General features: G+C 73.0%; 55 protein-coding genes (1 of these 55 cut by a window edge). 28 read left to right on the top strand and 27 right to left on the bottom strand.

The genetic code is table 11. The annotated features are described in order from the left end of the window. Positions 1-28: 28 nt before the first annotated feature. The 3 genes from glnA to ACWEPF_RS08980 form a co-directional block, all read right to left on the bottom strand. Entirely contained in the window at positions 29-1,390 is a 1,362-nt protein-coding gene (gene glnA / locus ACWEPF_RS08990) for a type I glutamate--ammonia ligase (RefSeq protein ID WP_345285936.1), read from the bottom strand. Between the two features lie 139 nt (positions 1,391-1,529). Further along, positions 1,530-1,949 (bottom strand): PIN domain-containing protein, encoded by a 420-nt coding sequence (locus ACWEPF_RS08985; protein WP_452172022.1) that lies wholly within the window; start codon positions 1,947-1,949, stop codon positions 1,530-1,532. Further along, positions 1,946-2,200, bottom strand: a complete 255-nt coding sequence (locus ACWEPF_RS08980; RefSeq protein ID WP_452172021.1) for a type II toxin-antitoxin system Phd/YefM family antitoxin — start codon at positions 2,198-2,200, stop codon at positions 1,946-1,948. Before ACWEPF_RS08980 ends, ACWEPF_RS08985 begins: the two co-directional genes overlap by 4 nt. 94 nt (positions 2,201-2,294) lie before the next feature. On the opposite strand from ACWEPF_RS08980, the gene ACWEPF_RS08975 reads away from it, so the two are divergent. Both ACWEPF_RS08975 and ACWEPF_RS08970 read left to right on the top strand, forming a co-directional pair. Continuing rightward, positions 2,295-4,037 (top strand): NAD+ synthase, encoded by a 1,743-nt coding sequence (locus ACWEPF_RS08975; RefSeq protein ID WP_452172020.1) that lies wholly within the window; start codon positions 2,295-2,297, stop codon positions 4,035-4,037. A gap of 62 nt (positions 4,038-4,099) precedes the next feature. Further along, positions 4,100-6,262 carry a hypothetical protein gene (locus tag ACWEPF_RS08970; protein WP_452172019.1) on the top strand — a complete coding sequence of 721 codons (2,163 nt, stop codon included), beginning with the start codon at positions 4,100-4,102 and terminating at the stop codon, positions 6,260-6,262. A gap of 99 nt (positions 6,263-6,361) precedes the next feature. Here ACWEPF_RS08970 and ACWEPF_RS08965 read toward each other — a convergent pair whose 3' ends face one another. The 4 genes from ACWEPF_RS08965 to ACWEPF_RS08950 form a co-directional block, all read right to left on the bottom strand. Next, entirely contained in the window at positions 6,362-7,369 is a 1,008-nt protein-coding gene (locus ACWEPF_RS08965) for an endonuclease/exonuclease/phosphatase family protein (RefSeq protein WP_452172018.1), read from the bottom strand. Between the two features lie 68 nt (positions 7,370-7,437). Further along, the gene (locus tag ACWEPF_RS08960; protein WP_380150179.1) at positions 7,438-8,442 is read right to left on the bottom strand and encodes an endonuclease/exonuclease/phosphatase family protein; all 1,005 of its coding nucleotides are present in this window, start codon (positions 8,440-8,442) and stop codon (positions 7,438-7,440) included. 135 nt (positions 8,443-8,577) lie between these two features. Then, positions 8,578-9,252, bottom strand: a complete 675-nt coding sequence (locus ACWEPF_RS08955) for a TetR/AcrR family transcriptional regulator (protein WP_452172017.1) — start codon at positions 9,250-9,252, stop codon at positions 8,578-8,580. Positions 9,253-9,306: 54 nt separating this feature from the next. Next, positions 9,307-10,905, bottom strand: a complete 1,599-nt coding sequence (locus tag ACWEPF_RS08950) for a DHA2 family efflux MFS transporter permease subunit (RefSeq protein WP_452172016.1) — start codon at positions 10,903-10,905, stop codon at positions 9,307-9,309. Between the two features lie 232 nt (positions 10,906-11,137). Here ACWEPF_RS08950 and panB point away from each other — a divergent pair, with 232 nt between their 5' ends. Then, entirely contained in the window at positions 11,138-12,001 is an 864-nt protein-coding gene (gene panB / locus ACWEPF_RS08945; protein ID WP_380150176.1) for a 3-methyl-2-oxobutanoate hydroxymethyltransferase, read from the top strand. A gap of 68 nt (positions 12,002-12,069) precedes the next feature. Here panB and ACWEPF_RS08940 read toward each other — a convergent pair whose 3' ends face one another. Beyond that, on the bottom strand, positions 12,070-12,498 hold the full coding sequence (locus tag ACWEPF_RS08940) for a hypothetical protein (RefSeq protein ID WP_449796874.1): 429 nt from the start codon (positions 12,496-12,498) through the stop codon (positions 12,070-12,072). Positions 12,499-12,694: 196 nt separating this feature from the next. Between ACWEPF_RS08940 and ACWEPF_RS08935 the strand changes: the two genes are divergently transcribed. Next, positions 12,695-13,684 carry an ATP-binding cassette domain-containing protein gene (locus ACWEPF_RS08935; RefSeq protein WP_452172015.1) on the top strand — a complete coding sequence of 330 codons (990 nt, stop codon included), beginning with the start codon at positions 12,695-12,697 and terminating at the stop codon, positions 13,682-13,684. Further along, positions 13,681-14,490, top strand: a complete 810-nt coding sequence (locus tag ACWEPF_RS08930; protein WP_452172014.1) for an ABC transporter permease — start codon at positions 13,681-13,683, stop codon at positions 14,488-14,490. The genes ACWEPF_RS08935 and ACWEPF_RS08930 overlap by 4 nt, the downstream gene beginning before the upstream one ends. Before the next feature lie 13 nt (positions 14,491-14,503). On the opposite strand, the gene ACWEPF_RS08925 is transcribed toward ACWEPF_RS08930, so the two are convergent. Next, positions 14,504-17,827 (bottom strand): BTAD domain-containing putative transcriptional regulator, encoded by a 3,324-nt coding sequence (locus ACWEPF_RS08925; RefSeq protein ID WP_452172013.1) that lies wholly within the window; start codon positions 17,825-17,827, stop codon positions 14,504-14,506. 160 nt (positions 17,828-17,987) lie between these two features. Here ACWEPF_RS08925 and ACWEPF_RS08920 point away from each other — a divergent pair, with 160 nt between their 5' ends. Then, positions 17,988-18,803, top strand: a complete 816-nt coding sequence (locus tag ACWEPF_RS08920; RefSeq protein ID WP_452172012.1) for a site-2 protease family protein — start codon at positions 17,988-17,990, stop codon at positions 18,801-18,803. Here the strand turns inward: ACWEPF_RS08920 and ACWEPF_RS08915 are convergent. The 4 genes from ACWEPF_RS08915 to npdG all read right to left on the bottom strand — a co-directional run bounded on the left by ACWEPF_RS08915 (position 18,776) and on the right by npdG (position 21,577). After that, positions 18,776-19,876, bottom strand: coding sequence for a Gfo/Idh/MocA family protein (locus ACWEPF_RS08915; RefSeq protein WP_452172011.1), 1,101 nt, complete (start codon positions 19,874-19,876; stop codon positions 18,776-18,778). The genes ACWEPF_RS08920 and ACWEPF_RS08915 overlap by 28 nt on opposite strands. Beyond that, positions 19,873-20,538 carry a ThuA domain-containing protein gene (locus tag ACWEPF_RS08910; RefSeq protein WP_452172010.1) on the bottom strand — a complete coding sequence of 222 codons (666 nt, stop codon included), beginning with the start codon at positions 20,536-20,538 and terminating at the stop codon, positions 19,873-19,875. Before ACWEPF_RS08910 ends, ACWEPF_RS08915 begins: the two co-directional genes overlap by 4 nt. Positions 20,539-20,604: 66 nt before the next feature. Then, positions 20,605-20,790 (bottom strand): hypothetical protein, encoded by a 186-nt coding sequence (locus ACWEPF_RS08905; protein ID WP_345282710.1) that lies wholly within the window; start codon positions 20,788-20,790, stop codon positions 20,605-20,607. Between the two features lie 88 nt (positions 20,791-20,878). Then, a complete protein-coding gene (gene npdG, locus ACWEPF_RS08900; RefSeq protein ID WP_345282712.1) occupies positions 20,879-21,577 on the bottom strand; it encodes an NADPH-dependent F420 reductase in 699 nt (232 codons plus the stop codon). A 47-nt stretch (positions 21,578-21,624) separates the two neighbouring features. On the opposite strand from npdG, the gene ACWEPF_RS08895 reads away from it, so the two are divergent. Together ACWEPF_RS08895 and ACWEPF_RS08890 are read left to right on the top strand one after the other, a co-directional pair. Continuing rightward, positions 21,625-22,215: a hypothetical protein gene (locus ACWEPF_RS08895; protein WP_452172009.1), complete on the top strand. Its 591-nt coding sequence runs from the start codon at positions 21,625-21,627 to the stop codon at positions 22,213-22,215. Positions 22,216-22,294: 79 nt separating this feature from the next. Continuing rightward, positions 22,295-23,617: an MFS transporter gene (locus ACWEPF_RS08890; RefSeq protein WP_345282716.1), complete on the top strand. Its 1,323-nt coding sequence runs from the start codon at positions 22,295-22,297 to the stop codon at positions 23,615-23,617. A 7-nt stretch (positions 23,618-23,624) separates the two neighbouring features. Here the strand turns inward: ACWEPF_RS08890 and ACWEPF_RS08885 are convergent, their stop codons facing one another. Continuing rightward, entirely contained in the window at positions 23,625-23,852 is a 228-nt protein-coding gene (locus tag ACWEPF_RS08885) for a hypothetical protein (RefSeq protein ID WP_345282718.1), read from the bottom strand. A gap of 95 nt (positions 23,853-23,947) precedes the next feature. Between ACWEPF_RS08885 and map the strand changes: the two genes are divergently transcribed. Further along, positions 23,948-24,805: a type I methionyl aminopeptidase gene (gene map / locus ACWEPF_RS08880; protein ID WP_345282719.1), complete on the top strand. Its 858-nt coding sequence runs from the start codon at positions 23,948-23,950 to the stop codon at positions 24,803-24,805. A 70-nt stretch (positions 24,806-24,875) separates the two neighbouring features. On the opposite strand, the gene ACWEPF_RS08875 is transcribed toward map, so the two are convergent. Then, positions 24,876-25,577, bottom strand: a complete 702-nt coding sequence (locus ACWEPF_RS08875) for a bifunctional DNA primase/polymerase (RefSeq protein WP_345282721.1) — start codon at positions 25,575-25,577, stop codon at positions 24,876-24,878. Positions 25,578-25,930: 353 nt separating this feature from the next. Here ACWEPF_RS08875 and ACWEPF_RS08870 point away from each other — a divergent pair, with 353 nt between their 5' ends. After that, positions 25,931-26,179, top strand: coding sequence for a hypothetical protein (locus ACWEPF_RS08870; protein WP_345282723.1), 249 nt, complete (start codon positions 25,931-25,933; stop codon positions 26,177-26,179). A gap of 7 nt (positions 26,180-26,186) precedes the next feature. Here the strand turns inward: ACWEPF_RS08870 and ACWEPF_RS08865 are convergent, their stop codons facing one another. Then, positions 26,187-26,609, bottom strand: a complete 423-nt coding sequence (locus ACWEPF_RS08865; protein ID WP_452172008.1) for a PadR family transcriptional regulator — start codon at positions 26,607-26,609, stop codon at positions 26,187-26,189. A gap of 312 nt (positions 26,610-26,921) precedes the next feature. On the opposite strand from ACWEPF_RS08865, the gene ACWEPF_RS08860 reads away from it, so the two are divergent. Further along, positions 26,922-27,221, top strand: coding sequence for a hypothetical protein (locus tag ACWEPF_RS08860; protein WP_452172007.1), 300 nt, complete (start codon positions 26,922-26,924; stop codon positions 27,219-27,221). Positions 27,222-27,307: 86 nt separating this feature from the next. Next, on the top strand, positions 27,308-27,682 hold the full coding sequence (locus ACWEPF_RS08855) for a hypothetical protein (RefSeq protein ID WP_452172006.1): 375 nt from the start codon (positions 27,308-27,310) through the stop codon (positions 27,680-27,682). A 45-nt stretch (positions 27,683-27,727) separates the two neighbouring features. On the opposite strand, the gene ACWEPF_RS08850 is transcribed toward ACWEPF_RS08855, so the two are convergent. Then, positions 27,728-28,471, bottom strand: coding sequence for a hypothetical protein (locus ACWEPF_RS08850; RefSeq protein WP_452172005.1), 744 nt, complete (start codon positions 28,469-28,471; stop codon positions 27,728-27,730). 127 nt (positions 28,472-28,598) lie between these two features. On the opposite strand from ACWEPF_RS08850, the gene ACWEPF_RS08845 reads away from it, so the two are divergent. Then, positions 28,599-29,297, top strand: coding sequence for an SMI1/KNR4 family protein (locus ACWEPF_RS08845; protein ID WP_452172004.1), 699 nt, complete (start codon positions 28,599-28,601; stop codon positions 29,295-29,297). 50 nt (positions 29,298-29,347) lie between these two features. Beyond that, positions 29,348-30,244 carry an aminoglycoside phosphotransferase family protein gene (locus ACWEPF_RS08840; protein ID WP_452172003.1) on the top strand — a complete coding sequence of 299 codons (897 nt, stop codon included), beginning with the start codon at positions 29,348-29,350 and terminating at the stop codon, positions 30,242-30,244. Between the two features lie 11 nt (positions 30,245-30,255). On the opposite strand, the gene ACWEPF_RS08835 is transcribed toward ACWEPF_RS08840, so the two are convergent. From ACWEPF_RS08835 to ACWEPF_RS08825, 3 genes are all read right to left on the bottom strand, one after another. Continuing rightward, positions 30,256-30,654: a hypothetical protein gene (locus ACWEPF_RS08835; RefSeq protein WP_452172002.1), complete on the bottom strand. Its 399-nt coding sequence runs from the start codon at positions 30,652-30,654 to the stop codon at positions 30,256-30,258. 9 nt (positions 30,655-30,663) lie between these two features. Next, complete coding sequence (locus ACWEPF_RS08830) at positions 30,664-31,164, bottom strand: sigma-70 family RNA polymerase sigma factor (RefSeq protein ID WP_452172001.1); 501 nt, start codon at positions 31,162-31,164, stop codon at positions 30,664-30,666. 82 nt (positions 31,165-31,246) lie between these two features. Further along, positions 31,247-32,005, bottom strand: a complete 759-nt coding sequence (locus ACWEPF_RS08825; protein WP_452172000.1) for a hypothetical protein — start codon at positions 32,003-32,005, stop codon at positions 31,247-31,249. A 192-nt stretch (positions 32,006-32,197) separates the two neighbouring features. Here ACWEPF_RS08825 and ACWEPF_RS08820 point away from each other — a divergent pair, with 192 nt between their 5' ends. Beyond that, complete coding sequence (locus ACWEPF_RS08820; RefSeq protein WP_345282741.1) at positions 32,198-32,599, top strand: ACT domain-containing protein; 402 nt, start codon at positions 32,198-32,200, stop codon at positions 32,597-32,599. A 77-nt stretch (positions 32,600-32,676) separates the two neighbouring features. Here ACWEPF_RS08820 and ACWEPF_RS08815 read toward each other — a convergent pair whose 3' ends face one another. Beyond that, a complete protein-coding gene (locus ACWEPF_RS08815) occupies positions 32,677-34,152 on the bottom strand; it encodes a CBM96 family carbohydrate-binding protein (protein WP_452171999.1) in 1,476 nt (491 codons plus the stop codon). A 274-nt stretch (positions 34,153-34,426) separates the two neighbouring features. Between ACWEPF_RS08815 and ACWEPF_RS08810 the strand changes: the two genes are divergently transcribed. The 3 genes from ACWEPF_RS08810 (at position 34,427) to ACWEPF_RS08800 (ending at position 38,035) form a co-directional block, all read left to right on the top strand. Beyond that, positions 34,427-35,665 (top strand): MFS transporter, encoded by a 1,239-nt coding sequence (locus ACWEPF_RS08810; RefSeq protein ID WP_452171998.1) that lies wholly within the window; start codon positions 34,427-34,429, stop codon positions 35,663-35,665. After that, positions 35,662-36,693: a TolB family protein gene (locus ACWEPF_RS08805; RefSeq protein WP_452171997.1), complete on the top strand. Its 1,032-nt coding sequence runs from the start codon at positions 35,662-35,664 to the stop codon at positions 36,691-36,693. Before ACWEPF_RS08810 ends, ACWEPF_RS08805 begins: the two co-directional genes overlap by 4 nt. A gap of 223 nt (positions 36,694-36,916) precedes the next feature. Continuing rightward, complete coding sequence (locus ACWEPF_RS08800) at positions 36,917-38,035, top strand: glycoside hydrolase family 19 protein (protein ID WP_380150170.1); 1,119 nt, start codon at positions 36,917-36,919, stop codon at positions 38,033-38,035. A 61-nt stretch (positions 38,036-38,096) separates the two neighbouring features. Here ACWEPF_RS08800 and ACWEPF_RS08795 read toward each other — a convergent pair whose 3' ends face one another. Together ACWEPF_RS08795 and ACWEPF_RS08790 are read right to left on the bottom strand one after the other, a co-directional pair. Next, a complete protein-coding gene (locus tag ACWEPF_RS08795) occupies positions 38,097-39,353 on the bottom strand; it encodes a serine hydrolase domain-containing protein (protein WP_452171996.1) in 1,257 nt (418 codons plus the stop codon). A 248-nt stretch (positions 39,354-39,601) separates the two neighbouring features. After that, complete coding sequence (locus ACWEPF_RS08790; protein ID WP_452171995.1) at positions 39,602-41,929, bottom strand: glycosyl hydrolase family 18 protein; 2,328 nt, start codon at positions 41,927-41,929, stop codon at positions 39,602-39,604. A gap of 238 nt (positions 41,930-42,167) precedes the next feature. Here ACWEPF_RS08790 and ACWEPF_RS08785 point away from each other — a divergent pair, with 238 nt between their 5' ends. Next, on the top strand, positions 42,168-42,722 hold the full coding sequence (locus ACWEPF_RS08785; RefSeq protein ID WP_452171994.1) for an isochorismatase family protein: 555 nt from the start codon (positions 42,168-42,170) through the stop codon (positions 42,720-42,722). A 74-nt stretch (positions 42,723-42,796) separates the two neighbouring features. On the opposite strand, the gene ACWEPF_RS08780 is transcribed toward ACWEPF_RS08785, so the two are convergent. Then, complete coding sequence (locus ACWEPF_RS08780) at positions 42,797-44,221, bottom strand: hypothetical protein (protein ID WP_452171993.1); 1,425 nt, start codon at positions 44,219-44,221, stop codon at positions 42,797-42,799. Between the two features lie 209 nt (positions 44,222-44,430). Next, positions 44,431-45,612 carry an MFS transporter gene (locus ACWEPF_RS08775; protein WP_452171992.1) on the bottom strand — a complete coding sequence of 394 codons (1,182 nt, stop codon included), beginning with the start codon at positions 45,610-45,612 and terminating at the stop codon, positions 44,431-44,433. A 177-nt stretch (positions 45,613-45,789) separates the two neighbouring features. Between ACWEPF_RS08775 and ACWEPF_RS08770 the strand changes: the two genes are divergently transcribed. Further along, positions 45,790-47,109, top strand: a complete 1,320-nt coding sequence (locus ACWEPF_RS08770) for a S28 family serine protease (RefSeq protein ID WP_452171991.1) — start codon at positions 45,790-45,792, stop codon at positions 47,107-47,109. Positions 47,110-47,161: 52 nt separating this feature from the next. Here the strand turns inward: ACWEPF_RS08770 and ACWEPF_RS08765 are convergent, their stop codons facing one another. Next, positions 47,162-47,785 (bottom strand): TetR/AcrR family transcriptional regulator, encoded by a 624-nt coding sequence (locus tag ACWEPF_RS08765; RefSeq protein WP_452171990.1) that lies wholly within the window; start codon positions 47,783-47,785, stop codon positions 47,162-47,164. Positions 47,786-47,864: 79 nt separating this feature from the next. Between ACWEPF_RS08765 and ACWEPF_RS08760 the strand changes: the two genes are divergently transcribed. Genes ACWEPF_RS08760 through ACWEPF_RS08750 form a run of 3 tightly spaced genes read left to right on the top strand, consistent with a single transcriptional unit; the run spans position 47,865 to position 50,611 of the window. Beyond that, positions 47,865-48,653, top strand: a complete 789-nt coding sequence (locus ACWEPF_RS08760; RefSeq protein ID WP_452171989.1) for an SDR family oxidoreductase — start codon at positions 47,865-47,867, stop codon at positions 48,651-48,653. 48 nt (positions 48,654-48,701) lie between these two features. After that, positions 48,702-49,265 carry a TetR/AcrR family transcriptional regulator gene (locus ACWEPF_RS08755; RefSeq protein WP_452171988.1) on the top strand — a complete coding sequence of 188 codons (564 nt, stop codon included), beginning with the start codon at positions 48,702-48,704 and terminating at the stop codon, positions 49,263-49,265. Next, the gene (locus tag ACWEPF_RS08750) at positions 49,262-50,611 is read left to right on the top strand and encodes an MFS transporter (protein ID WP_452171987.1); all 1,350 of its coding nucleotides are present in this window, start codon (positions 49,262-49,264) and stop codon (positions 50,609-50,611) included. The genes ACWEPF_RS08755 and ACWEPF_RS08750 overlap by 4 nt, the downstream gene beginning before the upstream one ends. Positions 50,612-50,732: 121 nt before the next feature. On the opposite strand, the gene ACWEPF_RS08745 is transcribed toward ACWEPF_RS08750, so the two are convergent. After that, the gene (locus tag ACWEPF_RS08745; protein ID WP_452171986.1) at positions 50,733-51,731 is read right to left on the bottom strand and encodes an ABC transporter permease; all 999 of its coding nucleotides are present in this window, start codon (positions 51,729-51,731) and stop codon (positions 50,733-50,735) included. A 112-nt stretch (positions 51,732-51,843) separates the two neighbouring features. Here ACWEPF_RS08745 and ACWEPF_RS08740 point away from each other — a divergent pair, with 112 nt between their 5' ends. The 5 genes from ACWEPF_RS08740 to ACWEPF_RS08720 form a co-directional block, all read left to right on the top strand. Next, a complete protein-coding gene (locus ACWEPF_RS08740) occupies positions 51,844-52,461 on the top strand; it encodes a TetR/AcrR family transcriptional regulator (RefSeq protein WP_452171985.1) in 618 nt (205 codons plus the stop codon). Positions 52,462-52,511: 50 nt separating this feature from the next. Beyond that, positions 52,512-52,757 carry a hypothetical protein gene (locus ACWEPF_RS08735; protein WP_452171984.1) on the top strand — a complete coding sequence of 82 codons (246 nt, stop codon included), beginning with the start codon at positions 52,512-52,514 and terminating at the stop codon, positions 52,755-52,757. Between the two features lie 73 nt (positions 52,758-52,830). After that, positions 52,831-53,304, top strand: coding sequence for an NUDIX domain-containing protein (locus ACWEPF_RS08730; protein WP_452171983.1), 474 nt, complete (start codon positions 52,831-52,833; stop codon positions 53,302-53,304). A gap of 211 nt (positions 53,305-53,515) precedes the next feature. After that, entirely contained in the window at positions 53,516-54,085 is a 570-nt protein-coding gene (locus ACWEPF_RS08725) for a DUF4097 family beta strand repeat-containing protein (RefSeq protein ID WP_452172038.1), read from the top strand. 44 nt (positions 54,086-54,129) lie between these two features. Beyond that, a protein-coding gene (locus ACWEPF_RS08720) for a serine hydrolase domain-containing protein (protein WP_452171982.1) crosses the window boundary here: on the top strand, positions 54,130-54,244 show its 5' end (the start). Its footprint extends 1,007 nt past the window's final position; only the first 115 of its 1,122 coding nucleotides appear in the window; its start codon is at positions 54,130-54,132; the stop codon falls past the right edge of the window.

Raw genomic sequence — 54,244 nt, 5'->3', positions numbered from 1 at the left:
CGGGCCGAAGCTCGGGCCTGACGCGAGGTCAGAGCACCTGCAGGTTCTTGCGGAGCTCGAAGGGGGTGACCTCGGAGCGGTACTCCTCCCACTCCTGGCGCTTGTTCCTGAGGAAGAAGTCGAAGACGTGCTCGCCCAGCGTCTCCGCCACGAGCTCGCTGCGCTGCATCAGGTCGATGGCCTCGCCGAGGTTCTGCGGCATCGGCTGGATCCCGAGCGCCCGCCGCTCCGCGTCCGTCAGCGCCCAGACGTCGTCGTCGGCGCCCGGAGGAAGCTCGTAGCCCTCCTCGATGCCCTTGAGGCCAGCGGCCAGGGTCACCGCGTACGCCAGGTACGGGTTGCACCCGGTGTCCAGCGAGCGGACCTCGATCCGCGTCGAGCCCTGCTTGCCGGGCTTGTACATCGGCACCCGGATCAGCGCGGAGCGGTTGTTGTGGCCCCAGCAGATGTACGACGGCGCCTCGCCGCCCGCACCGGCCGTGCGCTGCGAACCGCCCCAGATGCGCTTGTAGGAGTTGACCCACTGGTTGGTGACGGCGGCGGTCTCCGCCGCGTGCTTCAGCAGGCCCGCGATGAACGAGCGCCCCACCTTGGAGAGTTGGTACTCCGCGCCGGACTCGTGGAAGGCGTTCCGGTCGCCCTCGAAGAGGGAGACGTGCGTGTGCATCCCGGAGCCGGGGTGCTGCGAGAACGGCTTCGGCATGAAGCTGGCGTGCACGCCCTGCTCCAGCGCGACCTCCTTCATGACCAGGCGGAAGGTCATGATGTTGTCGGCCGTGGAGAGCGCGTCCGCGTACCGGAGGTCGATCTCCTGCTGGCCGGGGGCGCCCTCGTGGTGGGAGAACTCCACCGAGATGCCCATCGACTCCAGCATGGTGATGGCCTGCCGGCGGAAGTCGTGGCCGACACCGCGCGGGGTGTGGTCGAAGTAGCCGGACTGGTCGGCGGGGATCGGCGGGGTGCCGTCGCCGGGGAGGTCCTTGAGGAGGAAGAACTCGATCTCGGGGTGGGTGTAGAAGGTGAAGCCGAGGCTGGAGGCCTTCTCCAGGGTGCGCTTCAGCACGTACCGCGGGTCGGCGTACGAGGGCGAGCCGTCCGGCATCATGATGTCGCAGAACATCCGGGCGGTGCCGGGAGTCTCCGAGCGCCACGGCAGGATCTGGAACGTGGTCGGGTCCGGCTTGGCGATCATGTCGGACTCGTAGACCCGGGCGAAGCCCTCGATCGCCGAGCCGTCGAAGCCGATCCCCTCCTCGAAGGCCTGCTCCAGCTCGGCCGGCGCCACGGCGACCGACTTGAGGAACCCGAGCACGTCGGTGAACCACAGCCGGACGAAACGGATGTCACGCTCTTCGAGCGTACGAAGCACGAACTCCTGCTGCTTGCCCATGGGGACAGTCTCACCTCTGCTCTTTACGTCCGTGTTACGCCCGGTCGTCCGCCCGTAGCGGCCCGGCAACGAATGCCCCCATCATGTCGGATCTTCGTCCGGAGTCCAGCCCGGCGAGACCGGCGATCCGAACGGAGCGTCAGTCGACCGGCACGAACGGGTCGATCACCGGTACCCCGGTCCGCGCGACGTCCTTGACGTTGCGGGTCACCAGCGTCAATCCGTGCACGATCGCCGTCGCGGCGAGCAGTCCGTCGATCGGGGGCAGCAGATTCGGAACGTTCAACCTGCCCCACACCTTGGCCACCTCCCGGTCCACCGGGAGGATCCGGTCCGCGTAGGCGTGCTCGATGCCGTCGATCCACCCGCCGAGTGCATCGGCCTGACGGTCGTCACCGCGCCAGCGCAGGCGGGCCTCTCCCTGGCGCAGCTCGCCGACGACCAGGACGCTGAGGTGGAGCTCGTCGTCCGGGACGGCCCTGAGCCAGGACAGCACCGCCGGACTCGGCCTGGGACGCCGAGCCTCGGAGACGACGTTGGTGTCCAGCAGGTAGGTCACCAGTCGCCCCCGAAGTCCACCGTGCGAGTGGGCTCGGTCGACCGCTCGATCTCGAGATCGTCGATGACCGGCCCCTGCAGCAGGTAGTCCCGAAGATCCATCTCCTGCCCCTTGAGCCGCCGGTACTCCCTTATGTCGATGAGGACAGCAACCTCGTCGCCGTGGCGCGTGACGATCTGCGGCCCTTCGGCCTCCGCGAGCCGGAGAACCTCGCTGAACTTCTGCTTGGCCTCCTGCACCTGCCACTTCATCCGACACCTCCATCTAGTCTGTCCAGACTTCTACGGTAGCCCAACGCTCCCAGCCGCTACAGACATAGCGTCAGTTAGACGATAAGGTGGGGTCATGCCGAATCTGCGTATCGCCCTCTGCCAGACCGACCCCTGGGTCGGTGACATCGAGCGCAACTGCGAGGAGGTGGTGCGCTGGGCCAGGCGGGCCGCCGGGAGCGGGGCGCAGCTGGTGGCGTTCCCGGAGATGGTGGTGACGGGGTATCCGGTGGAGGACCTGGCGCTGCGCGGGTCGTTCGTCAACGCTTCGCGGGAGGCGCTCGCCCGGCTGGCCGGGACGCTGGCCGAGGAAGGGCTCGGGGAGCTGCCCGTGGTGGTGGGGTACCTGGGGCGGTCCGCCGAGGCGTGGCGCGGGCGCCCCGCCGGGTCGCCGCAGAACTGTGCGGCGGTGCTGCACCGCGGCGAGGTGAAGGGCCGCTTCGCCAAGCACCACCTCCCCAACTACGGGGTCTTCGACGAGCACCGCTACTTCGTCCCCGGCGACCAGCTGCCGGTTTTGCGCCTGCACGGGGTGGACGTGGCCCTCGCCATCTGCGAGGACATCTGGCAGGACGGCGGCCGGGTGCAGGCGGCCCGGGAGGCCGGGGCGGGGCTGCTGCTCGTCCTGAACGGGTCGCCGTACGAGCGGGAGAAGGACGACACCCGCCTCGCCCTGGTCCGCAAGCGCGCGCAGGAGGCCGGCTGCGCGCTGGCGTACGTCAACATGGTCGGCGCCCAGGACGAGCTGGTCTTCGACGGGGACTCCCTCGTCGTCGACGCGCAGGGCGAAGTCCTGTCCCGCGCACCGCAGTTCGAGGAGCACCTGCTGCTCGCCGACCTGGAGCTCCCGGCGGCCACCGACGCCACCGACGGTCTGCTGCTGAACGACGGCCTGCGCCTGGCCCGCACCGACCTCGGCGGCACCCCCGAGGACCGGAAACCGACGGGGCGTCAGACGCCCGCGCCCCGGCTCGGCGACGAGGCCGAGGTGTACCAGGCCCTGGTGGAGGGCACCCGGGCGTACGTCCGCAAGAACGGCTTCCGCTCGGTGCTGATCGGGGTCTCCGGCGGGATCGACTCCGCGCTGGTGGCGGCGATCGCCACCGACGCGCTCGGCGGGGAGAACGTGCACGGCGTCTCGATGCCGAGCCGGTACTCCTCGCAGCACTCCCGCGACGACGCCGCCGAGCTGGCCCGCCGCACCGGGCTGCACCTGCGCACGATCTCGATCGCCCCGATGTTCGACGCCTACACCGCCGCCACCGAGCTGACCGGGCTGGCGGAGGAGAACCTCCAGTCCCGCCTGCGCGGCACCCTGCTGATGGCGATCTCCAACCAGGAGGGCCACCTCGTCCTCGCGCCCGGCAACAAGAGCGAGCTGGCGGTCGGCTACTCGACCCTCTACGGCGACTCGGTCGGCGCGTACGGGCCGATCAAGGACGTCTACAAGACCCTGGTCTTCCGCCTCGCCCAGTGGCGCAACGCGGCGGCGCTCGAACGCAGCGAGCAGCCGCCGATCCCGGAGAACACCATCGCCAAGCCGCCCTCCGCCGAGCTGCGGCCGGACCAGGTGGACACCGACTCGCTCCCCGACTACGACCTGCTGGACGCCGTGCTCGACCTCTACGTGGAGGGCGACCAGGGGCGGGACGCGATCGTCGCGCGGGGGTACGACCCGGCCGTGGTGGACCGGATCGTCCGGCTGGTCGACACCGCCGAGTACAAGCGGCGCCAGTACCCGCCGGGCCCGAAGGTCTCCCCCAAGGGCTTCGGCCGCGACCGCCGACTGCCCGTCACCAACCGCTGGCGCCAGGGCTGAGCACGGGAGCGACGGGCGAAACCGGGGTGCGGGGGCGGCCGGGGCTCTGCGAGCATGCACGGATGTCCGAGCAGCTCGAAGCCCTGGTCCTCCGGAACACCCACCGCATCCCCGTCCCCACCGGCCCAGCGGGCCAAGGGGCCACCGTCACGAGGCAGTTGGACGCGGCGCTGCTCTCGGTCGGCTTCAAGCTGTCGGCCGAGCTGTTCGGGCACCTGGCGCAGCTGGACGCGGAGGCGGTGGCCGGCACCGGGGCCCGCACCCTGGCCACCGTCCGCGGCCTGGTCGGCGACCACGTCCGGCACAACAGCTACTTCGTCGACTTCCCGGCGAACGTGCCGGACACGGCGGAGTTCTGGGTGTACTGCCTGTCCCAGGCCCTGCTGGAGGACGGCGGGCAGCTGCTCCAGCAGGCCGGCCTCGGGCAGGTCAACCTGCTGGACCTCCCGGCCTACGGCCGGTACCAGCACAGCTACGAGGAACTCCTCGCCCGGCAGCCCGAGTTGATCGCGGAGGCCACCGACCGGGTGACCGTCCTGCACCTCGGCGGGCCGCTCCGCGACGAACGGACGGCGCTCTACCTGGCCCTGGCCGGCAGCACCACCCCGCTCGGCCCGGACGGGCTGCGCGACCTCGCCGTGCTCGCCCCGCTCTGCACCGACGGGCCCCAGCCCGACGCCATCCCGGTCCGGGAGAACCGGGCGGTGGTCAACCGGGCCCGCCTGCACGCGGGTTCGGCCCTGGAGCTGGACACCGTCACCGACGTGCTCCGGCTGGCCTGCGTGCTCTCCGACGGGGACCCGACCCTCACCGAACCCACCCGGCTGCGCGCACTGCGCCGCCCGGTGCGCCGCGCCCTGCTGGCCGGGCTGGACGCGGTGGTGGCGGCCGCGCCCGCCAAGCTGGCGGACGTGCACCCGCACCGTGAGCGGTTCAAGCGCCTGGGTGAGCGGCTCCACCCGCACGAGTACCCCCGGTGGCCGCACGCCGCCCGGGTGTTCGCGGTCGCGCGCGGCGAGGAGCGGGCCCCGACCCTGAACGGCCGGACCGAGGCGCTGCTCGCCGACGGCGACGCCGGCGGAGCGGCCCGCCTGCTGGCCACGGCCGCGCCCGGCCGGCTCTTCCGGGCGCTGGACCACCTGCTGACCGCCTGCCCCGACGAGGAGGAGCGCGAGGCCGTGCTGGCCGCAGCCGAGCGGGCCGCACCGCAGGTCTCCGGCCGGGTCCTGCTCTCGCTCCGGGAGCACCTGCTGAACCGGGCCCGGCCCGACCGGGCCAAGCGGGTGTTCACCAACCGCCTGGGCCGCGCCTGGGTCGCCGACGACCACCGCCCCGGGCTGCCGGAGACGGCCGGGGACCGGCTCGCGGCCCTGCTGGACCGGGAGACCCGCCGACGGCTCCCGCACCCCGCTCACCTGCTGCTCGACCCGGCCGTGCTGGACGTCGCGGTGCCGCTCGGTGGCAAGGCGACCTCCAGCGGGGTCGGCGTGCTGCCCCGGGGGTCGGTCTCCCGGGTCGAGGGCGAGTTGCTGCGCTTCTTCGTGTACTGGCACCAGGCCCGGACCAGCACCGACTTCGACCTGTCGGCACTGCTGCTGGACGAGAAGTACGGCACCCTGGGCTGGCTCTCGTACACCGAGCTGACGAGCCTGGAGGGCGAGCACTCGGGCGACGTCACGGACGCCAGGGACGGCGCCTCGGAGTTCATCAACCTCCGCCTCGGCGCGGTGCGCGGCACGTACATCGTGCCGCAGGTGAACATCTACGACGGCGAGGGCTTCGAGCAGGTCAAGGAGTCCTTCTTCGGCTACATGCTGCGCGAGGCCGAGCAGCAGGGCCGGCCCTTCGAGGCGCGCACCGTCCGGATGAAGTCCGAGCTGCGCGGCCCCGGCCGGGTCGCCCTGCCGCTGGTCTTCCTGCGCGATCCGGACGGCACCTGGTGGGCGAAGTGGCTGCACCTGCACCTCAAGGGCCGCCCGCACGCCAACCAGGTCGAGGGCAACCGGGTCTCGGTGGCCACCCTGGTGCGCGGCGCGGTGGAGCGGCGGTACCTGACGGTGCGCCACCTCACCGGACTGATGGAGGCGGCGACCACGACCCTGTGGGACGGCGCCACCGTCCCGGACGGGCCGGTCACCTTCGTCGGGCTGGAGCGGCCCGAGGGCCTGCACCCGGACTCCACCGTCGTCACGCCGGAAAACCTGCGTGATCTGATCCCCGCCTGACTGCTAGCGTGGCCACGGCGGCGAGGCCATGGACGGGCTTCCTTCTCATCTTCCAATGAACTAGTCCGTCCGCTCTCCTCGCCGCCACCGGAACGGCCCTCACAGCTTGAACGAGGCGGCCACCGCCCGGTGGTCGCTGCCGCTCCTCGGCAGCAGCCAGGAGTCGGTGGCGGTCAGCTTCCCCCCGCTGAGCACGTGGTCGATCCGGACCATCGGGAAGGCCGCCGGGAAGGTGAAGCCGAAGCCCTGGCCGGCCGTCTCCTGAGCCGACGTCAGCTGCTCGGTCAGCGGGTCGAACGCACGGTCCGTCAGACTCCCGTTCAGGTCGCCCATCAGCAGCACCCGCTCCTCCGGCTCGCTCCGCAGGGCGGCGCTCAGCGCCTTGACGCTCTCGTTCCGCGGGTCGGCACCGAAGCCGCTGCGCGGGGTGACCCGGACGGAGTCCAGGTGGCCGTAGTAGACCGCCACCCGCCCCTTGGGCGTCTCCACCACCGCGCGGGCCGCCGTGCCGATGTGCTGGATGCCGTCCTTCTCGACGAACCCGCCCGGCACGATCGGGTACCTGGACCAGAGTCCGTCGGTGGTCGAGCCGCCCAGGTAGTAGGGGTAGGCGGAGGCCAGGCCCCGCCGGTACTCGGCCAGCGCGGCCGACTCCATCTCCTGGAGGGCGATCAGGTCGGCGCCCGAGTCCTTCAGGACCTTCAGCGTCCCGGCGTAGTCCACGTTGGCGGCCGCCACGTTGTGGCTCACCACCGTCAGGTCGCCCTTCCCGCTGCTGCCGTCCGCCAGCGCCCCGCCGTACATCGCCAGCCAGACCACCGCGGGCAGCGCCGTCGCCACCAACGCCGTGGCCGAGCGGCGCAGCAGCGCGCCGAGCAGCAGCGCGAGCACCAGCAGGCCGCTCCACGGCAGGAAGGTCTCGACGAAGCCGCCGAGGTTGCCGCCGTCGGGCAACAGCGAGTGCCCGGCCGTCACCAGTGCCGTCAGCACCGCCGGCCCGGCCAGGATCCGCCCCCGCCGCCAGCGGCTCTTCCGCCGCGCGGGCGGGGACGACGGCTGCGGGGCCTTCCTGGCCCGCACGGGTGCGCGGGTGTCCGCCTGAGTCATTCATCCCCCTTGTGACGTTATGTCAGCGTTATGAGGGATCAGACGCCGCCGCGGTGCGGAAGGGTTCCTCAGTACCGGTACTCGGCCGCGATCGCCCGGTGGTCGCTGCCGTCGGCCGGGAGCACCCAGGAGTCGGTCGGGGTCAGGCCGCCCTTGCTGAGGATCTGGTCGATCCGCGCCATCGGGAAGCCGGAGGGCCAGCTGAAGCCGAAGCCGTCCCCGGCCGCGCCCTGGGCGGAGCGCATCTGGGAGGTGACGGGGGCGAGCGAGCGGTCGTTCATGGTGCCGTTGAGGTCGCCGAGCAGCAGCACCTTCTTCACCGGCTCGGCCTCGATCGCGTCACCGAGCGCCTGCGCGCTGACGTCCCGCCGCCCGGCGGTGAAGCCGCTGTCGAACTTCAGCCGGACCGAGGGCAGGTGGGCGACGTAGACGGCGAGCGGGCCCTGAGGGGTCGTCACGGTGGAGCGGAAGGCCCTGGTCCAGCCGATCTTGATGTCCACCACCCGGGTGTCGGAGATCGGGTACTTGGACCAGAGCCCGACGGTGCCCTCCACCACGTGGTACGGGTACGCGGCGGCCAGGCCCTTGCTGTAGGTGCGGACGCCGTCGGCGGCCAGCTCCTCCAGGGCGACGATCTGGGCGCCCGAGTCGTTGAGCAGCTTCACCGTGCCGGCCGGGTCGGTGTTGGCGGCGGCCACGTTGTGGGTGAGCACGGTGAAGTCGCCCCTGCCCGTGCTCTTGTCGGTGAGCAGGCCGCCGAACAGGTTGAGCCAGACCGCCGCCGGCAGCAGCACCGCCACCAGCGCGGTGGCGGAGCGGCGCAGCAGGGCCAGTGCCAGCAGGACCGGGACGGCGAGGCCCAGCCAGGGCAGGAAGGTCTCCAGCAGGCTGCCGAGGTTGCCGAAACCGTTGGGCACCGAGGAGTGGAAGACCAGCAGCAGGGTGGTGAGCACGGCCAGCGCGGCGATGATCCACCCGCGCCGCCAGGTGCCGGACCGCCAGGAGCGGCGGGGCCGCCGGACCGGGGTCGCCCCGCCGTCCGCCGGAGCCACTGCCTCGTCCGCCCGCGCCATGAACCGTCCTCCGTGCCGTTCCACCGTCGTCAGCCCGAATCCGCCACCCGATCGGCCTGTTTTGTCGGATTCTCGGCTCAGCCTATGACGGCATGGACGTGCGCCCGGCAGCGCGGGGTTCCGGCGCGCCCCGGTTCAGTGAGATTCGCCACCGGACGGAGGTACCGGGACCGTCCGCGGACGGACGGCCGCGCCGTCCAGCACGGCGTCCACCATCCGCTCGGCCAGCCCCTCCTCGTCGAGCGGGGCGTCCTCCCAGAGCAGGGTGCGGATCAGGATCGGCCCCATCACCATCTCGGTGAGCAGCTCCGGGTCGAGGTCGTCGCGCAGCACGCCCTCGTCGATCCCGCGCTGGATGATCTGCCGGGCCAGGTCGCGGCGGGGCCTGACGATCCGTTCCTTGTAGACGGAGCGCAGCTCGGGCCAGCCCTGCAGCTGGCCCATGGCCGACCTGAGCACCCAGCGGGAGCGCTTGGCCATGCCCCGGCGACGCATGTACTCGATCATCGCGATCAGGTCGTCACGGACGCCGCCGCCCTTGGAGAGCACCGGCTCGGGCATCTCCAGCCGGGCGACCACGTCGACCAGCAGGGCCTCCTTGTTGGGCCAGCGCCGGTAGATGGTGGCCTTGCCCACGCCCGCCTCGGCGGCGATCCGCTCGATGGAGAGCTCGACCAGGCTGGCGCCGCCCTCCATCAGCCGCTCCACCGCCTCGTAGATCGCCTGCTCGGCCGCCTCGCTGCGCGGCCGCCCCCGCCGGGGCGCGCAGGGCGTCCCGTCGGGGGCGGTGGCGGTGGTCTCGGTCTGCATGGCCCCATTCTGCCCGGCGGCGTTCGAGTACCGGTCCACCGTCATGACGCAGCCTCAGCCCTTCGCCGGGGCGAGCTCACCCTCGGGGGCCTCGGCGGCACCCTCCCGTCCGGCGCCCGGGGCGGCCGGGGCCTTGCCGGGGAGCAGGAACCAGGCGAGCAGCACGCCCACGAAGGTGACGCCGGCCGACAGCCCGGCGACCACGTGCATGGCGCTGACGAAGGCGTCCTCGGCGGGGGCGACCAGCGCGGTGGCGCCGGTCCGCTCGGCCACCGCGAGGGTGGCCTCCAGCGATTCGCCGGCCTTGTCCCGCAGCGGGGCCGGGAGCCCGGCCAGGGTGTCGGCGACGCCGTCGCGGTAGACGGTGGAGAGCACCGCGCCGAGCACGGCGACCCCGAGCGAGCCGCCGACCTGGCGGAAGGTGTTGTTCAGGGCCGAGCCGGCCCCGGCCTTCTCGCGCGGCAGCGAGCCCATGATGGCCACGGTGACCGGGGGCATCACGTGCGCCATGCCGGCGCCCATCAGGAAGCCGAGCACGACCAGCAGCCAGATCGTGGTGTCCCGGCCGAGCAGCAGGTAGCCGAGGAAGGCGACCACGATCAGCGCCATGCCTCCGGCGCAGGTGGCCCGGACGCCGAAGCGGTCCACCACCAGCCGGGCCCGGGGGGCGAAGACCAGCTGGGCGACGGCCAGCGGGAGCATCAGCACGCCGGCCTGCAGGGCGCTGTAGCCGCGCACGCTCTGGGTGTAGAAGACGCCGAAGAAGGAGACGCCCATCAGCGCGAAGAAGACCAGGCCGATCACCGCGACGGAGGCGCTGAACACCTTGTTGCGGAACCAGCGGACGTCCATCGCGGGGTGGCTGGTGCGGCGCTCCCAGAGCACGAAGACCGCCAGCACGGCCAGGCCGCCGAGGGTCGGCACCCAGGCGCCGGGCGCGGTGAAGTCGGCCAGCTCGCCGCCCTTGATGATGCCGTAGATCAGCGCCACCAGGCCGACGATCGAGAGCAGCACGCCGACCGGGTCCAGCTTGCCGGGGTTGGGGTCCTTGGAGTCCGGCACCAGCAGGGCCATCGCGATCAGGGCGACGATCACGATCGGGACGTTGACCAGGAAGACCGAGCCCCACCAGAAGTGCTCGATCAGCAGGCCGCCGGTGATCGGGCCGATGGCGATGGCCAGGCCGACCGCGCCGGCCCAGATGCCGATCGCCTTGGGCTGCTCGTGCCGCTCGAAGACGTTCATGATGATGGCCAGCGTGGCGGGCATCACGAAGGCGCCGCCGAGGCCCATCACCGCGCGGAAGCCGATGAGTTCGCCCGGCGAGGAGGCCAGCGCGGAGAGCAGCGAGCCGAGGCCGAAGACCACCATTCCGCCGAGCAGCGACCACTTGCGCCCGAGCCGGTCACCGAGCAGACCCGCGGTGAAGAGCAGGCCGGCGAAGACCAGGGTGTAGGAGTTGATGGACCATTCGAGGTCGCTCTGGGTGGCGCCGAGGCCGGTGGGCGCGGGCGAGGCGATGGTCTTCATCGCCACGTTGAGGATCGAGTTGTCGAGGACGACGACGAGCAGGGCGAGCACCAGGGTGCCCAGGATCGCCCAGCGTCGGCGGTGTACGGCCTCCGGAATTCGGGACGGCGCGGCGGTGGTCATGCTTCTCCCCCATGCAGGTGCAGGTTCTTAACGAGACCGTGGCGTCTCGTAAATCAGCCTAGCGGGCGTTTCGATACGAGACGGGTCCGTATCGCAAATTCTCGGCAAAGAAGCGCCCGGAAGAAGCGCGTGCGCCCGGTCTTTGCGAGCCGGGGCGGGCGTGCAAGCATGGGAGCAGATCCGGGGACGCCGCACGGCGCCACGAGACGACAACCCATCAGGAGCCTGTTCCATGAACGCTTCTCCGCTTCAGCCTGCCCAGGGGACCGCGCAGACCCTGTACGGCGGGATCACCAACCGCCGCGTCACCGTCCGGGACATCGCCGCCGCCAAGCAGCGGGGCGAGCGCTGGGCGATGCTCACGGCGTACGACGCCCTCACCGCCGGCGTCTTCGACGAGGCCGGCATCCCGGTGCTGCTGGTCGGCGACTCGGCCGGGAACTGCCACCTCGGCTACGAGAACACCGTGCCGGTGACGATGGACCAGATGGTCATGCTGTCGGCCGCGGTGGTGCGCGGCACCAAGCGCGCGCTGGTGGTCGGCGACATGCCGTTCGGCTCGTACCAGGAGTCCGCCGGCCAGGCGATGCACAACGCGGCCCGGCTGATGAAGGAGGCGGGCGTCGGCGCGGTCAAGCTGGAGGGCGGCGAGCGCAGCGCCCGTTCGATCGAGCTGCTGGTCGAGGCCGGCATCCCGGTGATGGCCCACATCGGGCTGACCCCGCAGTCGGTGCACGCGCTCGGCGGCTACCCGGTCCAGGGGCGCGGCGACGAGGCCGCGCACCAGCTGCTCCGGGACGCCAAGGCGGTGCAGCAGGCGGGCGCCTTCTCGGTGGTGCTGGAGGCCGTGCCGGCCGAGCTGGCGGCGCAGGTCACCGAGCAGCTGGCGATCCCGACGGTGGGGATCGGCGCGGGGGCGGGCACCGACGCCCAGGTGCTGGTGTGGACCGACATGGCCGGGATGACGGCGGGCCGGGTGCCCAAGTTCGTCAAGCAGTACGCGAACCTGCGGGCCGTCCTGGGCGACGCCGCCCGGGAGTTCGCGGCCGAGGTGGGCGCGGGCACCTTCCCGGCGCCGGAGCACACCTTCAAGTAGGACGCGGAAACACGGAGGAGCGGCGCCTGGGCCCGGGCGCCGCTCCTCCGTCGTTCACCGACGGGTCATCAGCAGGAGACCGGCACGTCCAGGGTCACCGGAGTGTTGTACCAGCCGAACGAGGACACCGAGAAGGAGGCGTGCACCGTGGAGTTGCACGGCACGGTGCCGCCGACGCCCTCGACCTTGATGGTCGAGGCGTAGAAGGTGCGGTAGCCCTGGTAGGAGCCGATCGAGGCACCGCCCACGACGTTGCCGTTCAGGTTGACGACGAGGTCCTTGGGCTGGATCGGGTAGCCCGGGCTCGGCGGGCCGGCGAGCGCGATCGTGCCGTAGAGCGCGACCTGGTCGCCGGTGACGTCAGCGCAGACCTTGGTGGAGAGGCCCGACTGAAGCGCCGAGTAGCTGCAGGTGGTGACGGTGGTGGCGGCCTGGGCCGGGGTGGCGGCCAGGGCCAGGCCGGCGGCACCGGCGGCGACGAGCATCTTGCGGAACATGAGAGTGTCCCTCCCTCGACAGCGCACACGGCCCCACGCCATGTGCTGCTGCAATGTGATATTTCACTATACTCGTTAATCTGATGGTTCGTCAGGTTGAACGGATCACGATCTTCCGGTGACGGATGACAGCACCCCGACCGCGGCGACAGCGGGCTGACAGCGCGGTGACAGCCGGGGCGGACAGGCTGCTGCCATGACCCGAATCGAGAACGCCGTCGAGGTGCGCGGCATCGTCAAGCACTACGGAGAGACCAAGGCCCTGGACGGCGTGGACCTGACCGTCCGTCAGGGCACCGTGCTCGGCGTGCTCGGCCCGAACGGGGCCGGCAAGACCACCCTGGTCCGGATCCTCTCCACCCTGATCAAGCCGGACGCCGGCACCGCCGTGGTCGGCGGCTACGACGTGCTGACCCAGCCCAAGGAGCTGCGCCGCACCATCGGCCTCACCGGCCAGTACGCCTCGGTGGACGAGCTGCTCTCCGGCTACGAGAACCTCTACCTGATCGGCCGCCTGCTGGACCTGAGCGGCAAGCAGGCCAAGGCCCGGGCCGCCGAACTGCTCGAGCGCTTCTCGCTCACCGAGGCCGCCAGGCGCCCCGCCAAGACCTACTCCGGCGGGATGCGCCGCCGCCTCGACCTGGCCGCCTCGATGATCGGCCACCCCAAGGTGCTCTACCTGGACGAGCCCACCACCGGCCTGGACCCGCGGACCCGCAACGAGGTCTGGGACGAGGTCCAGCGGATGGTCCGCGAGGGCTCCACCGTGCTGCTCACCACCCAGTACATGGAGGAGGCCGAGCAGCTGGCGCACGAGCTGACCGTGATCGACCGCGGCCGGGTGATCGCCAACGGCGCGGTCGCCGAGCTCAAGGCGCAGGTCGGCGGCCGCACCCTGCAGGTCCGCCCGCAGCGCCCGGCCGAGCTGCCCGAGATGGCCCGCTGCCTGCGCGAGGCCGGGCTGCCCTACGTGACCCTCTCCGAGGACACCGGCCTGCTCTCGGTCCAGCTGACCGACGACGAGCAGCTCACCACCGTGGTCGGCGTGCTGGGCGCGCGCGGCTTCGGCATCGCCGGCATCGACACCCAACTGCCCACGCTGGACGAGGTCTTCCTGACCATCACCGGCAAGCCGCAGAACACCGTCCCCTCCCAGCCCGTCCGCGACAAGGAGCCCGTGGCATGAGCGCCGCCACCCTGAACCCGGCCGCCCCGGCCCGCACCTCCTCCAGCGCCGCCGCGCTGCGTCACGTCGGCGCGCTGACCCGCCGCAACCTGATGCGGATCAAGGCCGACCCGGAGTCGATGATCGACGCCCTGTTCGTGCCGATCATCTTCACCCTGCTCTTCACCTACGTCTTCGGCGGCGCCGTGGCCGGCGGCCAGGACCAGTACATCCAGTGGCTGGTCCCCGGCCTGCTCGGCTCCACCGGCCTCAACCTGGCGATGGCCGTCGGCACCGGTCTGAACAGCGACTTCCAGACCGGCGTGATGGACCGCTTCCGCACCCTGCCGATCGGCCGTGCCTCGGTGCTGCTCGCCAAGATCTCGGCGGAGCTGATGCGGGCGCTGGTCTCCTTCACCATCCTGATCGTCTTCGCGATGATCCTCGGGCTGAAGCTGACCGCGGGCTTCCTGCCGCTGCTGGCCGCCGTGGGCCTCTCGCTGCTCTTCGGCACCTCGATCATCTGGATCTCCATGCTGCTCGGCATGGCGATGCGCAGCGCCCAGGCCGTCCAGGGCGTCTCGATGCTGGTGATCATGCCGCTGCAGTTCGGCAGCTCGACCTTCGCCCCGACCGACACCATGCCCGGCTGGCTGCAGGCCTTCACCGACTACAACCCGCTCTCGGCGCTGGCCGACGCCTGCCGCGGCCTGATCAACGGCAACGCCCCGATCGCCCACTCCGTGACGGTGGTGCTGATCTGGTCCGTGGTGGTCACCGCGATCACCGCCCCGCTGGCGGTGGCCCGCTTCCGCAAGCGGACCTGACCGCCACCGGCTCCTAGAAGTCCCGCACCCGGTCGAGCAGTTCGCTGGTGTGCGGGAGGTCGAGCGCCGCGCCCTCCGCGAGGGCCGCGTCGTACTCCTCCTGACCGAGCAGGGCCCGCGCCGAGGCGTGGGCCTTCTCGCGCTCCTCCCGTTCGATGAAGGTGCCGCGCGGGCCGTGCAGGGAGTCGTGCGAGCCCAGCAGCACCGCGGAGAAGCGGATCAGGGAGCGGTCCCCCCTGTGCTCGCCGACCGCCAGCAGGGTGCCGACGAAGGACGGGATCAGCAGCACCGTCATGTGGTCGGCGAACACCCCGGCCATCCCGGGGACGTCCCGCATCCGGTGCCGGCCCTGCTTGAGCACGGCCAGCGCCCCCTCCGGATCGCCCGAGCGGGCCACCACCCAGCTGCGGATGCAGAGCACCAGGCCGCTGAAGACCCCGGGCACCAGCGGCCCGAGCAGCTGCTGGTGCTCCGTCAGGTAGTCCAGCTCGGCCAGCGCCTCGGCGTGCTCGCCGCGCCTGCTGAGCAGACCGCAGAGCACCAGCCGGCCGAACAGCTGCGCACCGTCGGCGGAGCCGGTACCACCCTGCTCCACCTCGGCCAGCGCCGCGCGGACGATCCGCTCGCCCTCCTCCGGGTCGGTCTGCAGCAGCGCCTCGCCGAGCCGCACCTTGAGCATCGGCACCTCGTGGTGCGCGCCCAACTCCTCGGCCAGCCCGATCGACTGACGGTACGTCCGGGCCGCCCCCTCGGCGTCCCCGTCGTTGCCCATCGCCTCGGCCCGGGCGGCCAGCGCCTCCGAGCGGCCCCAGCGGTCGCCGAGCCGGGTGAAGATCTCCAGCGCCTCCTCGGCGTCCTGCACCGCCTGCGGCAGCCCCCCGACCCAGTCGTTCAGGGTGCGGGCCCGGATCTGCAGCAGGAAGGCCAGGTCGGTCTCCCGCCCGTGCACCCGGGCGCCCGCCACCGCCTCGTCCAGCAGGCCCTTCATGTTGTCCATCCGGCCGGTGAGGAAGGAGGCGAAGACCCGCATCAGCGAGGGGAAGCGGTAGGACTGCGGCAGCTCGGGCCCGTAGGCGTCCATGATCCGCTCGGCCCGGGCCACCTGGACGGCGTGGTCCTGCTGCTCCAGGCCCCCCGCGAAGGCGGTGACCAGGCGGTGCAGGTGCACCTGGCGGCGGGCCTCCTCGACCATCTCCGGCGCCATCGGCAGCGGGTGGTCCAGCGGTCCGTCCACCAGCGGGACGGCCGGCGGGGCGTCGTCGGCGAACGGGTCCGGGCCGAGCCCGCAGACCTCGTCGTACCAGGCCGCGGCCTCGGTGCGGTAGTCCCGCAGCTGCCAGTACCAGCCCATGCCGAGCACCAGGACCAGCGCCTCCTGCTCCTCGCCCCGGTCCACCGCCCGGCGGATCGCGGCCCGGACGTTGTCCTGCTCGCGCTCCAGCAACTGGAGGATCGCCAGCTGCTCGGGGCCGTGGATGTCCTGGTCGGCGAGGCGCACCAGCTCGCGGTGGTAGCGGACGTGACGCACCGCCACCTCCGGCTCGCCGGCCTCGGCCAGCCGCTCGCCCGCGTACTCCAGGATGGTCTCCAGCATCCGGTACCGGGGCCGCTCCCCCAGCCCGGCCACCAGCAGGGACTTGTCGACCAGCGAGAGCAGCAGGTCGGCGACCTCCTCCCGGGGCACCTCGGTGTCGTCGGAGCAGACCTCCTCGGCCGCCTCCAGGGTGCAGCCGCCGGCGAACACCGAGAGGCGGCGCAGCACCGCGCGCTCCCGCTTGCCCAGCAGGTCCCAGCTCCAGTCCACCACCGCGCGCAGGGTCTGCTGGCGCGGCAGCAGGGTCCGCGAACCGGCCGTCAGCAGCGCGAAGCGGCTGTCCAACCGGTCGGCCAGCTGACGCGGGGTCAGGCCGCGCAGCCGGGCCGCGGCCAGCTCGATGGCCAGCGGCAGGCCGTCCAGGCGGCGGCAGATCTCGGCGCAGGCGGCCGGGTCCTCGGCCGGGTCGAAGCCCGGGCGGGCGGCCGCGCCGCGCTCGGCCAGCAGCCGCAGCGCGACCTGGCCGGGCAGCGGCTCGACCGGCAGCAGCACCTCGCCGGGCACCCCGAGCGGCTCCCGGCTGGTGGCCAGCACGGTCAGCTCCGGGCACTCGGCCAGCAGCTGGTCGGCCAGCTCGGCGGCGGCCTGGACCAGGTGCTCGCAGTTGTCCAGCACCAGCAGCATCCGGTGCTGGCCGCAGTGCTCGACGATCCGGCGGACCGGGTCGACGGTGCGGGCCGCCTCGCCGACCGCGCCACCGGAGTGCAGCACCGTCTCGCGCAGGCCGAGCGCGGAGAGCACCGCGCCGGGCACCGCCGCCGGGTCCTCCAGCGGGGCCAGCTCGACCAGCCAGACGCCGTCCGGCCAGCGTCCGGCGGCCTGCTCGGCCAGCGCGGCCTCCAGCGAGAGCCGGGTCTTGCCGGAGCCGCCCGGGCCGGTCAGGGTGGTCAGCCGGCCCGTCGTCAGGGCACCGGTCAGGGCGGCCAGGTCCTCGCCCCGGCCGACGAAGCTGGTCAGCCGGCGGCGCAGGTTGCCCTGGGTGCGGCGCGGCGCGGCGGCGGCCGGAGCGGCCGGGGGCGGGGCGGGCTGGCCGTCCAGCAGCTCGCGGTGCAGGGTGCGCAGCGCCTCGCCCGGGTCGGCGCCCAGCTGCTCGGCCAGCTCACGGCGGATCAGTTCGTAGCGCTGGAGCGCCTCGCCGGTGCGTCCGGTGGCCCGCAGCGCGCGGATCAGCAGCACGGCCAGCGGCTCGTCCAGCGGGCGGGCCCCGCAGAGCTCGGCCAGCTCGGCGGTCAGCTCGGCGGCCCGGCCGAGCTCCAGCTCGGCGGCGATCCGGTCCCGGCGGGCCTCGTCCCGCTCGGCCTCCAGCCGGGTGGCGGTGCCGCCGCGGTCCGGCAGGTCGGCCAGGGCCGGTCCGCGCCAGAGCGCCAGGCCGGCCGAGAGCCGCTCGGCCGCGCGCGGGAAGTCCCCGGCCGCCACGGCCGCCCGGCCCTCGGCGGTGAGCCGCTGGAAGTCGGCCAGGTCGTTGGCCCGGGCGGCGGTGGTCCAGTACCCGGCCGGGCCGGAGCCGATCTCCTCCCGGCCGACGGTGCGGCGCAGCCGCCCGACCAGGGTCTGCAGCGCGGCGGCCGAGTCCTGCGGCGGATCGGCGCCCCAGACCTCGTCCACCAGCAGGTCGGCCGGGACGGGCCGGCCCTGGCGCAGCACCAGGGCGGTGAGCAGCGCGCGCAGCCGGGCCCCGCCGAGCGGCACGGGGGTGCCGTCGTCGCGGCGGGCGGTGGTGGTTCCGAGGATGCCGTAGTGCACCGGACCATTCTCGGGGACGCGGGGCCGCGCTCAGGTACGAATATCCTTCGGAACCGTCGCCCGTGGCGGTCCGTTCACCTCTCGCGCCTTGTGGGTGTCAGGCCCGCCGGGCATGATCGACCGTCACACCCGCCACTCCCCGCATCGGAGCCCGCCCGTCATGACCTTCGCCGAAGCCCAGCGTTCACGCCGCGAGGAGCGCCGGATCAGCCCGGTGTTCTGGGTGCTGCTGGCCACCCTGGGCACCTCCGGCTGGGCGGTCGCCACCGGTTACGGCAGCGCCCGGTTCGGGGTGTTCCTCTTCGTGGTGGCGGGCTGGATGGTCTCGCTCTGCCTGCACGAGTACGCGCACGCCCGCACCGCGCTGCACGGCGGCGACATCTCCATCGGCTCCAAGGGCTACCTGACGCTCAACCCGCTCAAGTACGCCAACGTGCTGCTGAGCTTCGTGCTGCCGGTGGTCTTCGTGATCCTCGGCGGCATCGGCCTGCCCGGCGGCGCGGTCTACATCGAGCGGCACCGGATCAACGGCCGCCTGAAGCACAGCCTGATCTCCGCCGCCGGCCCGCTGGTGAACGTGGTCTGCGCGGCGGCCCTGCTGATCCCGCTCGGCGCCGGCTGGCTGGACGACCCCACGGTGTACGCCGAGGTGATGGGCCGTGAGCTGAACGTCTCGCCGCTGGCCGGGGCGCTGGCCTTCCTCGGCATGCTCCAGGTCAGCGCGGCCCTGCTGAACCTGCTGCCGGTGCCCGGCCTCGACGGCTACGGCATCATCGAGCCCTGGCTCTCGTACCAGACCCGGCGCAGCCTCTCCCAGATCGCCCCGTACGGCATGCTGGCGGTCTTCCTGCTGCTCTGGCAGCCCGAGGTGAACTCCTGGTTCTTCGGCGTGGTGGACGGCGTGATCGGCCTGTTCGGCGTCGACACCAACTACGTGGCGCTGGGCGACTACCTGTTCCGCTTCTGGAAGTCCTGACGCACCGTCGCCGCCGGCCGCTCGCAGGTGGTCCCCACCTCGACGGGCGAGCCGGTGGCGGCCGCGGCGGTCAGGCACTCCATCACGTCCAGCACGTGCAGGGCGAGACCGGCCGAGGCGCGGTGCGGGGTGCCGGCCGCCAGGGAGCGGGCCAGGTCGGCGACCCCGTGGCCGCGGGCGGCACCGTACTCACCGGCCGGCGGGGCGACCGGCTCCCAGCCGGTGGCGCCGGCGCGGTGCAGGGCGACCGGGCCGTCGAAGTCGTTCGGGTCCGGCACGGAGAGCGAGCCGGCCGTGCCGTACACCTCGATGTGCGGCAGCCGGGCGGCCCAGACCTCGAAACTCATCAGCAGGGTGGACACCGCCCCGCCGCGGTGCTCCAGCAGCCCGGTGAGGTGGGTGGGCACCTCGCTGCGGAAGCGGGCCCCCGCCCTCGGCCCGGTGGCCACCTCCCGCTCCGGCCGCGGGGTGGCGGCCAGGCCGGTGACCCGGCGGACCGGGCCCAGCAGGGTGACCAGCGCGCTCAGGTGGTACGGGCCCATGTCGTACAGCGGGCCGCCGCCCTGGCGGTAGTAGAACTCCGGGTCCGGGTGCCAGAGTTCGTGGCCCGGGGTCGTCATGAAGGCGGTCGCGGCGAAGGGGGTGCCGATCTCCCCCGCGTCCAGCAGCGCGCGGGCGGTCTGGGTGCCCGCACCGAGCACGGTGTCCGGCGCGCAGCCGACCCGGACCCCGGCGGCCTCCGCGGCGGCCAGCACCGCACGGGCCTGCCCGGTGGTGGCGGCCAGCGGCTTCTCGCCGTAGACGTGCTTGCCGGCGGCGATCGCGCGCAGCGCGACCTCGGCGTGCGCGGCGGGCACGGTGAGGTTGAGCACCAGGTCGACGTCCTCGGCGGCGCAGAGCTCCGCCACGGTGGTGGCCCGCGCGCCCACCCGTGCGGCGGCCGCCCCGGCCCGTGCCGGGTCCAGGTCGGCGACGGCGGTGACGGTGGTCTCCGGCTGCCGGGTCAGGGTGTCCAGGTAGACCCCGCTGATCTTCCCGGCCCCGACCACCCCGACCCGCAGCGGGGCGCTCACGCGGCGCCCCGGGTGGCCCAGTGCATGCCCTGACGCAGCATCAGGTCGGCCTGCGGGTGCGCCAGGTCGGCCGGCGTGTGCCCGAGCACGGTGACGAAGACCCGCCCCGCGCCCCAGCTCCGGGCCCAGGCGACCGGGACGGTGACGCCGGTCAGCTCGGGGTGGTCCGGGTCGGCGGCGAACTCGGTGACCGCGAGCGGGACCACCGCCGGGTCCAGGTGCAGGTAGTACTGCTCACTGGTCAGCTCGAAGGGCGTGACCCCCGCCGTGGCCGGGTGCTCGCCGACCGGCGTGACCAGGTAGCGGACGTGCTCCCGCGGGTGGTGGACGAACTGACCGCCCGTCATCAGCTGGTACTCGGTGCTCTCCCGGAAGGCGTCCACGATCCCGCCGTGCCATCCGGCCAGCCCGGTCCCCGCCCGCACGGCGGCCGTCAGCCCGGCGGCCTGCGCCTCGGTGATCGCGCCCATCGTCCAGCACTGCACCACCAGGTCGGTGCCGGCCAGCAGCTCCGCGTCCAGGTAGCTGTCCAGGGTGTCCGAGACGGTCACCCGGTACCCGTCCCGCTCCAGCCGCTCAGCGTACCGGTCCGAGGCCGCGACCGGCTCGTGCCCGGCCCAGCCTCCCCGCACCACCAGCGCCGTCCGACCCGCCCGTGCCATTCGCCCTCCCCGGCCGTCGCAACAGTGAAATGTTACATGGCACAGCGGATTCGCACAGGGGCTCGGTCAGCCCTGTCCGGCGGCGGCCTTCTCCACCCGCGCCCGGCGCAGGTAGTACCAGGCGATGTTGCTGGAGACGCCGGCCATCAGCACCCAGACGACCCCCAGCCAGGTCCCCTGCACGAACGACACCACGGCGGCGCACACCGCCAGCACGAACACGATCGACGCGTACAGGGCATTACGGGGCATGGCACGGAACTCCTAGACCGGGACTCGGGACGCCGTCCATTCTCGCCGACGGCCCGAGCGCTCCCGGCCAGGGGTCCCGCGGGTCGGTTCAGACGTCGGTGACGCGAAGGCCCGCGTGGGCCTTGTAGCGGCGGTTCACCGAGATGAGGTTGGCGACCAGGCCCTCGACCTGGTGGGCGTTGCGCAGGCGGCCGGCGAAGATGCCGCGCATGCCGGGGATCAGCGAGGCCAGGGCCTGGACCAGGTCGGTGGCCTCGCGGTCGTCGCCGAGGACCAGGACGTCGGTGTCGATCCGCTCGATGTCGCGGTCCTGGAGCAGGACGGCGGAGAGGTGGTGGAAGGCGGCGGTGACCCGGGACTCCGGGAGCAGGGCGGCGGCCTGCTGGGCGGCGCTGCCCTCCTCGACCTTCAGGGCGTAGGCGCCCTGCTTGTCGAAGCCGAGCGGGTTGACGCAGTCCACCACGATCTTCCCGGCCAGCTCCTCCCGCAGCTCGGCGAGGGTGGCGGCGTGGCCGTCCCACGGCACCGCGATGATCACGATGTCGCTCTCCCGGGCGCAGGCCGCGTTGTCCGCGCCGCGCACGCCGTAGCCGATCTCGGCGGCCGCGCCCTCGGCCCGCTCGGCGGTGCGGGAGCCGATCACCACCTGCTGCCCGGCCCGGGCCAGCCGGTAGGCGAGGCCGCGGCCCTGGTCGCCGGTGCCGCCGAGCACGCCGACCACCAGGCCGGAGACGTCGGGCAGGGCGGGGGCACCGACGGGCGGGTTCACTGAATCGTGGGAAGTCATGCCGGAATCCTGCCAAATGCGCTGCGCCCTCTCCATGCTGACGGTCCATGGACGCGATGAGAGTTTCGGCACTCCGGGCCGCCCTGACCGGGACGGGCTGGGTGGAGGAGGCCGGGGAGTTCGCCGGGACGCTGCGCCGCGCCACCGGGCGCCGCACCGCCTCCGGCCTGCTGCTGGTCGGCACCGCGGCGTACGAGCCCTGGCACCTGGCCGCCCACCTGGAGGAGGAGGCCGGGCTGACCGGCCTGCCGGGCCTGGCCCCGACCCTGCTGCGGCACCGGGTGGAGCCGCAGGCCCCGGCCCACCTGGCGCACGGGCTGCGGCGGCTGACGGAGGCCCGGCGCGGGGCCACCGTGCTGCTGGTGGCTCCGGAGGCGGCCGGCGAGGGGCTGCTGGAGCGGGTGCGGGACGCCCGGCGGGGCGGGGCCACCGTGCTGGCCCTGGACGGCGGGGACGCGGAGCTCGGCGGTCTGGCGCACGAGCGGCTGACCGTCCCGGCCGACGCGCGGGAGGACACCGAGGGTCCGTTCGAACTGGTCCAACACCTCGTCAGTTCCGCCGCCGGCACCCCCTCCCCGCGCGGCCGGCTGGCCCGCCTCGCCGAGCGGCTGGCCGGCTCCCCGCTCTCCCGCTGGTAGACCGATCCGCCCGGATCCCACCGGACCGGGTCGAAATTCGCTTGCCGTTCGGAGACGCACCGTCGCAGCATGGCTCAACGTGACTTCCGAACCCCCTGACGCTCCCCCGTCCTTCTGGCAGCGGCTGCGCCCCGACCTCACCCCGTGGCGCTCCTCCCGGGACTTCCGGCTGCTCTGGAGCGCCGGGTGCGTCTCGTCCTTCGGCAGCTTCCTGACCTACGTCGCGGTGCCGCTGCAGATCAAGCACCTGACCAACTCCCCGATCGCGGTCGGCCTGATCGGCGCGGTCGAGCTGGTCCCGCTGATCGTCTTCGGCCTCTGGGGCGGCGCCCTCGCCGACGCGCTGGACCGGCGCAAGCTGGTGCTCTGCTCGGAGGTCGGCCTGCTGCTGCTCTCCGGCCTGCTGCTGCTGAACGCGCTGCTGCCGAGCCCGGTGCTCTGGCCGATCTACCTGGTCGCCGCCCTGGTCGCGGCCGCCGACGGCCTGCAGCGCCCGGCGCTGGACTCGATGACCCCGCGGATCGTCCCGCACGACCAGCTGCCCGCCGCCTTCACCCTGCTCTCGCTCTACCGCAACGCCGCCTCGGTGGCCGGCCCGGCACTGGCCGGCGTGATCGTCGCGGTCGCGGGGGTGGAGACCGCGTACGCGCTGGACGTGCTGACCTTCGCGGCCTCGCTGGTGCTGCTCTACAAGATCCGGGCGGTGCCGCCGTCCACCGGCGCGGAGAAGCCCTCGCTGAGCGCGATCGCCAACGGCATCAAGTACGCCTGGGGACGCAAGGACCTGCTCTCCACCTACGTGATCGACATCGTGGCGATGCTGTTCGCCTTCCCGGTCGCGATCTACGCCTTCTGGGCCTCCGACCTGAAGGCCGACTGGGCGCTCGGCCTGATGTACGGGGCCACCGCCGCCGGCGCGCTGGTGGTCTCGGCCACCGGCGGCTGGACCTCGCACGTGCACCGGCACGGCCGGATGCTGGTGCTGGCCGCGCTCGGCTGGGGCGTCTCCATCCTGCTGGCCGGCCTGGTCGGCAACATCTGGCTGGTGCTGCTCTGCCTGGCCCTGGCCGGCGGCGCCGACCAGGTCAGCGGCGTGGCCCGGTCCTCGATCTGGAACCAGTCCATCCCGGACGAGTTCCGCGGCCGGCTCGCCGGGGTCGAGCTGCTCAGCTACTCGGTCGGCCCCCAGCTGGGCCAGGCCCGGGCCGGCGGCATGGCCACCGCGATCGGCGTCCGGGGCTCGGTCTGGGCCGGCGGGCTGGCCTGCGTGGTCGGCGTGGTCGCGCTGACCGCCGCGGTGCCGCGGCTGCTGCGCTACGACGACCGCACCGACGAACACGTGGCCGCCGTCCGGGCCCAGCACGAGGCCCAGGCCGCCGAGCGCGACGCGCTGGCGGCCTGACGGCCCGTCAGCTGCCCGGCTGCTGCTGGGCGTCGTCGTTCCACGCCGGGTCGTTCTTCCACTCCCGGTTCCGCTCGGCCGCCGTCTCCAGCGCGTGCGCCGCCTCCTCGGGGGTGGCGTACGGGCCGAGGCGGTCCTTGGCCGGGCACTCCGGGCCCTCCTCGACCTTGCTGTGCTTGATGCAGTAGAACCACTCACCGGGCTTCCCGGTGGGCTTGCTCTTCCCGAACGGCATGTCGTCCTCCTGGTCTCGTACGGTGATCATCTACCCGCGCGGCGGGTTCGCACGCACAGCCGAGCCGGATGATCCACGGCCGATAGACTCCGGCCATGGCTCTCGTACCCGGCATCCAGTCCCCCATCCGCAAGGTCCCGGCGCACATCCCGCGCCCGGAGTACGTCGGCAAGCCGAAGCCGGCCCCGTACACCGGCCCCGAGGTGCAGACCGCCGAGACCATCGAGAAGATGCGGATCGCCGGGCGGATCGCGGCGGAGGCGATGGCCGAGGCGGCCAAGCTGATCGCCCCCGGGGTGACCACCGACCAGCTCGACGTGGTCGCGCACGAGTACATGTGCGACCACGACGCCTACCCGTCCGACCTGGGCTACCGGGGCTTCCCGAAGTCGGTCTGCACCTCCGTCAACGAGGTGATCTGCCACGGCATCCCGGACTCGACCGTGCTGCAGGACGGCGACATCGTCAACATCGACGCCACCGCCTTCATCCACGGGGTGCACGGCGACCTCAACGCCACCTACCTCTGCGGCGACGTGGACGAGGAGTCCCGCCTGCTGGTCGAGCGCACCCGCGAGTCCCTCGACCGGGCGATCAAGGCGGTCAAGCCGGGCCGCCAGATCAACGTGATCGGCCGGGTCATCGAGTCCTACGCCAAGCGCTTCGACTACGGCGTGGTCCGCGACTTCACCGGCCACGGCATCAACACCTCGTTCCACTCCGGGCTGATCATCCCGCACTACGACAGCGAGCGGGCCACCGAGGTGATCAAGCCCGGGATGACCTTCACCATCGAGCCGATGCTCACCCTGGGCACCTACGACTACGACATCTGGGAGGACGGCTGGACGGTGGTCACCAAGGACCGCAAGCGCACCGCCCAGTTCGAGCACACCCTGGTGGTCACCGCCGACGGCGCCGAGATCCTCACCCTCCCGGGCGAGGGCTTCTGACGCACCCGGACACGGGAAGGGCGGTGGACGGGCTCCGGCCCGTCCACCGCCCTTCCCTTCTGACCGGCCGTCAGCCGATCAGCCACTGCTCCTGGGCCACCGCGCCGACCTCGGTGCAGGCGTCGGTGAGCACGTCCAGCACCCGCAGCGCGTCCGGCAGCGGCAGCTCGGGGCCGCGCAGCCAGCGCACCTGGGAGCCGTCCGGCAGCGAGGCCGGGGGCAGCAGGGTGTAGGAGCCGCGGCAGTGCCAGCGCAGGCCGGGGTGGTCCGACATGGTGTCAGGAGTGCTGTCCAGCACGCTCGGCCACCACTCGTCCTCGTCCACCGGGGTCCCCCGGGTGGCGGTGAAGAACAGGTACCGGTCCTCGCCGACGGCGGCCACCGGGCCGTGCACGCCGAGCGCCTCCAGGCGCTCCAGGGCCAGCCGGCCCGCCTCGGCCGGCACGTCCAGCACGTCGTGGGCGCGGCCGGTGGCGGTGACGAAGTTGGCCTGCGGGTCGCGGGAGAGCCAGCGGGCCAGCTGCTCCGGATCGACGGTGGCCTGGGTCTGCCAGGCGAAGGAGACCGGGTGCTGGGCCGGAGCCGGACAGCCGACCCGGTCGCAGGAACACCGGTGCCCCGCCGGATGCGCGGCCGGCGCCAGCGGGAACCCCGCCCGCACCGCCTTGAGCAGCAGGTCCAGCCTCCCGGCCGGATCGCCCCCCGCACCCGGCCCGGTCCGCTCGCGGTCACGCCGCTGCCACCAGGCCGTCCACCTGCTGCTGGCTTCCATCGGACCCCTTCCACACCTGCTGTAGCTGCCGTGCCTGGTGTGACACAGCGACCGACGCAAACATCCGACGCAACGCCGGAGCCCACCCCGTTGCTTCCCCGGGGTGCGGTCGGTCCGGCAGCTTCGCCGAGGGCCGGAGCCGGTGTCGCCGGACGGCCGAGTCGCCCGGGGCACGGTTCGAGGCGGGCCCTTGAGGGGCCCGGGTACCAGGGAACTCCCAGGGGCGTACAGAGCAGGATAAGGGTGTCGGGGGGGCCGTTCGGACCGCGGGCGGTGCTGCGCTGGTCACACCGGCCCCTCACACCGGCCACCGGGCGCCTCCACCGGACCGTCACACCCGTAGGCTGAGCAGCGTGAAGAGCGCGGACACCCCCTTCGTCGGCGGCCCCCTGGACGGCCGGACCCTGCCCGTCGGGCTGACGCCGTTCAGCAACGTCCCCAAGGTCTACAAGGTCCCGGTCCCCGCACACGGGGACACCCCCGCCGTCACGCTGGTCTACCGGCGCGCCAAGGAGTACGACCCCAAGGGCCGCTGGCGCTGGGTCTACGAGTACCAGGACCCCTCGGCCGCCGAGGCCCCCGCTCCTTCCGCCGAGGGCTGACGGACCGTCACGCCTCCTCGGCCAGGATCAGGTACAGCTTCTTGCGGGCCTCGGTGAGCACCGCCAGGCCCTTGGCCCGCTGCTCCTCCGTCCCGGTGGTCATCACCTGACGGATCGCCTGGTCCACTGCCCCGAGCGCCTGCCCGACCTCCTGCACCGCCTCCCAGTCCAGCCCGCGGCCGGCCTGCTCCCACGGCTTGGGCGCACCGGCCTCGGCCTCGGCGCGGCCCTGCTCGGTCAGCTCGAACAGCCTCTTGCCCGACCCCTCGTTGCCCGCGATCAGCCCCTCCTCCTCCAGCAGCTGGAGCGTCGGGTACACCGACCCCGGGCTCGGCCGCCAGGCCCCGCCCGAGCGCTCGCCGATCTCGGTGATCATCTCGTAGCCGTGCATCGGCCGCTCCAGCAGCAGCGCCAGCAGCGAGGCCCGCACATCCCCCCGCCGAGCCCTCCCCCCACGCCGCCCGTGCCCGGGAAACCCACCCCGGCCACCCCCGCCCCCGTGCCCGAACGGCCCACCGAACGGCCCCCCGGGCCGCCCGCCGCCGAAGCCACCGAAACCCTCCCGCCGCTCACGGCGACGGCCTTCTCCCCTGTCGTATCCGTACCCACGCATGGTGATCACTCACTTTCGTTGACGTTGTCATCGAGCCATCTCGATACTTCGACGATATATCGCTAACTATCGCTCGTCAACGCTCCGAGCATGCGGAGCCGGAGGGCGCGGGTCAGGTACGGTGCGGGGATGATCAAGGGCTTCTCCGCCGCTGACGGCGAACCGGACGCGATGGTGCTGGCCGGCTACTTCGTCGCGGTGCCCGCATCGTTAAACGGCTCGGCAGTGCCCCGGAGGCCCGCTGCCCAACCGGGAGTCCGCCGTACGCGTGGCGCCTGGGCCAGCATCCGTACCGACACCGAGCCAGTCACCTGGTTCCCCGCCGCCCTCGTCGAATGGGACACCCCGATCGAGGGCAGGCCCGGCCCCGCTGCCTCCGAGGCACCGGTCCCCCCGGTGACCCCACCCTGGTGGCGCCGGATCCTCTGACGGACCGGACCGGAGCGGTCGGGCGTCACCGCAGGGGGACGGCGATGTCCTGAGGCAGTGTCAGCCCCCTGCTGGATGATCCGGCCATGCTGATCGCGACCAACGAGCGTGGCCACGTGGTGAAGCGCGCCACCGGGACCACCATCGGGACGATGCTCGCCGATCTGCGGCGGGGCAACGCCCACCTGGTGGTGGAGCGGGTGGGCGGGGAGCTGCCGGGCGACTGGTACATCCAGGTCCGGCTGCGGGAGAACCACACCTACCAACTCGAGTACCGGGACGGCGTCGCCGCGCGGCACTTCCAGACCCTGACCGTCTCCCAGGAGAAAGTCCTCGCGGCGCTGCTCGGCTGGGCCGGCGCGAAGCCGGGCTGGCAGGACGGCTTCATGTGGAACAACATCGGTGAGCAGTTCGACACCTGCGACCATGCGGTGCCGGAGCCGGCCGACCTTGGGGGCTGACCGAGGCGGCCGAGGGACAGGCCTTGGGCCGGTACGCGGTTCGCGCTAGCGGGAGAAGTAGGTCTTGACGCTGACGGCCGGGCCGTCGGAGTACTGCCGCACGGCTGCCGCGGCGTCGCCAGTGACGGGGACGGAGGAGGTGCCGCCGGGCGGGATGGTGGTCAGGCCGCCGATCGGGATGACGGCGGTGGTCTGCTGGGGCGTGCCGGGCTTGGGCTTGTCGTAGACCAGGTAGACGACGCGGACGGAGACCGGCGTGGTGTTCGGGTTCTTCAGCAGGACCTGCTCGAAGGGGTCGAACTTGGTCATGGGTCGACCGGAGGCGTCGGCCGGCTTCGCCTCGACGGCGGTCGCGTCGGCGGGGAGGTCCGCCGGGGCGGTCTCCTTGACGGTCACCTTCACGTCGGCGACCTGCTCCGCGCCGGGGCCACCGAAGGCCAGGACGTCGTAGCCACCGCCGGGTTGGACCACGAGGCCGCCGCGATCGCTACCGTACGCGGTGGTGATCCGCACGTCGGGGAGGTCCTTGCCGGTGGCGTCGACCGCCGTGATCGCCAGGGTCGGCGCCACGCTCATCCGGCCGTCGTTGCCGATGATGAGTGTCTGGTCGATGAACTCGTGCTCGCCGCGCGCCTGGTAACGGAAGGTCAGCGGCGGGGCCGGTGCGGCCGACGCGGGCGCGGTGTGCACGGCCACGGCCTCGGCTTCGGCCGGGCTCGGGGCGGCGGTACCGTCCGGGGTGCAGGCGGCCAGCGCGAGGACGCCGAGGGCGAGGCCTGCGAGTGTCACGCCGCGCCGGGGTCGGACGGAGGTTCGATCGGTGCGGAGCATGGCCGGAGACTAGCGCAAGCGGCAGACGCCGGCCTTCTGTCGGGCGGCCGGAAGCGTGTCCGACGGGCGGGCTACGCTCCGCGCCATGGATGATCAACTGTGGGTGGGCGTGCGCGCACGGGTGGAGGCGTTGGCACCGGCCGGGCCGGAGCCGCAGTCCGCCGTGTTCGGGTCGAACGGTCATCACTTCGCCCTCGACCCGGTGCTGTCCCCGGCCGAGCTGGCGGAGCTGGAGGCGCAGATCGGCACCGAACTGCCGCCGGAGTACCGGACGTTCCTGCTCCAGGTGGGTGCCGGCGGAGCCGGGCCGGCCTACGGGGTCTTCCCCGTGCGGCGGACGGAGGACGGGTGGCGGTGGGAGGGCGACGGCGCGGACCTGGCCGACCGGGAACGGCTCGCCGAGCCGTTCCCGGCGACGGTGCTGGACCCGGCGTTGGTGGAGGCGCTGCTGGAGGAGTGCCCCGAGGAGGAGGACTTCGAGGACATCGAGGAGTTCGACACCGCCTACGAGGCGTGGGACGAGCGCTGGGGCGAGGTGATGTGGGATCCGGAGCGCACCGTCGGCGCGATCGTCCTGTGCCACCAGGGCTGCGCCATCCGTCAGTGGCTGGTGGTCAACGGCCCGGAGAGCGGTCGCATCTGGGAGGACCTCAGGGCCGACGAGGTGGATCTGGCTCCGCTCCTGGACGAGGGCGGCCGGCCGGTGACCTTCGCCCGCTGGTACCTGGACTGGCTGGACCAGGCGGAACGGCAGGCGAAAAGCACTGGCCCCGGCCTCGGGTGATCTGTTCTGCTGCTGCGGTCAACGGATCAGAGCCGAGGAGTTCGCGCGAAGTGACCATGCACGAGGATCAGGTGGACGTGACCACCGGGACGGTGGCGGGCCTGATCGGGGATCAGTTCCCGGAGTGGGGAGGGCTGGAGGTCCGGTTCCTGCCGTCGACGGGGACCGTCAACGCGATCTTCCGAGTCGGGGACGGCCTCGCGGCGCGGTTCCCGCTGCGGGCGGCGGGCGGGGCTGCCGAGGTGTCGGCGGCGCTGCGGCGGGAGGCCGAGGCGAGTGCGGAGCTGGCGCGGGTGTCCCCGTTCCCGGTGCCGGAGCCCGTTGCGCTGGGGGAACCGGGGGCGGGCTTCCCGCTGCCCTGGTCGGTGCAGACCTGGCTGGCCGGGACGGCCGCCACGGCCGCCGACCCCGGCCGGTCGGAGGGGTTCGCCGAGGACCTCGCGGTCTTCCTGGCCGCTGCCCGGGGGGCCGACACCCGGGGGCGGCGGTTCAGCGGCGGGGGCCGGGGCGGGGTCCTGACCGACCACGACGAGTGGATGGCCCTGTGCTTCGAGGAGAGCGAGGGGCTGCTCGACGTGCCCCGGCTCCGCGGGATGTGGAGCCGGCTGCGGGAGCTGCCGCGCGAGGGCGCCGACGTGATGAGCCACGGCGACCTGACCCCCGGCAACGTGCTGGTCGCCGACGGCCGGCTGGCCGGCGTGCTGGACACCGGCGGCTTCGCCCCGGCCGACCCCGCGCTGGACCTGGTCGGCGCCTGGCACCTGCTGGAGCGGGGGCCGCGGCAGGTGCTGCGGACGGCGCTGGGCTGCGACGACCTCGAGTGGGAGCGCGGCCGGGCCTGGGCGTTCCAGCAGGCCATGGGCCTGGTCTGGTACTACGTGGAGAGCAACCCGGCCATGAGCGCGATGGGACGCCGCACCCTCGACCGCCTCCTCGAAGACGAGTAGGACCGCGCCGGTCAGCGCCGACGGCGGAGCGCGGAGCGCAGGGCGGCCCCGGAGGCGGCGGCCGCCACGAGCAGCAGCAGCGGGACGGTGAGGGCGAGGGCCCGGGCCGGGAGGTCCGGCCGGGGTACGGCGTAGGAGCCCCAGGGGGTACGGACCGCGTCCACGCTCTCGCCGGGGTGGCCGTCGTGGCGCAGGGAGACCTGGGTGCCGTCCGGCAGCAGGCCCGTGCACTGGACGTAGCCGTCGCGGCCGCCGTGCCTGGTCTCACAGGCCGTCAGGGCGACGTGCTCGGCCCGGCCCCGGGGAGCGGTCAGCGACAGGCCGAGGAAGGCGGCGAGGCCGGCCGCGCACAGGCAGAGCACCATGAGCACCGCCCACAGCCCGGCCGTCGAACGGGTGGAGGTCGTCATGACGCCCTGTCAGGCTGCGAAGAGGGCGAGGCGTTCCTCGCCGAGGTGGGTGCGGAGGGTGGCGAGGGCGCGGGTGGTCTGGGACTTCACGATCGAGGTGCTGATGCCGAGGATCTCGGCGGTGGTCTCGACGCTGTGGTCCTCCCAGTGACGGAGCAGGACGATGGCGCGGTCGCGCGGGGAGAGCAGGGCGAGTGCGTCGAGGAGGGCGAGGCGGACGGCGGTGGTGTCGGGGGTGGTGGGGCGTTCGGGGAAGCGATCCACCGTCAGTTCGGTGGAGCTGCGCAGGCGTTTGTGGTCGAGCAGGGCGTTGAGCAGCACCTTGCGGGCGTACTGGAAGGGGTCGCTGTCCCGGCGGGTGAGGCGGGGCCAGGCGACGTACATCTTGGTCAGGGTGGTCTGGGTGAGGTCCTGCGCGAAGTGCCAGTCGCGGCACATCAGGTAGGCCAGCTGGCGCAGGCGCAGCGTGCTGCCCTCCGCGAAACTGACGAACTCGGCTTCGTTGCGCACTTCTCGGCCCCCAGGGTGGTGCGGTGCAGATCTCGGTGGTGGTGCCGCGGCCCCGGACGGGGCCGCGGCCGGTCCGTGGTGGTCAGAGGATCCGGGGCAGGTCGGGGTAGGCGGCCTTGGCCCGGAGGCCCTCCTCCGCGGTCATCCAGACCGAGAGCGCCGGGTCCCCCGCCAGGGCGATGGCCTGCTGCTCGGTGAGGGCCGGGGCGGTGGGCTTGTTGCCCTCGGCCTCGGTCCAGGCCAGGCAGGTCGCCACGTTCACCTGGACCACGGTGCCGTCGTGGTGACGGGACGTCACCACGACGTCCTGGACGCAGTTGCCCTTCATGTGGTCCACGACCACCTGCTGACCGCGGTCGTCCCGGCGGCAGGACTCCGTCGTGAAGCAGGAGGCCTCCGACTCCCCGCTGGTGACGAAGACCCGGATCATCCCCGTCCCGGCGGGCCCGGTGAGGTAGACCTGGGCCCCGGTGACCTGCGCGCCGTTCACCCCGTCGGTCTGGGCCGCGTACCCGCCGGTCCGCAGGCCGTCCGGTACCACCCCGGCCACCGCAGCCAGCAGGGCCGCGCCGGTGACGGGCTGCCGCGCCACCGGCGAGGGGCTCGGCAGGTCGGCGGCGACCACCGCGGAGGGGCCGGCGCCGCCGGTGTGCGGCCGCAGCGGGCCGCCGAGCAGGAGCGCCGTCCCGGCCACCGCCAGGGCCGAGCCGGCCACCGCGCCGACCGCGCGCCGGCGCCGCACCCGGCGCCCCTGCCGGACCGCCTGGCCGACCAGATCGCCGAGGGGTGGCGCGTCCAGTGAGGAGAGCTCCTCGTCCAGATCCTTGCCGAAGTCCTTCATGTCTGTTGCTGGCTCTCTGTCGTCGTTGCGCACGCCGGCCATGCGGATCCGCACTGACGCGGTTCTGTCCCTCAGGACGGGTCGGCCGTCCCTTCCGGTGACATCAGGACGCGGAATTCTCGCCCGCGGTTCTCCGGACCGGTCCGGCACGGCGGCACCCCGCGCCGCGAACCCACCGGCTAGCGTGGCGGCATGACGGCCGGTGAGAGTGATCTGCGCAAGTTGCTGAGCGGCATGAGCCCGGAGCTGCACCCGGGGAGGTACGTCTACTGCACGCTGCCGACCAAGGTCCCGGCGGGGCTGCGGCCGGTGGTCACGGTGGCCGAGGCGGAGGGGCCGACCGTGGTGGTGGCGCAGGAGGAGGCGGATTCGCTCGGGCTTCGCTACGAGTACGTGGCGGCCTGGATCACGCTGCGGATCCACTCGGCGCTGGAGGCGGTCGGGTTGACGGCGGCGGTGGCCACCCGGCTCGCCGAACACGGCATCAGCTGCAACGTGGTGGCCGGCTTCCACCACGACCACCTGTTCGTCGGCGCGGCGGACGCGGAGCGCGCGGTGCGCCTGCTGGAGGAGCTGGCGGCGGAGCAGGGCTAGAGGATGTCTCCTTGCGCAGAGGTGCCCGGGGCACGGGAACTGGCCTCCCGTGCCCCGGGGTTGAGCAGGGGTCGAGATCAGTGGCAGGTGCCGCTGCCCTTGTCGTTGTAGGTCTTGCCGGCCTGCGGGACGAACTCGTAGTCGTAGCTGTTGTCGTGCAGGGTGAACTTCAGGACGCCCCAGGTGTCGGCGTTGCGGGCCTCGCTGTTGTTCTGGATGGTGCCGAAGCCGTAGAAGCTCGCACCGCCCATGCCCGCGACGAAGCTGCGCACGCCGCGCGCGTCGTCCCGGTTGCCGTTGGCGTCCTGCGGGGCGAACCGCTCGTAGGTGTGGTTGTGGCCGGTGACCACCACCTCGGCGTTGTAGTCGTACAGCGCCTGGTAGAGCGGGCGGGTCGCGGTGGACGGCGCGTGGCTGGAGCTGGACGTGTACAGCGGGTGGTGCCAGTAGGCGATGGTGCAGGGCTTGGTGCTGGCGGCCAGGTCGCCGCGCAGCCAGGTCTCCTGGGCCGAGCCGGCCGACATCGCGATGTTGGAGTTGAGCGCGACCACGTGCCAGTTGCCGAGGTCGTAGGAGTAGTAACCCTTGGCCGGGTCACCGGCGTTGGCACCGAAGTAGCTGTAGTAGCCGGTGGCGCCCGAGGTGTTGTAGTCGTGGTTGCCCGGGGCCGGGCGGGTGCGCGCCTTGTGGCGGCCCCAGGTCGGCTCGTAGTAGGTGTTGAACTCCGAGGTGGTGCCGTTGGTGTAGACGTTGTCGCCGGCAGTGAAGACGGTGCCGGGGATCTTGTCCAGCAGTGCGGCGGTCGCGGTGTCGCCCGAACCGGAGTCCGCGATGTCGCCCGCGCCGACCAGCACCGGGTCACCGGACGGCTGGGTGGGCGAGGGGGACGGCGAGGGCGAGACCGTCGGGGTCGGGGTGGGCGTCGGCGTCACGGTCGGCGAGGCCGAGGGGGAGGCCGAGGGCGAGGGGCTCGGGCCGGAGGTGGTGAGCACCAGCTGCGGGGCGTCGGCGCCGCTCTCGCGGGTGTCGTAGTAGGCGCCGTCCGAACTGGTCGAGCTGACACCGAAGCTGAAGGTGCCGTTGCCCTTCACCACCGAGGTGACGTCGACCTCGTACCAGGTGTCCTTGGTGATCGCGCCCAGCGTGGCCAGGGTGGCGCCGTCCTGGGCGGGCTTGTTGTTCCAGGTGGTGCCGGTCTCGCTCCAGGTGGTGCTGGAGACCGACTTGAAGACGCCGCCCTTGCTGGCGCCGCTGTTGCCGCTGATCGAGCGGACCCGGAGCTTGGCACCGGTGACCGGGGCCGTCACCCCGGCGACGGTGAACTTCAGGAACGCCTGCCGCACCGGGGAGTTGTCCGCCACGAACTGCGTGGAGGTGCCGTAGTTGGTGCTGGGAGTGGTGTCCTGGACGTAGGTGTCGGCGACCGGGGTGAAGGTGGTGGTCGCCGCTGCCGCGGTGGGAGCGGTCGCGGTGAGGAGCGTCGCGGCGAGCGCGGTGGTGACCAGGGCCGCGGAGGCGGCGGTCGCGGCTCGCCAGGATTGGCGCTTGCCCATCGGAGAGTCCCTTTCCTGGGGGAGAGGCCCGTGACCCGTGCCACGAGCGGGGAAATCCTGGGGGGGCTGCCGGGCGGGTCCGGCACGCGCAGATGAACAACTCGCGTGCAGGACATGAGGATCCGGGGATGTACGCGGTCAACTCGTACCCGTACACCGGCTGTTCACCCATCGCATGCCGAGCCGCTACCGAGGCCCTGTTGTCCACCCGGGCCGGGGCACCGCACGATATGAGCCGTCCACGCCATCCCGCAGCGCCGCCCGGAGGAGCTCCGTGTACCTGTCCACGATCGGGCGGCCCCGCTCCGACGGGAGCCGGACCGCCGTCAAGGTCGGCGCCAACGTGCTGGCGCTCGGCAGCGTCAGCCTGATCACCGACGTCTCGGCCGAGATGGTCACGGCGGTGCTGCCGATGTACCTGGTGCTCGGCCTCCAACTGAGCCCGCTGGCCTACGGTCTGATCGACGGCCTGAACACCGGGGCGACCGCGCTGCTGCGGCTGGCCGGCGGCTGGACGGCGGACCGCTTCCGGCAGCGCAAGGCGGTGGCCGGCACCGGTTACGCGCTCTCCGCGGTGGCCAAGCTCGGCCTGCTGCTGGTCGGCCGCTCGGCCACCGGCATCGGCCTGGTGGTGGCCGTCGACCGGGCCGGCAAGGGCCTGCGCACGGCGCCCCGCGACGCCCTGATCACCCTCTCCACCCCGCCCGAGGCACTCGGCCGGGCCTTCGGCGTGCACCGGGCGATGGACAGCTTCGGCGCCTTCCTCGGACCGCTGGTGGCGATGGCGGTGCTGGCCGCCGCCGGGCAGTCCTTCGACGCGGTCTTCGTCGCCAGCTGCTGCATCGCGGTGCTCGGCGTGGTGGTCCTGGTGCTCTTCGTCCGCGACCAGCGCGAGGAACTCCCGCCGGTGCGGGTGAAGCTGGACGTCCGCGGGCTGCTGAGGGCGGCCCCGGTGCGGCGGTTGACGCTGGCCGCCGTGCTGCTCGGCACCGCCACCGTCGGGGACGGCTTCGTCTACCTGCTGCTCCAGCGCCGCGAGGACCTGGCGATCGGCTGGTTCCCGCTGCTCGCGGTCGGCACCAACCTGGCCTACCTGCTGCTGGCCGCGCCGCTGGGCGCGCTGGCCGACCGGGTCGGCCGGCTGCCGGTGCTGCTGACCGCCTATCTCGCACTGGCCGCCGTCTACCTGCTGCTCTTCGGCCCGCTCGGCGGCACCCCGCTGCTGATCACGGCGCTCGCCCTCTACGGCCTGTTCTACGCCGCCTCGGACGGGGTGCTGATGGCCCTGGCCGGGCCGGTGCTGCCGGAGCGGCTGCGCACCACCGGGATCGCGCTGATCCAGACCGGCCAGGCGCTGGCCTACCTGGTCTCCTCGCTGCTCTTCGGCCTGGCCTGGCAGCTGTGGGGCCCGGCCACCGCGACCCGCTTCGCCGCCGGGGCGGTCGCGCTGGCGATCGTCGCCTCCGCCGTCCTGCTGTTCCGTCTGCCCGGCGCCGTCAAGGAAGCCTCATGACCAGCGAGTTGACCAGCGAACGCAACACCGGCCAGGCCCCTTCCGCCGGGATGACCACCCGTACCCGGGTCGGCGTGCTGGCGGCGCTGGCCGCCGTCCTGGCGAGCGTCGCGGTCGGCTACGGCCTGGCGGCCGGCGACCGCGGCACCGCCGCGGACCGCCCGGCGGACGCCGTCCCGCTCCGGCTGACCACCGACGGACGCCAGCTGCTGGTGGTCGGCGACCGCCACCTGAACACCGTGGCGGCGGCCGAGCCCGACGGGCCGCGCCAGGTGGGCGGGTTGGAGTGCGTCCGCTCCTACGCGGCCGGCGGCACCGGGATCTGCGCCCACCCCGACACCCAGTGGTCCTACCGGATGGTGGTGCTGGACCGGGAGTTGACGGAGACAAGGTCGATCCCCGTCCCCGGCCTGCCCAGCCGGGCCCGGGTCTCGGCCAGCGGGCGGATGGTCAACTGGACCACCTTCGTCGGCGGCGACTCCTACAGCGGCGGCGGCTTCTCCACCCGGACCGGCGTCTACGACACCCGCAGCGGTCAACTGGTGAACTCCCTGGAGGAGTTCGCGATCACCCGGGACGGGAGGCCGTACCAGTCGCCGGACGTCAACTACTGGGGCGTCACCTTCACCGCCGACGACAACCGCTTCTACGTCACCCTCTCCACGGCCGGGAAGCGCTACCTGGCCGAGGGCGATCTCGCGGCCCGCACGGTGCGCACCCTGAAGGAGAACGTGGAGTGCCCCTCGCTCTCCCCCGACGGCACCCGGCTGGCCTTCAAGGAGGCGGTGGACGCCGATCCGGCCAAGGGCTGGCGGCTCTCGGTGCTCGACCTGACCACCCTGCGGGTGACCGCCACCGCCGAGGCCCGCAGCGTGGACGACCAGGCGGCCTGGCTGGACGACCGCACCCTGGCCTACACGGTGCGCGACGGCGCGGGCAATCCCGAGGTGTGGTCCGTCCCGGCCGACGGCTCGGGGCAGGGCGAGCTGCTGGTGGTCGGCGCGGAGTCCCCCTCGGTGCTGCGCTGACGCCCTCCGGCCGCGTGCCGTCCGTACGCTGACGGTCTGTCAGCGCGGTCCGTCGGGGCGCACCCGAACCGATCGGGCCCCCTTGACAGGTCTGGACCATTGCGGTTCAGTCCACCGTACGGTTCCCGTACCGGCCCGCGCCCCCCACGCCCGCGGGTCCCCCACACCGGACGATCCCGTCCTCGACCCGTGCGGTTCCCCCACCGCACCCAGGGGAGACGAAGTGTCGACAAATCGACTGATGGCCCTGCTCGCCGCGCTAGCCGTGGCGGTGGGCTTCGCCGTGTTCCTGCCGGGGGCGGCCTCCGCCGCCACCTGTGCCACCGCGTACAGCTCCAGCGCCGTCTACACCGGCGGCGCCACCGTCTCGTACAACGGCCACAACTGGGGCGCCAAGTGGTGGACCCAGGGCGAGACCCCGTCCACCGGCGGCTCGGGCGTCTGGGCGGACCAGGGCGTCTGCGGCGGCGGTGGCAACCCGACCACCACCCCCACCCCCTCGCCGACCAGCACCCCCACCGGCAGCTGCAACTACCCCGCCTGGGTGGCCGGCCAGACCTACACCACCGGCGCGATCGTCCGGTACACGGACGGCAAGTACTACATCGCCGAGCACGACAACCCGGGCTACGACCCGGTGATCTCCACCTGGTACTGGGACCCGTACGCCTGCAACGGCGGCTCCAGCCCGACCCCGACGCCGACCGGCACCACCAACCCGGGCGGATTCCCGGTCAGCGAGGCCCAGTTCAACCAGATGTTCCCGAGCCGGAACTCCTTCTACACCTACGCCGGCCTGGTCAACGCCCTGAGCGCCTACCCGGCGTTCGCGGGCACCGGCAGCGACACCGTGCGCAAGCAGGAGGCCGCCGCGTTCCTGGCCAACGTCAACCACGAGACCGGTGGCCTGGTCTACGTGGTGGAGCAGAACACCGCCAACTACCCGCACTACTGCGACACCACCCAGCCCTACGGCTGCCCGGCCGGCCAGGCCGCGTACTACGGCCGCGGCCCGATCCAGCTGAGCTGGAACTTCAACTACAAGGCCGCCGGTGACGCGCTGGGCATCAACCTGCTGAACAACCCCAACCTGGTGCAGACCGACCCGGCCGTCGCCTGGAAGACCGGCATCTGGTACTGGATGACCCAGAACGGCCCCGGCACCATGACCCCGCACAACGCGATGGTCAACGGCGCCGGCTTCGGCGAGACCATCCGCTCCATCAACGGCTCGCTGGAGTGCAACGGCGGCAACCCCGCCCAGGTGCAGAGCCGGATCAACGCCTACCAGAACTTCGTGCAGATCCTCGGCACCGTCCCGGGCTCCAACCTGAGCTGCTGACAGGGCCGTCAGGGCCGGTGCGGCCCCCCGTGACCGCACCGGCCCCGGGACCACCGTCGGGTCAGCCCAGCGAGGGCAGCGACCTGGCGGTGGTCCCGGTCTTGGCGCCGCAGGCCATCAGCGACTGCAGCTCACCCAGCGTCCGGTTCGCCTCGCCGGCCCGGCTGTTGTCGAACGGGTTGTAGGAGAACGAGAGTTGGCGCTTGCCGCCCAGCTCGCCCAGGATCTGGGTGCCGTAGCCGGGGATGCCACCGCCGTGGCCCCAGAGCTGTCCGCACGGGGTGTCCTCGCGCATCAGGCCCAGGCCGTAGGGCAGGTACTTCAGCGACTGCGGGGCCACGGTGGTCATCTCGGCCAACTGGGCCGCGGGCAACAGCTTCCCGCCCAGCAGCGCGGAGTTGAACCTCGCCAGGTCGGCGGTGGTGGAGATGCCCGCACCGGCCGCGCCCGCCATGCTCGGGTTGAGCCTGGTCACGTCGGCCCGGCCGCCGTCGGCGAGCTGCATGTAGCCCTTGGCGTGCACGCCGGGCACCGCGGTCGAGGAGGACGGGAAGCTGGTCGACCCCAGGCCGAGCGGCCGGACGATCCGGCGCTCGACCTCGGACTCCCAGCCGTGGCCGGTGACCTTCTCGACGATCATCCCGGCCAGGATGTAGTTGGTGTTGGAGTAGTGCCAGTCCGCGCCCGGGGCGAAGTACGGCTCGTGGGCGACGGCCAGCTTCACCAGGTCGGCCGGGCGGTGCTGCACCCAGCGCCCCTGGTCCAGCCAGCGCTGGGCCGCCTCCGGGGTCTCGAAGTCCAGGAAGTCCTTCGACTCGGTGTAGTTGAAGATGCCGCTGGTGTGGTTGAGCAGCTGACGGACCGTGATGTTCCGCCCGTTCGGCACCGTGCCCGGCAGGTACCGCTCGACCGGCGCGTCCAGGTCCACCCGGCGTTCGGCCTCCAGCTGGAGCAGCACGGTGGCCACGAAGGTCTTGGTCACGCTGCCGATCCGGAACCGGCCGTCGGCCCGGGCCGGGGTGCCCCGGTCCAGGTCGGCCTTGCCGGCCGCGCCCTGCCAGAGCGTGCGGCCGTTCTCCACCACGCGGCCCAGGACGGCGGTCGAGCCGCCCTCCACCACCACCGCGCGCAGCGCCGCGTCGAGCGCCTCCCGGTCGACCCGGGAGCCCGGTGCCGCCTCCGCCGTGACCGCCGCCCCTCGTGCCCCCTCGGACGCCCCGGCGGCCCCCGCCACCGGCGCCACCACACCGACCACCGTCGCGGCGGCCAGTGCCACCGCCGCCGCCCGCAGACCCGCCCCGCGCAGTCCCATGGCCATGTCCCCAGTCCCCTCGGTCCGTTACCCGCCGGAGTCCCTTCCGGCACGTCCACCCTCGCAGCGCGGTGCGGACACGCACCTCCCCCTCAGGTCCGGTACCGGTCCTCCCCGAGGGCGAACCACCCCTCCGCCCCACGGGGTACCCGGCCCCTGAGGCCTCTCGGGGTCGTGGCCGGAAACCTCCCCGTCGAACGGCGGGGCCCGCACCCCGAGGGGTGCGGGCCCGTGGAGCCGGAGCCGTTGGCGCGTCAGCCGAGGCTGGCGGACATGGCGTTCAGCAGGGTGGCCGAGGTGTCGTCGTTCTCCAGCGAGAAGGCGAACATTCCGGCCAGGCCCTTGGACTTGGCGTAGGCGCCGCGGGCCTGGATGGCCTGCGGGGTGTCACCGGTCCAGAAGTTGGTGCCGTCGTAGATCCAGGAGCTCTCGGTCACCGGGTCCCAGTGGGTGGTGGCGGCGGTCGGGGTGAGCTCCTTCCAGGCGGCCAGACCGGCCTCCTGGCTGAGCGGCTTGGCCGGGGTCGGGCCGGTCGCGCTCTGGTACAGGCCGTAGTTGGTGCCGGCCGGGACGCCGGTCCAGCCCCGCCAGTAGAACGGGATGCCCAGCACGATCTTGTTGGCCGGGAAGCCGCCGGTCACGCCGTACTCCGGCAGGCCGGTGGTGTAGGCGGTCAGCGCGGTGTCCACGTTGTACTTCCGCGCGCCGGGGGTGACGGGCGTGGACGGGTCGGCCGGGCTGTCGTGCAGCGGGTCCTGGTGGTTGGTCGGGCCCTTGGCGTCCCAACCGCCGTGCATGTCGTAGGTCATGACGTCGGCGTAGTCCAGGTAGGCGCCGATCTTGTCGGTCTCCAGGTACTGGATCTTGTCCTGCCCGGCCGGCAGCGCGGCGGTCAGCAGGAACTTCTTGCCCTGCTGGGCGCCGTAGGCGTCCAGCTGCTCGCGGAACTCCTTGAGCAGCAGGGTGAAGTTCTGCTTGTCGGCGGTGGAGGTGTGGTTGCCCACGTGGCCGCCGGCCGAGCCCGGGTACTCCCAGTCGATGTCGATGCCGTCGAAGAGGCCGGCGATCGAGGCCTTGCCACCGGACGGGTCGCTGGCCACGTTGGTCGGCAGGTCGCCCGTCATGAACATCGTCATGCAGGAGGAGACGAAGGCCTTCCGCTTGGCGTCGGTGGAGGCCGCGTCGGAGAAGTACTTCGAGTAGGTCCAGCCGCCGATGGAGATGGTCAGGCGCAGGTTCGGGTACTTGGCCTTCAGCTGGCGCAGCTGGTTGAAGTTGCCCTTGATCGGCTGCTCGTAGACGTCGGTGGAGCCGTCCACACTGGTCGCCGAGGTGTAGTCCATCTGGTAGTCGGCGTACGCGTCGCCCGCGCCGTCACCCGCGTTGGGGTTGTTCTCGTTGGCCGCGTCGGAGGCCTTCACGGCCTCGAAGCAGGTGTGCGAGGTGGGGTGGATGTTGGCGAACGCGTAGGTGATGACGTCCAGCTTGGCCGCCGAGCCGCTGGTGTCCACGTTCTTCGCGAAGTAGGTGTTCTCGTAGACGCCCCACTGGTCGAAGTAGGCGGAGCGGTACTTGGCGGCCGCCGGGGCGGCGGCGGTGGTCACCGTGACCGGCGCGGACTGGGCCGAGGCGTGGCCGGCCTTGTCGTAGCCCTGGACGGTGAAGGTGTAGGTGGTGCCGGGCAGCAGCGAGCTGACCGTGACCTTGGTGCCCATCGAGGTGGCCACCAACTGACCCTGGCGCCAGACCTTGTAGGCCGGGGCGTTGTCGGTCGAGTCGGTGGAGGCCTGCCAGGAGAGCACCACCGCGTTGTGGGTGGTGCGCTCCACCTTGAAGCCGGCCGGGACGGTCACCTTGCCGTCGCCGCCGGGGCCGTTCGGGGTGCCGCTGGGGCTGGGGCTCGTGCTCGGGCTGGAGCTCGGGCTCGAACTGGCCGACGGGCTCGCGCTGGTGGACGGGCTCGCGGACGGGCTGGCGCTGCCCGACGGGCTGGCGCTGGCCGAGGCGCTGACGGTCGGGGTGGTGCTCTGGGTCGGCCCGGAGGGGCCGGTCAGCGTCAGGTCGTCGGCCCGGTAGGTGCCCTGGCCGTACCAGCCGTGGGTGTAGACCGTCACCGAGGTGGTGCTCGCGCCGGTCTTGAAGCTGGTGGAGAGCTGGGTCCAGCCGGTCGCCGAGGGCAGCCAGGACTGGGCGTTCACCCCGGTGCCGGTGGCACCCAGGTAGACGTAGCTGCCCTGCACCCAACCGGCCAGCGTGTAGGTGGTGTTGGGCTGTACCGCGACGGTCTGCTGGCACTGCGCGGTGTCTCCCGCGGTGGCGGCGGCGCTCAGGGCGGCGGCGCCGCCGTGCACCGGGTTGCTCACCACCGAGCCGCTGCCGGCGGCGCAACTCCAGCCGGTCAGACCGGCCTCGAAGTCGCCGTTGGAGAGCAGGTTGACCGGGGCGGCCGAAGCGGTGCCGAGCGAGGCGACCACGGCGACGCTGCCGGCCGAGAGCACGGCGGCCAGCGTCAGGGCGCCGACTCTACGGCGTGACGATGCGGCCCGGAGCGCGGGGCGCTCGGGCAGAGCTCGTTCGAGCATGGTGGGGGTCCTCCGGATGAGTGGGGTTTCCGGCGGTGCAGGGGATCAAAGATTGGACTGGACCAATTGGGGCGGTCAAGAGCACCGGTGGCCGCTGAGCCTCCGTCAGAGGGGTTTCTTTACCCGGGCCCACCCGCACGCACAGGTCAGGGGCCGGGCGGCGGCACAAGGTAAAGAAACTTTCCTGTCCCGCTCTCCTGTCCCACTCTGGGCCGCACCTGACGGATAGGCTCGCCCCGTGCAGATCACACCCGACACCGCGCTCGTCCTGATCGACCTCCAGAAGGGCATCCTGGAGCGTCCCGCCGCACACGACCCGGCCGAGGTGCTGGAGCGCGGCGTCCGCCTGGCCCGAGCCTTCCGCGCCCATCGGCTGCCCGTCGTCCTGGTCCGGGTCGGCTGGCACCCCGACGGCAGCGATCTCCCGCTCCCCGGCGACGAGTTCACCCCCACCCTGCCTCCCGCCTGGTTCTCCGAGCTCTCCCCCGCGCTCGGCGCCACCGAGGACGACATCGTCGTCACCAAGCGCCACTGGGGCGCCTTCACCGGCACCGAGCTCGACCTCCAGCTGCGGCGGCGCGGCGTGCGGCACATCGTCCTCGGCGGCATCTCCACCAGCATCGGCGTCGAGTCCACCGCCCGCAGCGCCTGGGAACTGACGTACCGGCTGACCTTCGTCACCGACGCGATGACCGACATGGACGGCGACTCGCACGTGCACAGCACCACGAAGATCTTCCCGCGCATCGGCCACATCGCCACCACCGACGAGGTGCTCGCGGCCCTCGGCTGACGGGGCCGGACGCGGAACGGCCGTGCCCGGCCCCGGAGTTCTCCGGGGCCGGGCACGACCGTGGGGGGTGCGGGTCAGCTGGTGAAGGAGGCGGCGATGCCCATCGAGTCGGCGCCACCGGCAGGCTCGGCCCAGGTGCTCCAGGTGCCCTTGGTGTAGTCGGCGTCGATCTCGACCAGGCGGTTGCTGGAGTTGACCGCGAAGACGTGGTTCACGTTGGTGACCGAGGAGGTCGCGCTGGCCAGCCGCTTCAGGCCGCTGCCGCCCTTGTTGCTCCAGCCGTTCCAGGTGCCGGCCGCGAAGTCGCCGTCGGTGTTGTACAGGTTGCCGTCCATGCCGATCGCGGTGAGGTGCACCGTCCTGCCGAAGGACGAGGCCGAGACGTCCTTGGCCGTGAAGCCGCCCGCCGCGGGCGCCCAGTCGTTCCAGGTCCCCGTCGCGTAGTTGGCGTCGATCTCGCGGAGCTGGTCGTTGGCGTCGACCACGAAGACGTGGTTCACGTTGTCGCTGGTCGAGACCGAGGCGATCCGCTTGAGGTTGGTGCCGCCGTGCGAGGTCCAGCCGTTCCAGCCGCCGTTCGGGAAGGCGCCGTCCGAGTTCCACATCTGGCCGTCGGTGCCGATCGCGGTGAGGTGCACGGTGTTGCCGAAGGACGAGGCCGAAATCGCCTTCACCGTCGGGCTGTTCGGCACCTGGAACCAGCCGGACCACTGCCCGGTGGCGTAGTTGCCGTCCTTCTCCCAGATCCGGTTGTCGCTGCCGATCGCGAAGACCCGGTTGGTCGACCCGGTCGAGGCGCTGGCGACCTCCTTGATCGAGGAGGCCCCCATGTTGCTCCAGGGGCTCCAGTTCCCGGCGACGAAGTTCCCCTCGGCGTTGAACAGGTCACCGTTCGGGGTCAGGTCCACCAGGCGCACCGTGTTGTTGGCGGCGGTGACGGGGTTGTCGTCGACGATCTTGTCGTAGCGGTAGGCGGTGTAGAGGCCGTTGTCGTGGCTGTCGAACTTGGCGGCGTTGATCGACACACCAGTGACGTGCTTCACCGGGTCGGAGCCGAAGGAGTAGTAGGAGAAGGTGGTGTGGGCCGCGTCGTCCCACTTCTCGAACAGGATGACGTGCTTGGCCTCGTAGTCGAGGATGTCACCGGGCTTGAGCTCGCTGCGCGGGATCTGGGTGGCGACGCCCGGCAGCGTGCCGGTGGCCAGGCTGGTGCCGAGGTGCCAGGCCATCGAGACGTAACCGGAGCAGTCGGTGCGGTAGTTGCGCCCCGAGGAGTCCGGGTAGGCACCCGTCCAGCTGTAGCTGATGCTGTTCCCCTGCTGGAACCAGTAGTCGGCCCGGGCGATCACCTCGGAGCGGGTGATCGAACCGTCCACCGAGGAGGCGGCCTGGGCGACCGTGGCCGTGGCCGTGGCGAGGGCGGTGGTCGCGACCGCGCCGGAGAGGGTGATGGCGGCGGCGAGGGCGACGCGGGTGAGCTTCGAGGCGCGAGAGGACATGGCTGTGCTCCGGGAGGGGGTGCGGACGGATGGACCGCGCGGACTGCCGCCCTGCAGGAGCGGCGGTCTGGCGCGGCTGACGTACCGTCAGCGGAGGTTCGTTCCCTACCGGTCGGGCGCTTCCTGCTGACGAAGAACAGCTTCGTCGCAGCTCAGCCCGAGTGGAAGGGATCCCCGGCGGACCGAAGGGGCCATGGACGGATGCGTCCTCAGGCCGCCGCCCGCGGCTCCCGCAGGAACGCGGCCAGCCCCCAGGCGAGGACGGGGACGGCGCAGAGCACGGTGAGCACGCCGCGCGGCCCGTGGACGTCGGCGAGCAGCCCCAGCAGCGGCGCCGAGAGGCCACCGACGCTCAGGGCCAGGCCCAGGGTCACGCCGGAGGCGGTGCCGGGGCGGGCCGGCAGGTAGTCCTGGCCGAGCTTGATCAGGACGGCGAACGGCACGTTCAGCACCGCGCCGGTGAGCACCGCGAACAGCAACGGGAGGTACGGGCCCGGGGCGAGCACCAGGCCCGCCAGGGCCGGTACGGCCAGCAGGGTGCCGAGTCGGACCGTCCGCACCAGGCCCAGCCGGTCGGCGGTCCGCCCGCCCAGCAGGGTGCCCGTGACCCCGCCGCCGAGGAAGCAGGCCAGCGCCACCCCGGCCAGGGTCTGCGTCGCGCCCAGGTCCCGCAGCCAGTGCAGGCCCAGGAAGGTGCTGACCCCGAAGAACACCACCGAGCGGACCATCGCCACCGCCGTCAGCACCAGGAACGGCGCCCACTGGTCCTCACCCGTCCGCGCGCCACCGGCCCCGGCCCGCCCCGTCGCCAGGGCGCGCCGCCGGTGCCGGTGCAGCACGTACGCCATCAGCAGCGCGGGCGGCAGGAAGAACGCCGTGGCCCGCACGCCCCAGGCCACCAGCAGCGGGGTGGCCAGCACCGGTGCCAGGAAGAAGCCGACGCTGCCGCCCGCCGCGAAGACGCTCATCGCGGCCGCGCTCTCCCCCGCCGCCTCCCGGGCCGCCTTGCCCGCCGCCGGGTGGAACATCGCCACCCCGATGCCGGAGAGCAGCACCAGCGCCCAGACCGCCGGGTACGGCCCGGCCAGCCCCGCCAGTCCGAACCCGGTGCCGGCCAGCGCCAGCCCGAGCGCCGCCGACCAGCCCAGTCCGTGCCGGTCCACCGCGATCCCGATCAGCGGCTGCGGGACCGAACTCCCGAGCGCCGCGGCCAGGGTGAGGCCCCCGGCCGCGACGTAGCCGTAGCCGCGCTCCAGCACGAAGTACGGCACCACCGCCGGGACCAGGCCCTGGTACAGGTCGTCCACCGCGTGCGCCGCTCCCCACAGGCGCATCCGCTGCCACGTCCCCCGCACCTCCCGGGCCTCCGCCGTCCGCACCGCCCCGCCCATGGTCCCGCCCCTTCCGATCGGCCGTCCGTCCCAGCCTGCCCGACGGCCCTCCCGGCACCGGACGGTCCGTCAACTCCCTCCGGAGAGGGAGGCCGTCCACGCCCGGGAGGGATCAGCGGAGCGGGCCCCGCCGGTTGACTGGTGCCCATCGGACGGACGAGCCCCGGGGAGGGCGACATGAGCAGGTGGTTCAGGCGGATGCTGGTCGGCGTGGCGGCACCGGTGCTGGCGCTGACGGCGCTGACGGCCGTTCCGGCGGCGGCCGCCGAGGAGCCCGACGTCCGGGCCGCACTGGAGGCCGTCCCCGGCCTGACCGTGACGGCGGAGCGCCCGGCCGCCGCCGGCTTCCGCTTCTTCGAGCTGAGCCTGCGTCAGCCGGTCGACCACCACCACCCGGAGGCGGGCACCTTCCAGCAGCGCCTGACCCTGCTGCACCGCGCCGCGGACCGCCCGACGGTCCTGGCCACCAGTGGCTACGGCCTCGGCCCCGGCCAGGGCCGCAGCGAGCCCGCCACCCTGCTGGACGGCAACCAACTCACCACCGAGCAGCGCTTCTTCGGCACCTCGCTGCCCAGCACCACCGGCGACTACCGGACCCTGGACATCTGGCAGGCCGCCACCGACCACCACCGGATCGTCGAGGCCCTGCGCCCCGTCTACCCGGGCCGGTGGATCTCCACCGGCGGCAGCAAGGGCGGCATGGCCACCGTCTACCACCGCCGGTTCTACCCCGGCGACGTGGCCGGGACGGTCGCCTACGGCGCGCCGAACAACGTGAACGACCGCGAGGACTCGGCCTACCGCGACTTCCTGGCCACGGTGGGCACCCCCGAGTGCCGGGCCGCGCTGCGGGCCGTCCAGCGCCGGGCGCTGCTGCACCGCGAGGAGCTCACCGCTCGGTACACCGCCGCCTACCCGGGTGCGACCTTCGAGCTGATCGGCAGCGCCGACAAGGCCTTCGAGATCGCCGTGCTGCGCACCCCGTTCACCTTCTGGCAGGGCATCGGCCGGTCCGGCTGCGCCTCCGTCCCCGGCCCGGACGCGACCGGCCGGCAGCTCTTCGACTGGCTGGACCAGGCCGGCCGGCTGCTCACCTTCACCGACGGCTTCGCCACCGACTTCGTCCCGTACTTCTACCAACTGGGCACCCAGCTGGGCTACTTCGGCCTGGAGACCGAGCACCTGGCAGACCTGCTCCGCTACCCCGGCGCCACCGAGCCGCGCACCTTCGTGCCCCGTGAGGTCGAACTGCGCTTCCAGCCGGGTGCGATGCGCGACATCGACCGCTGGGTGCGCCTGCGGGGCGAGCGCCTGCTCTTCGTCCAGGGCGCGGCCGACCCGAGCGTGGCCGAGCCCTTCCGCCTGGGGCCCGGCACCCGCGACTCCCTGTCCCTCTGGGCACCGGGCGCCACCCACTCGGCGAAGATCGCCTCCCTCACCGACCCCGACCGCAGCGCCGCCACCGCCGCCCTGAACCGCTGGGCGGGCCTGGCCTGACCCGGTAGGCGGGCCCGGCCTGATCCACTGGGCGGGCCCGGCCCGACCGCCCCTACGCCGCCGGCCAGGCCAGCAGGGCGAGTTCGGCCACCGCACGCAGCTCGGACGCGGTGGCGCCGTCCCTGGCCTGCTGGGACATGCCCTGGAAGACGGACGCGAAGTACCGGGCCAGCGCGGTCGGCTCGGCGCCCTCCGGCAACTCTCCGGCGGCCCCGGCCGCCACCAGCCGGGCCTCGATCACGGCAAGGTTGGCGTTGCGCAGCTCGCGGAGGTGGGCGCCGATCCCCTCGTCCTGCGCGGTCACGTTGGTGGCGGCACTGACGGTCAGGCAGCCGGCCGGGTGGGACGGGTCGGGGAAGACCTCGGCCGCCTCCCGCAGCAGCCGGGCGACCGCACCGCGGGCCGTGGGCTCCTCGGTGAGCGCGGCGGCGGCGAAGGCGCCGGCCGGGGTCCGCCCGTAGTGCCGCACCACCTCCTCGAAGAGCGAGCGCTTGTCGCCGAAGGCGGCGTACAGGCTGCCCGCCCTGATGCCCATCGCCTCGGTCAACTCGCCCATGGAGGTGGCCTGGTAGCCCCGCTCCCAGAACAGCAGGGTGGCGGCCTCCAGTGCGGCGGCGCGGTCGAAGCCACGCGGCCGGCCGCGGCCGGCACCCGTTCTCTCGGTCATGCCGAACATTGTAGGTGGATCGTTCAAGAAATCGTGCTACGTTCTTTCTTGAACGATCCACCAAGAAATAGGGGACGGGGCAACAGCCATGCGTGGAAAGACTCTTGAGCGGACGAAGCTCGCCGGCCGGGTGGCCCTGGTCACCGGCGCGAGCCGGGGCATCGGCCGGGCCGTCGCCGAGCGCCTCGGCCGGGACGGCGCCCTGGTGGCCGTCGCCCACGGCCGCGACGCGAGCTCGGCCGCCGAGGTGGTCGGGCGGATCGAGCAGGAGGGCGGGCGGGCCTTCGCGGTCCGGGCCGAGTTCGGCCGGCACGGCGACGCCGCCGCGCTCTGGGCCGCCTTCGACGCGGGCGTCGCCGCCCACGCGCCGGACAACGGGGTCGACATCATCGTGAACAACGCCGGGATCGCCCACGCCGCCGACCTCGCCTCGCTCACCGAGGAGGGCTTCGACGAGGTCTTCGCGGTCAACGTCCGGGCGCCGTTCTTCGTGGTGCGGCACGGCCTGGAGCGGCTGCGCGACCACGGACGGATCGTCAACGTCTCCAGCGGCGCCGCCCGCCTGGCGATGCCCGAGGCGATCGCCTACGGGGCCACCAAGGGCGCCCTGGAGACCTTCACCCTCAACCTGGCCAAGCAGCTCGGACCGCGCGGCATCACCGTCAACTCGGTGGCCCCCGGCGTGGTGGACACCGACGTCAACGCGGGCTGGCTGCGCGGCAATCCGGCCGCCGAGGCACACGCCGCCTCGCTCGCCGCCCTCGGCCGGGTCGGGCAGCCCGAGGACGTCGCCGACATCGTGGCCTTCCTCGCCTCCGCGGACGCCCGCTGGGTCACCGGCCGCTCGATCGACGCCACCGGCGGCGCGGGGCTCTGACCAACCCCGGTAGACAGTGTCTACTCCCACCTGGTAGACACTGTCTACATGACCGACGAAGACCTCCGCGCCCGCCTGGTGGCCACCGGTGCCGAGCTGCTCGCCCAGGAGGGGCCGCAGGCCCTGACCCTCCGTGAGATCGCCCGCCGCGCCGGGGTCTCGCACGGCGCCCCGCGCCGTCACTTCCCCACCCACCTCGCCCTGCTCTCGGCGATCGCCCGTCGGGGCTTCACCGACCTGGCCGCCCGCCTCGACCGGGCGCCCTCGGGCGGCCCGCGCGAGCAGCTCGCCGAACTGGCCCGGATCTACCTGGAGTTCGCCGCCGAGCAGCCCGGCATGTACGAGCTGATGTTCCGCCACGACCTGCTGGAGAGCGGCGAGCTGGGCCTGCGGGAGACCAGCCTGCCGCTGTTCGCCCGGCTCGGCACCCTGATCGCGGTGGCCCGCCCGGGCACCGACCCCACCGCGGCGGCCGGCGCGTTCTGGGCCAACCTGCACGGGCTGGCCCAGCTGCACCGCTGGGGCAGCCTCCAACTCGCCACCGGTCAGGCGGAGATCACACCCCTGCTGACCGCTGCCCTGGACGCGCACCTCGGCCCGGCCGCCCGGTGACCGCCCTCACCGGCTCCGTCGCCGTCCAGCGGGTGAGCCGCCGTCAGCAGCTGTTCGTCCTCACCGGCAGCATCACCGGGGCGGCCGTGGTCGCCCTCGACGGCACCGTGCTGACCGTGGCCCAGCCCACCCTGCGGCGCGACCTGTCGGCCACCTTCGCCCAGGTCCAGTGGACCAGCACCGCGTACCTGATCGCGGTCACCTCCCTGCTGGTCTTCGCCGGCCGGCTCGGCGACCGCTACGGCCAGCGCCGGGTCTTCGCCGTCGGCGCCGTCGGCTTCGGCGTCGCCTCGGCCGCGGTCGGCTGCGCCCCGTCGATCGGCTGGGTGATCGCCCTGCGAGCCGCCCAGGGCGTGTTCGGCGCCCTGCTGCAGCCCGCCACCCTGGGCCTGCTGCGCGCCGTCTACCCGCCGGACCGGCTGGGCACGCCGATCGCCGTCCGCACCGCCGCGATCGGCCTGGCCGCCGCGGCCGGCCCGGTGGTCGGCGGCGTGCTCACCACCCACCTCGGCTGGCGCACCGTGCTCTTCCTCGGCGTCGTCCCCGCCGTCGCGGTCGGCCTGTTCGCGCTCGCCGTACGGCTCCCCGGGCCGACCGCCACCGCCCGCCCCGGGCTCGACCTGCCCGGGGCCGCCCTGCTGGCCCTCACCCTGGCCGGGCTGGTGCACACCCTGACCGCCCTCCCGCACCCCGGCCCGGTGGCCCCCGCGCTCACCGGCCTGGCCGCCCTCCTGCTGGTGCGGCACGAGCGCCGCACGCCGCACCCGCTGCTCCCGGCGGCCCTGCTGCGCACGGCCCCCACCGCACCGGCCCTGGCCGTCCTGGTGAGCGTCTCCGCCACCGTGTTCGGCACGCTCTACCTGGTCACCTACCTGCTCCAGGACACCCTGGGCCTGTCCGCCCAGGACGGCGGACTGCGCGGTCTCCCGCTCGCGCTCGCCATGGTCGGCGCGGCCCCGGCCGCCGCGGCCCTGATGCGCCGTCACGGCCCGCGCCGCGCCGCCGCCTCCGGGCTCCTGCTGACCGCGCTCGGCGCACTGCTGCTCTCCCGGCTGGCGCCCGGCACCTCCTGGTGGGGAAGCACCCCCGGGTTCCTGCTGCTGGGCGCGGGCTTCGGCACCGCGATGGTCACCGGCACCGCCGTGGTGGTGCGCCGGGCCGCCGTCGCGGACGCCGGGACCGCGGGCGGCCTCCAGCAGACCGCGATGAACCTCGGCCCCGCCCTCGGCATCGCGGCCGCGGCCACCCTCACCACCCTCGGCCTCTCCCCCGCCGCCACCGTGCTCGCCCTCGCCGCCACGGCCGCCGCCGCCCTCCTGCTCACGCGGGGGCTCCCCCGGGCATGACCGGCGGGCCCGGCCGAGGCGCAGGCTCAAGGCGCAGGCCGAGACGCAGGCTCAAGGCACAGGTTCAAGACCCGACCGGTCGTCAGCGGGCCCGGCGGGACCGGTGCCCGCTGACGACCGGTCAGGCCGCCGCCACCGGCTCGGGAGCCGCCTCGGGGGCGCCCCCGGGAGCGGTCCCGACCGGCGGGGCGGCCCGCCGCCGGGCCGCGACCAGTCCGACCACCGCGAGGCCGAGCCCGGCCCACAGGGCGAGGGTGAGCAGCGGCCGGCCGGCCGCCGCACCGTCGAAGTAGGCCACCGAGCGCAGCGCCGATCCGGCCGCGCCGGGCGGGAGTTGGGCGCCGATCACCCGGGCCGCACCGGGCAGCATCTCGGGGGCCGAGGTGATGCCCGAGAAGGCGTTGCCGACCAGCACCATCAGCAGGGCGGTGATCCCGATCCCGGGCATGCCGATCAGCGAGGCCAGCCCGGCCGCGGTGGCGCCGACCGCGAGCGCGGTCAACCCGAACACCCCTGCTTCGGCGAGCCAGTTGCCGCTCAGCGCGCCCAACCAGGCGTGGCCGACGGCCACCGCCACCAGCCCGGTCAGCGCGGCCGCGCCGAGCAGCGCGCCGATCGCCGACGCACCGCGCAGCCGCAGCACCGTCACCAGCGCCCCGGAGGCGATCCCGGCCAGCACCAGCGGCAGCAGCCCGGCACCCAGCACGGCGCCGCGCGGGTCGGCCGCCGGGGCCGCGACCACGTCGGTCACCGCGGCCCGGCCGCCGCTCGCGCTCTGGAGCAGCTGGGCCACCACCGGCCCGGCCGCCGAGGCGGTGTAGAGCTCGGGGCCCTGCGGCCCCACCACCAGCGCGCCGTAGACCTCTCGCTGTTCGATCGCGGCCCGGGCGGCCGGGCCGTCGGCGTACTCGTGGATCTCGAACGCGCCTTGCCGGTGCGCGAGCTGCTCCTTCACCTCGGCCGTGGCGGCGGCCGGCCCGGCCACGCCGACCGGCAGGTCGTGCGGGGCCAGGCGGGCGGCGGGCCAGGCGAAGGCCCAGAGCGCGAAGGCCACCAGCAGGGGGACGACGAGGCAGACGACGGCGATCCGACGCGGTGTCGGCGGCAGGTCGGCGGACATGACTGTTCTCCGCTCTCAAGTCAAAAAGAAGGATCGTTCGTTTTACGAGACTCACTGTCGGACGCCCGTGGCGCGGTTGTCAAGAAGGAATGTTCGTTCTACGGTGGCGACCATGGCCCGCGTATCCCAGGCACACCTCGACGCCCGCCGCCGCCAGATCCTCGACGGCGCCGTCCGCTGCTTCTCCCGCAACGGGTTCCACGCGACCTCGATGCAGGACGTGCTGCGCGAGAGCGGACTCTCCGCCGGGGCGGTCTACCGGTACTTCGCCAGCAAGGACGACATCATCCAGGCCATCGCCGTGGAGGTGGTGGACACCATCCGCTCCGCCTACGCCGAGGCCGCCGGCGCCAGCCCCCGGCCCACGCCCGACGCGCTGCTCTCCACCGTGCTCGACCGGGTCTTCCACATGGCCGCCGGCGGCGACGACCCGCTGGTCTCCACCCGCCTGATCCTCCAGGTCTGGGCCGAGACCCAGCGCAACGAGGACCTGGCCGCCGCCCTGCGCGCCGGGTTCGCCGCCCTGCACGAGCTCTGGTCCGGACTGGTCCAGGAGTACCAGCAGGACGGCCGGCTCCCGGCCGACGTCCCGGCCGCCGACCTCGCCCGGATCCTGATCGCCACCGCCCAGGGCCTGATCGCCCAGCAGGCGCTCTTCGGCGACGTCGACCCCACCGCGATCGGCACCGCCCTGCGGGCCGTGCTCCGCCCGGCCGCCCCCGCGCAGTAGCGGCCGCCGGGGAGCCGCGCACTGTCGCACCCCTGCGCGATGCTGACGGGATGAAGCTGCCCCGCGTCCGCTGCCCGGAGCCGTCCTGCTCCCGCCAGGTGGCCCTGATGCCCCTGGCCACCCGCGCCGGCTACGGCGTCGTGCACGACCACAAGCTGCACAGCCGCTCGCTGGCGCTCTGCCCCGGCTCGATGACGCACGTCCCGCTGGCCGAGGCCGCCGCCCGCCAGGACCAGCTTCCGCTGGAGGGCCTGCCGACCACCCAACCCGCCGACCAGCAGCCGCTGTTCGACTGACAGCCCCGCCCTCGATCGGGTGGCCGGATCCACCTCCCCGCCACCGGCGGCCCGTGCGCCTCGTTGATCGTTCGTGCAGCTACCTCTGGCCGAACACCTGAAGACGCTCACCCACGGCATCGTCTGGACGTGCGCGTTCACCACCGACACCGCCGGACGCCCCGTCATGCTCAAGTCCGTCTACGACCCCGAGGTCTGGCAGTTCGGCGGCGGCAACGTGGACCACGGCGAGCACCCGTGGGAGAGCACCGTCCGCGAGGTCCGCGAGGAGACCGGCCACACCCTGCGCGGCGAGCCGCGACTGCTCGGCGTCATCTTCCAAGCCCCGGCGGACGGTTGGCCCGCCAAGCTGGGCCTCGCCTTCGACGGCGGCCTGCTGACCGCCGACCAGATCGAGGCCATGGTCCTCGACCCGGCCGAGCACACCGAGGTCCGCGTGCACGCCCTCGACGACTGGCGGCGGATCCTCACCCCGGCCCGCTACGCCCTGGTCGCCACCCTCGCCACGGCCCGCCGCACCGGCACCGCGCAGTACCTCGCCTCCTGAGCGTTCACCGTCGGCCCATTGCAACAGTGCATCAGCTGACGTTGCATTAGCCAGCACCCTTGTTGCAATGATTTATGCCACTTCACCTGCAGTTTCCTCTACTTAATGCAACTTCCTGGTTGCCCAGACCGTGACTGCAACGTAGCGTTTGCGATGCCAGAAAACGCCAACGACGCAGGGACGGATCACCGTGAACACCTTCACCGCCACCATGACCATCGCCTCCGGCCGGCTCCGGATCGTCGCCGCCGACCGCACCGACTCCACCGTCCGGATCCTCCCGGCCGACCCGGGCAGCAGCCGCGACGTCAAGGCCGCCGAGCAGACCGTGGTCGAGCAGCGGGACGGCGCGCTGCGCATCCACACCCCCGAGTCGGCCAACCGGGCCTTCGGCCCCTCCGGTTCGGTCGAGGTGACCGTCGAACTGCCCACCGGCTCCCGGGTGCTGGCCGAGATCGCGGACGGCGCCCTGCACTCCACCGGCCGCCTCGGCGAGGTCACCTTCACCGGCGCCAACGGCACCGTGGACCTCGACGGCACCGGCACCGCCCGGATCACCCTCCAGGCCGGCGACATCCGGCTCGGCTCGCTGTCCGGCGACGCCGAACTCACCACCGCCAAGGGCGACATCACCGTCACCACCGCCCGCGGCAGCTCCGCCGCACTGGACGCCTCCACCTCCTACGGCCGCGTCGTCAACGCCCTGCGCAACGACGGCTCCCCCGTCCTCACCATCCGCGCCACCACCGCCTACGGCGACATCACCGCCCGCTCGCTCTGACCCCCCACCCCTCAACACCCCGACCCGGCAAGGAGATCGCCACCATGTCCGACCACCTCACCACCACCGCCACCGGCGTCACCACCGCCACCAGCACCGACCGCCCCGAACTCCGGGCCGCCGTCGAGGAGATCGCCGCCGACGGCTGGGCCGGGATCC

The organism is Kitasatospora sp. NPDC004289, from assembly GCF_053602875.1.
This window is presented reverse-complemented; position numbering and strand designations above follow the sequence as displayed.

Excerpts from the sequence above, each read along its gene's own strand:
- glnA (WP_345285936.1), bottom strand. The coding sequence starts at position 1,390 with ATGGGCAAGCAGCAGGAGTTCGTGCTTCGTACGCTCGAAGAGCGTGAC.
- ACWEPF_RS08980 (WP_452172021.1), bottom strand. The coding sequence starts at position 2,200 with ATGAAGTGGCAGGTGCAGGAGGCCAAGCAGAAGTTCAGCGAGGTTCTC.
- ACWEPF_RS08975 (WP_452172020.1), top strand. The coding sequence starts at position 2,295 with ATGCCGAATCTGCGTATCGCCCTCTGCCAGACCGACCCCTGGGTCGGT.
- ACWEPF_RS08970 (WP_452172019.1), top strand. The coding sequence starts at position 4,100 with ATGTCCGAGCAGCTCGAAGCCCTGGTCCTCCGGAACACCCACCGCATC.
- ACWEPF_RS08965 (WP_452172018.1), bottom strand. The coding sequence starts at position 7,369 with ATGACTCAGGCGGACACCCGCGCACCCGTGCGGGCCAGGAAGGCCCCG.
- ACWEPF_RS08960 (WP_380150179.1), bottom strand. The coding sequence starts at position 8,442 with ATGGCGCGGGCGGACGAGGCAGTGGCTCCGGCGGACGGCGGGGCGACC.
- ACWEPF_RS08955 (WP_452172017.1), bottom strand. The coding sequence starts at position 9,252 with ATGCAGACCGAGACCACCGCCACCGCCCCCGACGGGACGCCCTGCGCG.
- ACWEPF_RS08950 (WP_452172016.1), bottom strand. The coding sequence starts at position 10,905 with ATGACCACCGCCGCGCCGTCCCGAATTCCGGAGGCCGTACACCGCCGA.
- panB (WP_380150176.1), top strand. The coding sequence starts at position 11,138 with ATGAACGCTTCTCCGCTTCAGCCTGCCCAGGGGACCGCGCAGACCCTG.
- ACWEPF_RS08940 (WP_449796874.1), bottom strand. The coding sequence starts at position 12,498 with ATGTTCCGCAAGATGCTCGTCGCCGCCGGTGCCGCCGGCCTGGCCCTG.
- ACWEPF_RS08935 (WP_452172015.1), top strand. The coding sequence starts at position 12,695 with ATGACCCGAATCGAGAACGCCGTCGAGGTGCGCGGCATCGTCAAGCAC.
- ACWEPF_RS08930 (WP_452172014.1), top strand. The coding sequence starts at position 13,681 with ATGAGCGCCGCCACCCTGAACCCGGCCGCCCCGGCCCGCACCTCCTCC.
- ACWEPF_RS08920 (WP_452172012.1), top strand. The coding sequence starts at position 17,988 with ATGACCTTCGCCGAAGCCCAGCGTTCACGCCGCGAGGAGCGCCGGATC.
- ACWEPF_RS08910 (WP_452172010.1), bottom strand. The coding sequence starts at position 20,538 with ATGGCACGGGCGGGTCGGACGGCGCTGGTGGTGCGGGGAGGCTGGGCC.
- ACWEPF_RS08905 (WP_345282710.1), bottom strand. The coding sequence starts at position 20,790 with ATGCCCCGTAATGCCCTGTACGCGTCGATCGTGTTCGTGCTGGCGGTG.
- npdG (WP_345282712.1), bottom strand. The coding sequence starts at position 21,577 with ATGACTTCCCACGATTCAGTGAACCCGCCCGTCGGTGCCCCCGCCCTG.
- ACWEPF_RS08895 (WP_452172009.1), top strand. The coding sequence starts at position 21,625 with ATGGACGCGATGAGAGTTTCGGCACTCCGGGCCGCCCTGACCGGGACG.
- ACWEPF_RS08885 (WP_345282718.1), bottom strand. The coding sequence starts at position 23,852 with ATGCCGTTCGGGAAGAGCAAGCCCACCGGGAAGCCCGGTGAGTGGTTC.
- map (WP_345282719.1), top strand. The coding sequence starts at position 23,948 with ATGGCTCTCGTACCCGGCATCCAGTCCCCCATCCGCAAGGTCCCGGCG.
- ACWEPF_RS08875 (WP_345282721.1), bottom strand. The coding sequence starts at position 25,577 with ATGGAAGCCAGCAGCAGGTGGACGGCCTGGTGGCAGCGGCGTGACCGC.
- ACWEPF_RS08860 (WP_452172007.1), top strand. The coding sequence starts at position 26,922 with ATGATCAAGGGCTTCTCCGCCGCTGACGGCGAACCGGACGCGATGGTG.
- ACWEPF_RS08855 (WP_452172006.1), top strand. The coding sequence starts at position 27,308 with ATGCTGATCGCGACCAACGAGCGTGGCCACGTGGTGAAGCGCGCCACC.
- ACWEPF_RS08845 (WP_452172004.1), top strand. The coding sequence starts at position 28,599 with ATGGATGATCAACTGTGGGTGGGCGTGCGCGCACGGGTGGAGGCGTTG.
- ACWEPF_RS08835 (WP_452172002.1), bottom strand. The coding sequence starts at position 30,654 with ATGACGACCTCCACCCGTTCGACGGCCGGGCTGTGGGCGGTGCTCATG.
- ACWEPF_RS08825 (WP_452172000.1), bottom strand. The coding sequence starts at position 32,005 with ATGAAGGACTTCGGCAAGGATCTGGACGAGGAGCTCTCCTCACTGGAC.
- ACWEPF_RS08820 (WP_345282741.1), top strand. The coding sequence starts at position 32,198 with ATGACGGCCGGTGAGAGTGATCTGCGCAAGTTGCTGAGCGGCATGAGC.
- ACWEPF_RS08815 (WP_452171999.1), bottom strand. The coding sequence starts at position 34,152 with ATGGGCAAGCGCCAATCCTGGCGAGCCGCGACCGCCGCCTCCGCGGCC.
- ACWEPF_RS08805 (WP_452171997.1), top strand. The coding sequence starts at position 35,662 with ATGACCAGCGAGTTGACCAGCGAACGCAACACCGGCCAGGCCCCTTCC.
- ACWEPF_RS08795 (WP_452171996.1), bottom strand. The coding sequence starts at position 39,353 with ATGGCCATGGGACTGCGCGGGGCGGGTCTGCGGGCGGCGGCGGTGGCA.
- ACWEPF_RS08790 (WP_452171995.1), bottom strand. The coding sequence starts at position 41,929 with ATGCTCGAACGAGCTCTGCCCGAGCGCCCCGCGCTCCGGGCCGCATCG.
- ACWEPF_RS08780 (WP_452171993.1), bottom strand. The coding sequence starts at position 44,221 with ATGTCCTCTCGCGCCTCGAAGCTCACCCGCGTCGCCCTCGCCGCCGCC.
- ACWEPF_RS08775 (WP_452171992.1), bottom strand. The coding sequence starts at position 45,612 with ATGGGCGGGGCGGTGCGGACGGCGGAGGCCCGGGAGGTGCGGGGGACG.
- ACWEPF_RS08770 (WP_452171991.1), top strand. The coding sequence starts at position 45,790 with ATGAGCAGGTGGTTCAGGCGGATGCTGGTCGGCGTGGCGGCACCGGTG.
- ACWEPF_RS08765 (WP_452171990.1), bottom strand. The coding sequence starts at position 47,785 with ATGTTCGGCATGACCGAGAGAACGGGTGCCGGCCGCGGCCGGCCGCGT.
- ACWEPF_RS08760 (WP_452171989.1), top strand. The coding sequence starts at position 47,865 with ATGCGTGGAAAGACTCTTGAGCGGACGAAGCTCGCCGGCCGGGTGGCC.
- ACWEPF_RS08755 (WP_452171988.1), top strand. The coding sequence starts at position 48,702 with ATGACCGACGAAGACCTCCGCGCCCGCCTGGTGGCCACCGGTGCCGAG.
- ACWEPF_RS08745 (WP_452171986.1), bottom strand. The coding sequence starts at position 51,731 with ATGTCCGCCGACCTGCCGCCGACACCGCGTCGGATCGCCGTCGTCTGC.
- ACWEPF_RS08740 (WP_452171985.1), top strand. The coding sequence starts at position 51,844 with ATGGCCCGCGTATCCCAGGCACACCTCGACGCCCGCCGCCGCCAGATC.
- ACWEPF_RS08735 (WP_452171984.1), top strand. The coding sequence starts at position 52,512 with ATGAAGCTGCCCCGCGTCCGCTGCCCGGAGCCGTCCTGCTCCCGCCAG.
- ACWEPF_RS08725 (WP_452172038.1), top strand. The coding sequence starts at position 53,516 with ATGACCATCGCCTCCGGCCGGCTCCGGATCGTCGCCGCCGACCGCACC.